Origin of the sequence: Streptomyces sp. NPDC050433, from assembly GCF_044458565.1 — a bacterium.
GTDB lineage: Bacteria > Actinomycetota > Actinomycetes > Streptomycetales > Streptomycetaceae > Streptomyces.
This window is the reverse complement of sequence record NZ_JBITIB010000009.1, coordinates 115,344-173,014: the sequence shown is the minus strand read 5'-3', so window position 1 is coordinate 173,014 and position 57,671 is coordinate 115,344. Positions and strand designations below refer to the sequence as shown.

The following is a 57,671-nucleotide window of genomic DNA, read 5'->3' as shown; positions in this document are numbered from 1 at the left end:
CGCGCCTCTCGCCGAAGGGTGGCCAGCCCGTGTACGGAGTCAGCGCCGACACCCACGACGGCCTCCGCAGGATCCCCGTGCAGCGGCGCAGCGCGGCGCGCCTCGCCCGGATCCTCGACGCCTGCGCCGAACTGCTGGACGAGACCGGCTACGAGGAGTTGTCCACCCGTGCCGTCGCCACCAGGGCGGGTGTGCCGATCGGCTCCGTGTACCGCTTCTTCGGCAACAAGCGCGCCATGGCCGACGCGCTCGCCCGGCGCAATCTGGACAGCTATGCGGGACGTATCGAGCGGCGGCTCGCCGCGATCCCCGCCGCCGACTGGCGGGCGGCGATCGACGCCGTGCTGGACGAGTACCTCGCCATGAAGCGCACCGTGCCCGGCTTCGGCCTGGTCGACTTCGGTACCAGGGTGCCGGCGGGAGTGTCGGATCCGCCGGACCCGGCCGACGCGGATGCCGGGCCGACCGCCGGCGGCGAAGCGGAGTCCGACGCCAACCATCGCGTCGCGGACCGCCTCACCACGCTGCTCGCCGCGCATCTGCGCCGCGCCCCGGACGCCGCGCTGCGCCGGATGGTGCTGGTCGCCGTCGAGGCGGCGGACGCGCTGTTCCAACTCGCCTTCCGTACGGACGCGTCGGGTGATCCCGGCATCATCGCCGAGACGCGGGAGCTGGTCCGCGCGTATCTGGCCCGGACGCTGGGCTGACGGCCTCCGGGGGCCGGACCCCGGAGGCCCGTACGGCACCGGGGCACGCACCACCGGCCGCCCCCTTCCCTCATCCGTACCGGTCGGTATGCTCGGGGGGCTCCCGCGCCGTCGCCGCCGCTCCTGGAGGACCCATGCCGCCCACCACCGGCCCCGCCCGCACCGCGCTGCGCGTCTGCCCGCTCTGCGAGGCCACCTGCGGACTGACCCTCACCATCGAGGGGACCACGGTCACTGGTGCGCGCGGCGACCGCGACGACGTGTTCAGCAAGGGTTTCATCTGCCCCAAGGGCGCCTCCTTCGGCGAGCTGGACGCCGACCCCGACCGGCTGAGGACCCCGCTGATCCGGGTGAACGGCGAGCTGAGGGAGGGGAGTTGGGACGAGGCGTTCGACCTGATCGCCGACCGGCTGCGCCCGCTGATCGAGGAGCACGGACCGAACTCCGTCGGCGTCGTCCTCGGCAACCCCAACGTCCACACAATGGCCGGCGCCCTCTATCCGCCGGTCCTGCTGGGCATCCTCCGCACCCGTAACCTCTTCACCGCGTCCACCCTCGACCAGATGCCGAAGCACGTCTCGTCCGGCCTGCTCTTCGGCGACGCCTTCGCGATCCCCGTACCCGACCTGGACCGCACCGACCATCTGCTGCTCCTGGGCGCCAACCCGCTCGACTCCAACGGCAGTCTCTGCACCGCGCCCGACTTCCCCGGCAAGCTCAAGGCCCTGCGCCGGCGCGGCGGCACCCTCACGGTGGTCGACCCGCGCCGTACCCGCACCGCGCGCCTCGCCGACCGGCATCTCGCCATCCGGCCGGGCACCGACGCGCTGCTGCTCGCCGCCCTCGTCCAAGTCCTGTTCGAGGAACGGCTCACCGACCCCGGCGCCCTCACCGACCACCTCGAAGGACTCGACGAACTCCAGGCGCCGGTACGGGACTTCACGCCCGAAGCCGTCGCGGCGGCCTGCGACCTGGACGCCTCGATGATCCGCACCCTGGCACGCGAACTCGCGGCGGCGCCCACCGCCGCCGTCTACGGACGCATCGGCAGCTGCACCGTCGAGTACGGCACGCTCGCCAGCTGGCTCATCGACGTCCTCAACGTCCTCACCGGCAATCTCGACCGGCCCGGCGGCGCCCTCTTCCCGCTCTCCGCCACCGACCGCGCGCCCCGCCCGGCGGGCCCCGGCAAGGGGTTCGCGCTCGGCCGCTGGGCCAGCAGGGTAGGCGGCCACCCGGAGGCCAAGGGCGAGCTGCCCATCGCCGTCCTCGCGGAGGAGATCGAGACACCCGGCGAGGAGCGGATCCGCGCGGTGATCGCCCTCGCGGCCAACCCCGTGCTCTCCGCGCCCGACGGCAGCCGCCTCGACCGGGCGCTGGCGGGGCTGGACTTCATGGTCAGCGTCGACCCCTACCTCAACGAGACGTCGCGGCACGCGGACGTCGTCCTGCCCCCGCCGCCGCCCTCCCGGAGCCCCCACTTCGACTTCGCCTTCAACGGCTTCGCCGTACGCAACCAGGCCCGCTACAGCCCGCCCGCCGTCCCCCTGGCCGCCGGGTCGATGGACGAGAGCGAGATCCTGGCCCGGCTGGTGCTCGCGGTGGGCGGGATGCACGGAGCGGATCCGTCGGCCGTGGACGACCAGGTCATCGAGCGTACGCTCGGCAAGGCCGTCACCGACCCGCTGTCGCCCGTGCACGGACGCGACACGAAGGAACTCGCCGCCGCACTCACCGGAGCCGGCGGCCCCGAGCGGCGGCTCGACCTGATGCTGCGCCTGGGCCCGTACGGCGACGGCTTCGGCGCCGACCCCGCGGGGCTCACCCTCGCCCGGCTCACCGACCGGCCGCACGGCATCGACCTGGGGCCGCTGAAGCCCCGGATCCCCGGACTCCTCAAGACCCGCAGCGGGCGCGTCGAACTGCTCCCCGCACCGATCGCCGCCGATCTGCCCCGGCTGCGCGCCGCGCTCACCGGCGTCCCCGCGTCCCTGGTGCTCGTCGGGCGCCGCCATCTGCGCTCCAACAACAGCTGGATGCACAACGTGCCGACGCTCAACGGCGGTTCGAACCGCTGCACGGTCCAGGTCCACCCCGCCGACGCCGGGCGGCTCGGTCTCACGGACGGCGGAGCCGCGCGTATCAGCACGGAGGCGGGCGCGATCACGATCCCGGTGGAGATCACCGACACGGTCCGGACGGGGGTCGTGAGCGTGCCGCACGGCTGGGGGCACGACCGGCCGGGGACCAGGATGGCGGTGGCCCACGCGCGGCCGGGCGTCAACGTCAACGAACTGCTCGACGGGAGCCGGCGCGACCCGCTGTCCGGGACGTCCGTGCTCAACGGCTTTCCGGTCGCACTGGCCCCCGCCTGACCAGCGCCCCTTCCTGACCTGGGGTTTTGCGCGTATTGCTCGCGCGTCAACATCTTGTTAACGCCAGGAAACCGCACCTAACGTCATCCGCACCGCCGACTCGGGTGGGAGTTCAAGGGTGAACGTGAGGTATCCCAAATGCTGACAATCCTCGGATTCGTCATGATCGCCACCTTCCTGGTGCTGATCATGACGAAGAAGATGTCGCCGATCGCGGCGCTCGTCCTGATCCCCGCCCTCTTCTGTGTCCTGGTGGGCCAGGGAGCGAAGCTGGGCGACTACGTCATCGAGGGGGTCGGCGACCTCGCGCCGACCGCGGCGATGCTGATGTTCGCGATCGTCTACTTCGGCGTCATGATCGACGTCGGCCTCTTCGACCCGATCGTGCGGGGCATCCTGCGCTTCTGCCGGGCCGACCCGATGCGCATCGTGGTCGGTACCGCGCTGCTCGCGTCGATCGTCTCGCTGGACGGCGACGGTTCGACCACCTTCATGATCACCGTCTCGGCGATGTATCCCCTCTACAAGCGGCTGAAGATGAGCCTGGTCGTGCTGACCGGTGTCGCCGCCACGGCCAACGGTGTCATGAACACCCTTCCCTGGGGCGGGCCCACGGCACGGGCCGCCACCGCGCTGAAGGTCGACGCCACCGACATCTTCGTCCCGATGATCCCCGCGCTCGCCGTGGGACTGCTCGCGGTCTTCGTGCTCGCGTACGTCCTCGGGCTGCGCGAGCGCAAGCGTCTCGGCACGCTCACGCTGGACGAGGTGCTGGAGCCGGGGACGGTGACGGAGAGCGTGACGGAGACCGTCCTGGTCGAGGCCGGCGGCGGCAGCGGCAGCCGCGGCAAGGGAGTTGAGCCGGCCCGTACGGGCGGCGGCGGTGGTGGCGTCTCGTTCGAGAAATCCGACGGCAACGACAACGGCAACGACAACGACGGCCACGAGCCCGCGGACGACGGAGAGTTCCAGGGGCTCGACCCCAACCGCCCGACCCTGCGCCCGCGTCTCTACTGGTTCAACGCCGGACTCACCCTCGCCCTGCTCACCGCGATGATCATGGAGCTCATGCCCATCCCGGTCCTCTTCCTGCTCGGTGCCGCACTCGCCCTCACCGTCAACTTCCCCACCATGGCCGACCAGCGGGCCCGTATCGCCGCCCACGCCGACAACGTGCTGAACGTCTCCGGCATGGTCTTCGCGGCAGCCGTCTTCACCGGCGTCCTGACCGGCACCGGTATGGTCGAACACATGGCTGACTGGCTGGTGGGCGCGGTACCCGAGGGCATGGGCCCGCAGATGGGTCTCGTCACCGGGCTGCTGAGCCTGCCCCTGACGTACTTCATGTCGAACGACGGCTTCTACTTCGGTGTCCTGCCCGTCCTCGCCGAGGCCGGCGCGGCGCACGGGGTCTCCCCGGTGGAGGTCGCCCGCGCCTCGATCGTCGGCCAGCCGCTGCACATGTCGAGCCCGCTCGTCCCCGCCGTCTACGTCCTCGTCGGTATGGCCAAGGTCGAGTTCGGCGACCACACCAGGTTCACCGTGAAGTGGGCCGTACTCACCTCGCTCGTCGTGCTCGCCGCGGCGATACTCTTCGGCACCATCTGATGGCGGGGGAGGCGCGGGACCGACGCTGGCTGCTGCGCCTCGTCATCGCCTTCGCCTTCTCCCAGGCCGCCGTGTCGATGGCACGGCCGGCCGTCTCCTACCGGGCCCTGGCGCTCGGCGCCGACGAGCGCGCGGTCGGTGTCATCGCCGGTGTGTACGCGCTGCTGCCGCTGTTCGCCGCCGTACCGCTCGGGCGCAGGACCGACCGGGGACGCTGCGTACCGCTCCTCGCCTTCGGCGCCGTGTTCATCGGCGTCGGCTGCGGACTGAGCGGTACGGCGGGGTCCCTCGCCGCGCTCGCCGCCTGGAGCGGAGTGATGGGCCTCGGCCATCTCTGCTTCGTCATCGGCGCGCAGTCCGTCGTCGCGCGCCGCAGCGCGCCGGCCGAACAGGACCGCAACTTCGGGCACTTCACCATCGGCGCGTCGCTCGGCCAGCTCGTCGGGCCGGTCGCCGCCGGACTGCTGGTCTCCGGCCAGGACGCCGCGATGGCGCGTACGAGCGCGCTCGCCCTCGTCGTCTCGGCCGGGGTCGCGGCCGTCTCCCTCACCTGCCTGCGGCGGATCGAGCCGCCGCCCGCGCCGGGCGGGCCCGCGAAGGCCGGCCCGCCGGGCGGGAAGAGCGTGCGGAGCGGAAAGAGCCCACGGAGCGGGCAGAGTGCTCCGGGCCGGAAGGCCAGGCGCGGTGGGAAGGCGAAGCGGGTCCGGTCGGCGAAGCCCGGCAAGGTCTCCGTATGGCGCATCCTGCGCACCCGCGGCGTCCCCAGCGGCATCCTCGTCAGCCTGTCCGTGCTCTCGGCGACGGACATCCTCACCGCTTTTCTCCCGGTCATCGGCGAGGAACGCGGCATCTCCCCGACCACGATCGGAGTGCTGCTGAGTCTGCGGGCCGCCGCCACGATCGCCTGCCGTCTGGTGATGACGCCGATGATCCAGCGGATGGGGCGTACGGTCCTGCTCACCGTCTCTTGTCTGCTCGGCGGGCTGCTGTGCGCGGGGATCGCGCTGCCCGTGCCCGTGTGGGGGCTGGCACTGATACTCGCGGCGCTCGGTTTCTGTCTCGGCGTCGGTCAGCCGCTGTCGATGACGACCGTCGTGCGGGCGGCGCCCGCCGAGGCGCGTTCCACCGCCCTCGCGCTCAGGCTCACCGGTAACCGCCTCGGGCAGGTCGCCGCTCCCGCGTCCGCCGGGCTCGTCGCCGGAGTCGCGGGCACGGGAGCGCCGTTCATGATGCTCGGCGCCCTGCTGCTGGGCGCGGCGGGCCTCGGCGCACGCAGCACCCCGCGCGACCCCGCCCCGGCCCCTCCTGCCCCGCCCGCTCCGGCCCCGGCCTCTCCGCCCACCCCTGCGAGCCCAACTCCCGCTCAGGCAAAGGCTTCTGAGAAACCGCCCCTGTAACGCCTCAAGTCATTCCCTGACTCCGCCCAGTCGGCTAACTTCAGGCGTTCCAGGCGCTCATCCTCACCTTCCGGGCGGAATCCTCATGACTCGCGCCATCTCTCTGCACAGTGTCAGCAAGGTGTACGGGCGGACCACACGTGCCGTCGACCGCTTGTCTCTGGACATCGCCCCCGGTGAGTTCGTCGTGCTGCTCGGCCCCTCGGGCTGCGGCAAGTCCACGGTGCTGCGCATGATCGCCGGTCTGGAGGACATCACCGAGGGGGAGTTGCTGCTCGACGGCGAGCGCTCCAATCTCGTGCCGCCCCGCGACCGCGCCATGGCGATGGTGTTCCAGAACTTCGCGCTCTACCCGAACATGACCAACCGCGACAACATCGGTTTCCCCCTCAGCCTGCAGAACCCCCGGCAGGACACCACCGAACGCATCGAGGCCACCGCCCGGATGCTCGGCATCGAGAACCTGCTGGACCGCTACCCCAGCCAGCTCTCCGGCGGCGAGCGGCAGCGCGTCGCGATGGGCCGTGCCATCTCGCGGCGCCCGTCGGCGTTCCTCATGGACGAGCCGCTGTCCAACCTCGACTCCAAGCTGCGTAATCATGTACGGGCCGAAATCGCACAGCTGACCGCCGAGTTGGGGGTCACGACCGTCTATGTGACACATGATCAGGCCGAGGCGATGTCACTCGGCGACCGCGTCGCGGTGATGCGCGGGGGTGTGCTCCAGCAGGTCAGTTCGCCGCGCGACGTGTACGCGCTGCCGCGCAACGTCTTCGTCGCCGCCTTCATCGGCACCCCGCGCATCAACCTCCTCCAGGCCGTCGTCTACGCACCCCTCGAAGGCCGGATGTCGATCGACCTCGGCCGACAGCGCCTGCCGCTGCCCGAACCGCTCAGCCCCGACCACCAGTTGCTCCGGATCCAGCAGGGCCGGAAGATCATCGTCGGGCTGCGCTCCGAGGCGGCGCGCATCGCCCCGCCGAGCCAGGCACGCCCCGGCGAGGTCGCGCTCAGCGGCATCGTCGAGCACATGGAGTACCAGGGGCATGAGGCACTGGTGTATCTCAACACCGGTTCACAGCCCGCCGTGGTGCCCGACCTCGAATCGCCCCGGCTCAGGACGGCCTCGCGCCGCCGCCGTGGCCGTGCCGGGCCCGGTGTGCTGGAGCGGCTGAGGGAGCGGGCAGCCGGCCATGTCCCCGGCCGGGTTCCCGGCAATGTCTCGGGACCGGTCGTGGTGCTGGACGACCCGGAGCCGGAGCCCGCCGCCACGTACACCCCCGACCGTCCCGCGATGACGTCGAGCGACCTCGTGGTGCGGACCGGCCCCGACATGTGGCTGCGTACGGGGGCGCAGGTGCCGCTCCTGGTCGACCTGGAGCATCTGTACGTCTTCGACCACTACGGGCAGCGGATCTGCCCCGCGCCCGCGGACATGCCCGGTCTCGACGTATGAGGCGGTCGCCGGGGGTGTGACGTTCGGGACTCCCGAGGTCCCTGGCGCCCGAAAACTAACATCGCTAGTTTGGGGGCGTGGCGACGCCGCACCGCGCCCGCACGCGGCAGCCCTCCGGGAGGAACAGCGATGAAGGCACACGACAGGATGTACATCGGCGGTGAGTGGCGGCCCGCCGCCGGCCCCGACACCATCGCCGTCGTCAACCCGGCGACCGAGCAGGTCATCGCCGAGGTGCCGGCCGGTACCGCCGAGGACGTCGACGCCGCCGTGCGCGCCGCGCGGGCCGCCTTCCCCGGCTGGGCGGCCACCCCGCCCGCCGAACGCGCGGCGCGCCTCACCGCCCTGCGCGACGCGCTGGCCGCCCGCGGGGACGAGATCGCCGAGACCGTCACCGCCGAACTGGGCGCGCCGCTGCGGCTGTCGAAGAAGGTGCACGCTGCCTCTCCGGTGGTCGTCTCCGGCTCGTACGCCGGACTCGCCGCCTCCTACGCCTTCGAGGAGCGCATCGGCAACTCGACGGTGCTGCTGGAGCCGGTGGGCCTCGTCGGTGCGATCACCCCCTGGAACTACCCGCTGCACCAGATCGTCGCCAAGGTCGCCCCCGCACTCGCCGCCGGGTGCGTGATCGTCGTCAAGCCCGCCGAGGACACCCCGCTGACCGCTCAACTCCTCGCCGAGGCCGTCCACGAGGCGGGCCTTCCCGCGGGCGTCGTCAACGTGGTCACCGGCGTCGGCGCCGTCGCCGGGCAGGCGCTCGCCGCGCACGAGGACGTCGACCTGGTCTCCTTCACCGGTTCCACGGCCGTCGGCCGGCGGATCGGTGCCACGGCCGGAGCGGCAGTCAAGCGCGTGGCGCTGGAGCTGGGCGGGAAGTCCGCGAACGTGATCCTGCCCAGCGCCGATCTCGCCAAGGCCGTCAAGGCCGGTGTCGCCAACGTGATGACCAACTCCGGCCAGACGTGCAGCGCGTGGACCCGGATGCTGGTCCACACCGACCGGTACGACGAGGCCGTGGAGGCCGCCGGGGCGGCTGTCGCCCCGTACCGCCCGGGGGACCCGCGGGACGAAGCATGCCGCCTGGGCCCCCTCGTCAACGCGGCGCAGCAGGCGCGGGTGCGCGGCTACATCGAGAAGGGCATCGCCGAAGGCGCCCGGCTGATCGCGGGCGGCGCCCAACCACCGCACGACACCGGCTACTTCGTCGCCCCGACGGTCTTCGCCGACGTCACCCCGGAGATGACCGTCGCGCAGGAGGAGATCTTCGGCCCCGTCCTGTCCATCCTCCGTTACGAGGACGAGGAGGACGCCCTGCGGATCGCCAACGGCACGGTCTACGGCCTCGCGGGCGCCGTCTGGGCGGGCGACGAGAGCGAGGCCGTGGCCTTCGCGCGGCGGATGGACACCGGCCAGGTCGACATCAACGGCGGCCGGTTCAACCCGCTCGCCCCCTTCGGGGGTTACAAGCAGTCGGGCGTCGGCCGGGAACTCGGCCCGCACGGCCTCGCCGAGTACCTTCAGACCAAGTCCCTCCAGTTCTGAGCCGGGAGAGAAACCGATCGTGGTCCGCGCCGCCGTCCTGCCCGCCGTCGGAGCTCCGTTGGAGATCACCGACATCGAACTGCCCGAGCCCGGCCCCGGACAGGTGAGGATCCGGCTGGCCGCCGCCGGGGTCTGCCACTCCGACCTGTCCCTCAGCGACGGCACCATGCGGCTGCCCGTCCCGGCCGTCCTCGGCCACGAGGGCGCGGGCACGGTCCTGTCCGTCGGCGAGGGCGTCACCCATGTCGCGCCGGGCGACGGCGCCGTACTCAACTGGGCACCGTCCTGCGGCCGGTGCCACCACTGCGGGCTCGGCGAAGTCTGGCTCTGCGCCTCGGCGTTGACCGGCGCGGGCGCCATCCACGCCCGTACGGCCGACGGCACCGAACTCCATCCCGGCCTGAACGTCGCCGCGTTCGCCGAGGAGACGGTCGTCGCCGCCAACTGCGTCCTGCCGGCCCCCGACGGCGTCCCGCTCACCGACGCGGCACTGCTCGGCTGCGCCGTCCTCACCGGATACGGCGCCGTGCACCACTCCGCACGGGTGCGCGCCGGCGAGACCGTCGTGGTCTTCGGCGTCGGCGGGGTCGGTCTGGCGGTGCTCCAGTCGGCCCGGATCGCCGGGGCCTCGACCGTCGTCGCCGTCGATGTCTCCCCGGAGAAGGAGCAGTTGGCGCGGGCCGCCGGAGCCACGGACTATCTCCTCTCGTCCGCCACCACCGCCAAGGACGTCCGCAGGCTCACCGGCGGGCAGGGCGCGGACGTCGCCGTCGAGTGCGTCGGCCGCGCCGTCACCATCCGCACGGCCTGGGAGTCCACCCGCCGGGGCGGCAGGACCACGGTCGTCGGTATCGGCGGCAAGGACCAGCAGGTCACGTTCAACGCCCTGGAGCTGTTCCACTTCGGCCGCACGCTGTCGGGGTGTGTGTACGGCGACAGCGACCCGGTCCGGGATCTGCCGGTCATCGCCGGACACGTCCGGGCCGGCCGCCTCGACCTCGGCTCGCTGGTGACGGACCGGATCACGCTGGAGGGGATACCGGCCGCGTTCGACAGCATGGTCGCGGGACGCGGCGGCCGGGCACTGATCGTCTTCTGACGGCGCCACGTCTCATGTCGTCAGCGGCAGTTGGTCCTCCGCCCGGCGCGGGCGGGAGCGTGCCACCGCCACGCCCGCGAGACAGAGCACACCACCGGCGAGCGTGAGCGGGCCGGGTATCTCGTCCAGCAGCAGCCAGGCCATCAGCACGACGATCGCCGGTACCGCGTACGTCGTGGCGCCCATCCGCGACGCGGTCGTACGGGCCAGGGCGTACGCCCAGGTCGTGAACGCCAGCGCGGTCGGGAAGACGCCCAGATAGACCATGTTGAGCGTCGCGGACAGCGGCGCGTGCACGGCGTCCTGCACGAGCTGCCAGCCGAAGGGCAGACAGCCGGCCGCCCCGATCAGGGCGCCGTACGTGGTCACCTGCAACGGGCTCGCGTACGCCAGCGTGGGCTTCTGTGCGACGACACCGCCCGCGTACGCCACCGCCGCCACCAGGCAGAGCACCACGCCGAGTACGGACGTGCTGCCGCCGCCGGCCATCGACAGACCGACCACCACGGCGCCGGCGAAGGACACCGCCATGCCGGTGAGCAGCCGTGGCGCCAGGCTCTCGCCCAGCAGGCGGAACGCGAGCAGGGCCATGAGCAGCGGCGCGATGTTCACGACGACGGACGCCGTGCCCGCGTCGACCAGCTGTTCGCCCCAGTTGAGGACCACCGAGTAGCCGCCGAACCAGAGCAGTCCGGACACCGCGATGCCGGGCCAGGCGGCCTTTGGCGGCAGGCCTTCGCGGCGTATCAGCAGGATCGCGACCAGCACGAGCGATCCGGTCAGCAGCCGCCCGAGCGCCAGCGCGCCCGGTGCGTACGCCTCGCCCGCGCTGCGGATCGAGACGAAGGCCGACGCCCAGAGGACGACGGTGACCCCGGCGGCGGCCAGCGCCAGCGGCTGGGCCCGGCCACCTGCCGGAGTGGGCACACCGGGAGCGGCCGTCGGTGCGGGCGGGCGCGCCTGCGCACGCGGAGCTGAGAATTTCGCCATGTGAGCGATGTTAAGCCCTTAATAGTTCGGCTGTCACCGAAGTATCAGCGAAGAGCCGCCGCCTTGATCCCGAGCAGTTCGCCGAACATGTGCTCACCGGTCGGCGTCACCCGCACCGCCCGCTCCGTACCGATGCGCACGCACCACTTCGACTCCAGGGCGAGCCGGCACAGCCCCGCCCCCGCCACCCCCGCCAGATGCCGCCGGCGCTCCGTCCAGTCCAGACAGGAACTGACCACCGGGCGCCGGCCGGCGCTCTCCAGCACGATGTCCCGCTCGCGGAACCACTCCGTGCCCTGCTCGGTGAGGGCGAAGCCCGCGTCCATGAGCAGCAGTCCGCGCCGCGCCATGGCCTCAGTGATCGCCACCCCGAGCCGGCCGGCGAAATGGTCGTAGCAGGTACGCCCCCGTGCCATGGCACCGCTCGCCCTCGACGCCCGCACGATGTGCGGGCTGTCGCGCCCTGGCATGACGTGCGCGGCCAGCGACTCGACCAGTTCGGCGGTGGTGGCGTCGGCCAGCCGTACGTACCGGTGGCGGCCCTGCCGCTCCTCGGTGACCAGCCGGGCGGCGATCAGCTTCCCGATGTGCTCGCTGGCGGTGGACGCGGCGACGCCGGCCTCACGCGCCAGCTCTCCGGCCGTCCAGGCGCGCCCGTCGAGCAGGGAGAGACAGAAGACGGCGCGGGTCTCGTCGGCGAGCAGGGCGGCGAAGCTCGCGAGGAGCGAGCCGGGGGACGCCGAAGGGGCGGGGAGTCCGAGGTCGGCGCTCGGGGCGGCCTGCGCTGTGAGTGTCTGCGGCGTGGAGGTCTGCGGCATACCTCCAGGGTGCCTCAAGAACTCTTCGGTGTGGCCCGAACTGTCTCGTACTGCGCGGCCAGCCCGTCGATCAGTGCCCTGAGCCCCGTCTCGAAGGCGCCCTCGTCCACGCGCTGCTGCCGCTCGGCCAGCAGATGGGCCTGGCCGAGGTGCGGATAGTCGGCGGGGTCGTACGCCGACTCGTCGTCCACGAAGCCCCGCGCGAACGAGCCGAGCGCCGAGCCGGTGATGAAGTACCGCATCAGCGCCCCGATATGGGTGGCCTGGGTCGGTGGCCAGCCCGCCCGGACCATCGCGCCGAAGACCGTGTCGGCCACCCGCAGGCCCGCCGGGCGGCGGCCCGGACCCTGGGCCAGTACCGGCACGATGTGCGGGTGCGCGGTGAGCGCGGCGCGGTAGGAGACGGCGTAGTCGTGCAGCGCGGTGCGCCAGTCCCGTACGTCGTCCTCGTCGAACATCGACAGATCGACCTGCGCGCTGACGGAGTCCGCGACGGCGTCCAGGATCTCGTCCTTGTTGCGGAAGTGGTTGTAGAGGGACGGCCCGCTGACCCCCAGCTCCGCCGCCAGCCGGCGGGTGGAGACGGCTCCCAGCCCTTCGGCGTCCACGAGCGCGCCCGCGGTCGCGACGATGCGGTCTCTGCTGAGCAGCGGCTTGCGGGGTCGGGCCATGGCGCACATCGTATGGCTGTGGCTCGGCTAAGCGCTTGCTCACCTTCAGGGGTAGGGTGTGCGTTCTGCCGACCGGAAGGGGCGAGGGCGATGCGTACGGCGGAACGGACGGCCGACGGCGAGGGCATGCCATGGGGTGAGGTCACCCCCGAGGCGGCCAGAAGGCTGCTCGTCGCCGCCGTGGAGGCGTTCGCCGAACGCGGGTACCACGCCACCACCACCCGCGACATCGCGAGCCGCGCCGGGATGAGCCCGGCGGCGCTCTACATCCACTACAAGACCAAGGAAGAACTGCTCCACCGGATCAGCCGGATCGGCCACGACAAGGCCCTGGAGATCCTGACAGCCGCCGCCGACGGCGACGGCACGGCGGCCGAGCGGCTCACCGAAGCGGTCCGCTCGTTCGTCGGCTGGCACGCGGCACGCCACACCACGGCGCGCGTGGTCCAGTACGAGTTGGACGCCCTCGCCGACGAACACCGCGCCGAGATCGTCGAGTTGCGCAGGCACAGCGACGCGACGGTGCGCCGGATCCTCCAGGACGGCGTCCGGGACGGGGAGTTCGACGTCCCGGACGTGCCGGGCACCACCCTGGCCGTGCTGTCGCTCTGCATCGACGTGGCGCGCTGGTTCAACACGCAGGGCCGCCGGACACCCGACGAGGTCGGCGCGCTCTACGCCGACCTGGTGCTGCGCATGGTGGTGGCGCGGGACAGTCCGCTGCCCGGACCGTAGATCGGCCACCGAGTCCGCTACGCCACACGCCCTATCCGGTGAGCCCCGGACGGGGCGGGTTGGACACGCGGACGTAACCCGACCTGGAGATCGACGTATGGGCACCGACCCGCTGCCTGCGTCCGGGGCGGCCGAGGCGCTCACCCGGCGATTCCCGGTCCGAGACGCACCCGCAGTGTGCACGCACTGCCGTCCAGCTATGCCCGTGACACCGGCTGCCTCCCAGGCGCGCCTTTCGTGAAACGCATTGAGAGGCCCTGGCCGATGCCTCGTTCAGATCGCGCTTTCAGGAATGCTCGTCAGCTTGGTCTTCGAGGGACTGGTCCTTGAGAACTCCGACAAGGGCCGAGGCGACGAGGGCGACAGCGCTGTCGTCGTCGTGGGCCAGTTGGCGCAGGACCTCCTGCGCGGTGGTTCCCGCGAGCTCGACCAGCGCCTGGGTAAGGCGGATCCGCGTCGCGGAGTCTGCGGTGGGCGCGGCCAGTTCGTCGACCAGGGCGGTCGTGATCCGGTCCGTGCACGCGAGGTCCAGGGACAGCGTTCCCAGAACCCCCGCCGCGTCCACGTCGTTGGAGCCCTCCACCACCATGCTGACGAGTGTGGGCACGGCCGCGGCCTCGCCCTGCCTGCCCAGAGCCAGAGCAGCGTGCCCGCGCACCGTCGAGTCCGGGTCCCCAAGGGCGTTCGTGAGCACCTCGACAGCACCTGGAGCCTCGGGCATCTCGGCGATTGCCAGCACCGCGCGTCGCCGGATGTCGGCATCCTCCGAGTGCGTGCCGGCGTGCAGCGTCGCCACGCCGTCGCCGCCCGATCGGGCGAGCGCCCAGCGCAGGGCGCCTGCGACGTGCGGGTCGGATTCGGTCAGGACCGCCCCGGCCAGCAGTTCGGCGGGTACCGACACGTCCTCCGGCCGGGCCAGGACGGCCTGCTGTCTGCGCGCGGCGCTGGTCGAGTTGAGTTCCCGCATGAGTTCGACGATGCGCAGCACTCGCTGCCAGTCGGTGGGCGCCGACGCGTCGATCGCACGGAGCCGCTCGAGCAGCTCCTGTTCCCGCGCCAGGCGGTCCTCCGTCCGTCGGATGAGGTCGCTGACCAGGGCGGACGGCGTGAAGGCCGGGTCCTCCAGCGCGCGCCCGATCTGCTTGAGCGAGAGCCCGAGGGACCGCAGGCTCTCCACGTGGAAGATCCTGCGGACATCCTCGGCGGAGTACTCGCGGTAGCCACCGACAGTGCGGCCCGTGGGCCGCACCAACCCCAGGGCGTCATAGTGCCGGAGCATCCGGGTGCTCACCCCGGAGCGGCGGGCCACATCGCCGATCAGCAATCCGCGCCCTCCGAGGCTTCTGCTGCCTTCTCGGCCTCCATCGGCTCGGTCGTCGCCGCGGGCTCGGCGGTCTCCGAGGTCTCGGTACCTGCTGACGCGGCCGCGGCAGCAGCAGCTCGTTCCGGGCCGAGTGCGACCACGCGCTTCGCCTCGTCGAGGGCCACGTCGAAACCGGTCTCCGGGTTCTGCCGGAGCAGCTCGGTGGCACGGGCGTGCGCGGCCACCGCCGGGTTGGGACTCTGCGCGGCCCTCTCCAGTGCGGGCCTGATCACGTCACCGAGGTCGACCAAGGCCCGGCTCAGACTCAGCTGCACATCGCGGTCGCCACGGCCGAGCTGCGGAACCAGTTCGTCGGCCAGGTCCTTCGTCCTCGTCCTCAGGCACGAGGACGACCGCGACGCGCCACGCAGTCCGCGCGACCTCGTCGTCGGCGTCCCGCAGCATGTCGCGGGTGATCCAGGCCCACGTGGTCTTGTCGCCGATCTTGGAGAGTGTGTGCAGCGCCTGGCTGCGGGCCTGGGTACGCCCGGAGTCGAGCTCCTGGCGGATCCGGGGCAGGCTGATCTCCGGCGGGAGGCGGGTCAGCGCCCAGGACAGCATGTCTCGTACGAAGAAGTCCGGCTCGACCGCGCACCGCTCGACCAGCATCTCCAGGAATACAGGGTCGGGGTTCGAGCCGACCGCCAGGGCCGTCTGAAGCCGAACCGATGAGTCCTCGGCGCCCAGGGCGTTGGTCACACGGGTGTTCTGCAGGGTTACGTCGGTCGTGTTGATCGGGACCACCTCCTGCGCCCAAGCGAAAACCTTGTCACCGTGTCAAGGTCAAGTTCGGGACCGGCGAATTGGGAAATCCGCTGGTCACGGGAGCCTGTCGCGCCCGCCGGCTTGAGGCAGAGACCAGCAGACGGAAGTGACGCTCACGCTGTGCGGTGAGCGGTTGACAAGATTTCTCGGCGGGGCGTCTGCCTGCTGACCACCGGCCCGCCGTCAGAAGTAGTAGCGGGAGACCGACTCGGCGACACACGCCGGCTTCTCGCCGCCCTCGCGCTCCACCGTGACGACGGCCGTGACCTGCACGCCGCCGCCCGTCTCGGCGACCTCCTTGAGCACGGCTGTCGCGCGTACCCGTGAACCCGCGGGTACGGGGGAGGGGAAACGCACCTTGTTGGTGCCGTAGTTGACGCCCATTGTCACGTTCTCGACGAGCAGGATCTGCGGGACGAGGACCGGCAGGAGCGACAGCGTCAGATAGCCGTGCGCGATGGTCGTGCCGAACGGGCCCTGCGCCGCCTGTTCCGGGTCGACATGGATCCACTGGTGGTCGCCGGTGGCCTCGGCGAAGAGGTCGATCCGCTTCTGGTCGATCTCCAGCCAGTCGCTGTGTCCCAACTGCTCGCCCACGGCGGCGCGCAGTTCCTCCGCGGATGTGAAGACCCTCGGCTCAGCCATGTCTGTCGATACCTGCCTCTCAAGCGCCGTCTCGCGCGGTGTCCAAGCGCTTGCTCAGCATGGTTGGGGCCCGCCTGTCCTGTCAACGCGTGACACGACGGCCGCGTAGGCTCGGCGAGGTGCCGCAGATTCCGGAGAAGATCCAAGAACTCACCGTCGGGCAACTGGCGGCGCGCAGCGGTGCCGCCGCGTCGGCCCTGCACTTCTACGAGGCGAAGGGCCTGATCAGCAGCCGCCGGACCAGCGGGAACCAGCGCCGCTACAGCAGGGACACCCTCCGCCGGGTCGCCTTCGTGCGCGCGGCCCAGCGCGTCGGAATTCCGCTCGCCACCATCAGGGACGCGCTCGCGGAACTGCCCGAGGGGCGCACGCCGAACCATGACGACTGGGCACGGCTCTCCGAGGCGTGGCGCTCGGAACTGGACGAGCGCATCAGACAGCTCGGCCGGTTGCGGGACCATCTGACCGACTGCATCGGCTGCGGATGTCTCTCGCTGGAGACATGTGTGCTGTCCAACCCCGACGACGTGTTCGGTGACCGGATGTCCGGCTCCCGGCTCCTGGCGGAGCGCAGACGCGCGCCCAAGTAGCCGACCCGCCCCGCGTGGCCGGCCTGTCCCGCCGGGCGGCGGGTCAGGCCACCGAGGCCAGCTCCCGCTGCCGTACGAGCTTCGCCCGCTCCACGGCCTCGGACGTAAGAACGGGCCGTGGCACGACAATGCCACAGCCCTTGCACACCGGACCCGACCACGGAGCCTGTGAAAGATCCGGCCGCCAGACGATCCCCTTCTCCGCGCACACCGGGCACGCGCCGCCCGGCCCCGACTCCAGTCCGGCGATCAGCCGGCGCAGCACCTCGGCCAGGGGCTCCGTCGGGTGGACGGCCGGGTCGTCGCACCGCGCCACGCCGTTGCCGCCCCAGGTCCTGCGGTGCCAGTCGTCGAACGTTCCCGGTCTTCTCAGTCCGTCGTGCTTCTCGCGCTTACGGCGCTTGGCGAACTGCGTCTCGTAGGCCAGCCAGACGGCCCGCGCCTCTTCCAGCTCGTCGAGCGCGGCCATCAGCCGCGCCGGATCGGGAGCCCTGTCCTCCGGCTCGATGCCATGCCGTTCACACAGGTGATCCCAGGTGGCTCGATGCCCATAAGGGGCAAATCGCTCAAGGCACTTGCGTAGTGAATATCGGCGTAGTGCCAGGTCACATCCTGGATCGCGCACCTGTCTCGCGAGACTCCGGAATCCGGCCATCGGCTGCCACCTCCGTCGTTGCTGCATCGGCGTCATCCAATAGACGTACGCGTGCCCGATCCGGCTCCATCGAAAATCCGATGGCAGCCATCAGAGGAGTTTTCACTCCCGAGGGCTGCCATCGGCCCCGCTCAGCGGTACTTCAGGTACCGCTCACGTGTCGCCCGGAACGCGGCGAGGTCGTCCCGCCAGGCGTAGACCACCTCGTCCGTGTCCGCTCCCGCGTCAACCAAAGTGCGTACGGACGTCGATCCCGTCAGCTTGTCGATCCAGTTGTCCGGGCGCCAGGCGAAACCGCTCCACACCCGCTTCGCCGTCACCAGCAGCGCGATGCCCGTACGCACCGGGTCGAACGACTCCCGGTCGTGGACGTGCAGTTGGACCCCGCCGACCGTTCTGCCCTGGAACTTGGAGAAGGTCGGTGCGAAGTACGCCTCACGGAAGCGCACCCCGCGCAGCTCCTCGGCGTTGGCGGCCTCGGCCCACGCGCGGTCGATGCCCTCGGCGCCCAGGAGTTCGAAGGGGCGGGTCGTGCCGCGTCCCTCGGAGAGGTTGGTGCCCTCGAAGAGGCAGGTGCCCGCGTAGACCAACGCGGTCCCGGGCGTGGGCATGTTGGGGCTCGGCGGGACCCAGGGCAGGCCGGTCCCGTCGAAGAAGTCGGAGCGACGCCAGCCGGACATCGTGACAATGTCCAGCTCCACCGGCCGGGCGAGGAATTCGCCGTTGAACAGCAGCGCCAGTTCGGCGACCGTCATACCGTGCGCCTGTGAGATCGGCTCGCGGCCGACGAACGTCGCGAACTGCGGGTGCAGGACCGGGCCGAGCGCCGCCCGGCCGGTGACCGGGTTCGGGCGGTCGAGCACGACGAAGCGTTTGCCCGCGAGGGCCGCCGCCTCCATGCAGTCGTACAGCGTCCAGATGTAGGTGTAGAAGCGTGCGCCCGCGTCCTGGATGTCGAAGACGACCGTGTCGACGCCGGACTGGGTGAAGATGTCGGCGAGCGGCTGCCCGCTGGTCTGGTACGTGTCGTACACCGGCAGGCCGGTCGCCGGGTCGTCGTACCTCCCCTCGGAGCCGCCGGCCTGGGCGGTGCCCCGGAAGCCGTGCTCGGGGCCGAAGACGGCGGTCAGGTCGACGCGTTGGTCCGGGTGCATGACATCGACGATGTGCCGTACGTCCTGGGTCACGCCGGTCGGGTTGGTGACGATGCCGACCCGCTGCCCGGCGAGCAGCCGGTAGCCGTCGGCCGCCAGCCGGTCGAAGCCCGTACGGACCCGCCCGCCGTCCCCGCCCCGGCCGGCCACCGCCTCGCCCGCTGCGGCTGCCGGGGAGCCGGCCGCACCCACCGCGCTCGCCGCACCCACCGCGCCGCTCGCGGCGAGCAAACCCCGTCTGGACAGGCTCATCCGGCCACCTCCGTGATCGCGCTGATTGTCATGGCCACGGACTCTAGGGGGTGCCTTGCCGGTCAGGCCGGATCAGGGAGCGCCCGCCGCGGCGCGTTCAATGGTGGGGGGCCGATCACCCGCAGCAGGTGTTCCACCGTCTCGGCCATCCGGGTGCGGGCGCTCGCGAGACAGCGGCGGGGGTCGACCGAGCCGGTGTCCTCGGTGACGAACTCCCGTACCGCTCCGGTGAAGGCGATGTTCAACGCCGTACCAATGTTGATCTTCACCATGCCCGCCTCGACTGCGCGGCGGAGTTCGTCGTCCGGCACTCCGGTGGAGCCGTGAAGCACCAGCGGGACCGGAACGGCGCCCGCGAGCCGGGCGATCAGATCGTGGTCGAGCCTCGCGGTTCTGGTCGTCATGGCGTGGGAGCTGCCGACAGCGACGGCGAGGGCGTCGATGCCGGTGGCGGCCACGAAGGCGTCGGCGTCGTCCGGGTCGGTGCGGGCTCCCGGAGCGTGTACGCCGTCCTTGCCGCCGATCTCGCCGAGCTCGGCCTCCAGCCAGAGGCCCTGGGCGTGGGCGCGGTCGGCGGCGGCGCGGGTGGCGGCGATGTTCTCCTCGTGCGGCAGGGCGGAAGCGTCGTACATCACTGAGCCGAAGCCGCAGTCCGCCGCAAGGAGGAGCAGCGCCTCGTCGGTGACATGGTCGAGGTGCAGGGATACCGGAACGGCGGCCGCTTCCGCGACGGCGACCGTAGCGCGGGCGATGGGGGCGAGGGCGCCGCCGTGGAAGCGGACCGCATTCTCGCTGATCTGGCAGATGACTGGGGTCCCGGCGGCTTCGGCGCCCGCGACGATCGCCTCGGCGTGCTCAAGGGTGATGACATTGAACGCGCCGATGCCCGGTTCGCTGGGGTGGAGGGAGCCGACGAGGTCGGCGGTGGGGATCAAGGGCATGGGGGTGCGGGTTACCCTTCTGGAAAGAGTCCTTGCAGTGCATGAAATTGATTATTTTAGTCGAATAAAGAACTTAAATAGGCGTTCCCTTTCAGAGACCCGGCCGTGTGGCCTGTGCTTTCATGGGACCGCACATCACAGACAGGGGACGAGGCATGGCGGCACCGCAGACCAGATGGAGCGCGTTGCTGGAGTTGCTGGCGCGCGACGGGCGGATCGAGGTCGAGGCCGCCGCGGCCGAATTGGAGGTCTCCACCGCCACGATCCGGCGCGATTTGGACGAGCTGGCCCGCCAGCAGATGGTCACCCGCACCCATGGCGGCGCCGTGATCAACGCGATCGCGTACGACCTGCCGCTCCGCTACAAGGCCGCGCGCAACGCCCCGGAGAAGGAGCGGATCGCGGGGGCCGCGGCGGGCCTGGTGAAGGCGGGCGCGGTGGTCGGTCTGAACGGTGGCACCACGACCACCTCGGTGGCCAGGGCGCTGGCCACCCGGCCCGAGCTGACCACGGAGGGCGCGGGGCCCTCGCTCACGGTCGTCACCAACGCGTTGAACATCGCCAATGAGCTGGTCGTCCGTCGCCATGTGAAGCTCGTCGTCACCGGGGGCGTGGCCCGCCCGGCCTCGTACGAACTCACCGGGCCGCTCGCCACCGAGGTGCTCGACCAGATCACGCTCGACCATGTCTTCATCGGCGTCGACGCGATCGACGCCCGGCACGGGGCGACGGCCCACGACGAGGGCGAGGCCGACATCAACCGGGCACTGGCCATGCGTGCGGAGCAGGTGGTGGTGGTCGCCGACTCCTCCAAACTGAACCGCCGGGCCTTCGCCCGGATCTGCCCGCTGGAGGACGTTCATGTGCTGATCACCGACAAGGCGGCGGGGCCCGAGCTGACCGAGCCCTTCGCCGCCGCGGGCGTGGAGATCGTCCGGGCGTGAGTCCCGGGCGAGGCAGCGGTCGAGGTGACGTCGTCTCACTTGACGCCGCCGGCCGTCAGACCGCTGATCAGCTGCCGCTCCACGAAGACGAACAGGACGACGACCGGCACGATCGCTATCAGCGAGGTGGCGAAGAGGTACTGCCACTGCTCCTGGTACGCCGTGACAAAACCGGGGATGGCCTTGGTCAGCGTCGTCCGGTCACCGGATGAGGTGATGGTGAGCGCGACCACGTACTCGTTCCAGGCGCCGATGAACGTATAGACGAGCGCGGTCACCACGCCGGGCAGCGCAAGCGGAAGAGTGACCCTCCGCAGCGCGCCCAGCCGCCCGGCACCGTCCATGTACGCCGCTTCCTCCAACTCCTTCGGGATGGTCGCGAAGTAGGCGTTGAGGATCCAGATGCAGAACGGCAGATTGAAGGCGGCGTTGACGAGGATCAGCCCTTCGCCGGTGTCGGTCAGGTCGAGGTTCACCATCTCCCGGTAGATGCCGACCAGCAGCGCCGTCGGCGCGAACATCTGGGTGACCAGCACAAGGAGCAGGAACGCGCCTCGCCCGCGGAAACGGTGGCGCGCGGTGTAGTAGGCGGCGGGTAGTCCCACGGCCAGCGCGAGCAGCGTCGACATTCCGGCGATGTACAGCGAGAACAGCAGCGCGTCCGCGACGGGTGGGTCCTTCAGTGACCAGACGTCGGAGAAGTTCGACCACTCCCACCGGGACGGCAGATAGGAGGGCGGCGACTCCATCAGTTCCGGCGTCGGCTTCACCGCGGTCAGCAGCATCTGGAGGTAAGGCGCGAGGAAGAGCAGGGCGATGGACCAGCCGAACGCCGTGAGGAGCACGGTCCGCAGCTTGAGGTTCGAAACGGGCCGTGTCATACGACCTCCTCCCGCCACCGCACAGCGCGGAGATAGAACGCGACCACGACGAGGATCAGCGCGAAGTTGACGACGGCCATGGCCGCGGACTCCCCGATGGCCTGGTTGTCGAAGGCGAGCTTGTAGAGGTAGGTGGTCGTGGTGTCGGTGGCGAATCCTGGGCCGCCGCGGGTCATCGACCAGATGATCGGGAACGAGTTGAAGACATTGATCACGTTGATGATCGCGGCGACCAGAAGTGCAGGGCGCAGCAAGGGCAGCGTGATGCTCAGATAGGTGCGGAGCGGCCCGGCACCGTCGACGCGGGCCGCCTCGTGGACCTCGGCCGGGATGGTGCCGAGACCGGAGAGGAGAACGAAGGCGGTGAAGGGAAGAGAGACGAAGACGGCCACGGCCATCATCCAGGCGAAGGCCTGGGCCGGGTGGGCCAGCCAGTTGACCGGGGCGTCCAGGATTCCGAGATCCATCAGCACCCGGTTGACCAGGCCGTAGAAGTTGTTGAGCATCCATCGCCAGATGAGCGCGGTCATCAGCACCGACGCCGCCCACGGCACGATCAGCGCCCAGCGGACGAGGCGGCGACCCGGGAACCGCGCGCTCAGCAGTTGCGCCAGTCCCAGGGCGAGCAGCAGCGTGACGGTGACCACGCCCAGTACCCAGATCAGGGTGCGCAGCAGCACGCCGGGCAGGTCCGGTTCGGCGAACAGGTCGGTGTAGTTGCCGGCGCCGGCGAATCCGCGGGTCAGACCGGTGGAGCTGATGTCCATCAGTGAGGTGCGGACCATCTCGACGACGGGCCACACCACCACGACGAGGATCAGTGCGAGGGCGGGACCGATCCACAGCAGCGGTTCCAGAGCGCGTACGCCCCGCTTGCTCAGTTTCCGCGGCCGGATGTGCCCGTCCGCCGCCGGGGACCGGCCCTTGCGGCCCCCGTCCCCGGCGGCGTGCAGGGCGGTGTCCTGTACGGCCACCGGTCAGCCGTCCTTCTCGGTGGTCTGCTGGATGTCGGCCAGGACCTTCTCGGGGTCGCCGCCCGCCACGGCGGTGCCGATGCGCTGCTTGACCGCGCCCTCGACCGCCGCCCACTCGGGCTTGTCGGTGGGGGCGAACCTGGCGCCGGGCAGTGCGTCGACGAAGGGCTTGTAGTAGTCGGCATCCGAACTCAGCGCCTCACCCGCGGACTTGGTCACCGAGAGGAAGCCCTCGGTGGACAGGAACTCGGAGGCGTTCTCCTTCTGGTAGACGAAGTCCAGGAAGGTGTTGACGGCCTCGCGGTTCTTGCCCTCGTCCTTCTTGAAGGCCACCAGGTAGTCCTGCACGCCGAGGGTGTGGTGCGTGCTGCCGTCCTTGCTGGGCAGCGGCGCGACGCCGTAGTTCAGGTTCTTGTCGACGGAGTCGATGAAGCCCTTGCGCATGAAGACGGCGCCGTTGAGCATGCCGATCTTGCCCTGGGCGAACTGGTTGAAGACATCCTTGCGGTTGGTGGCCTCGGGGTTGGGCTGGGTCAGCCCGGCCTTGGTGAGCTTGCGCAGGAAATTCAGTGTCTCCACGTTGGCGGACTGGTCGACGGCCCATTCCCCGGAGGCGCCGGTCCAGCCACCGCCGTTGTTCATGGCCCAGATGGAGAATTCGGCCTGGGCCTCCTCGGCGCCGAGCGGAAGGCCGAGCGGGATGGACCCGGCCTCCTTGATCTTCTCGGCTGCGGCCTCGACACCGGCCCAGTCGCTCGGCGGTGCGGAGACCCCGGCCTTGTCGAAGATGTCCTTGTTGTAGAAGAACAGCCGTGCGCTGGAGATGAAGGGCAGGCCGTACTGGACGCCCTCGTACCCCGCCTGGTCGGCGAAGACCGGCAGGAAGTCGCCGAGCACCTTGGGCGACAGGACCTCCTCGGCCTTGTAGATCAGGCCGTCGCGGGCGAAGTCGGAGAACTTGTTGTAGTTGAGGACGTCGGGCTGCTGCTTGGTCTGGACGTACGTCTTGACCTTGGAGTCCATCTGCTCCCAGTCGACGATCTCCAGGTCGACCCGGTAGCCGGAGTTCTTCGCCTCGAAGTCCTCGATGAGCTTCTCCCAGTACGGCTGGGTGTCGTCGTCGTACTTCGCCGCCACGAACCTGATCGTTTTTCCGTCGGATTCGTCGTCCGTGGCGGAGCCTCCTTTGCCGCATCCGGTGAGGCCTGCGGACAGGGACAGCCCGATGGCGATCCCGACAAAGTGCCGTCTCACGGGGTACCTTCTCTCCTCGCACTACTGCAACAGGGCGCTCATTCATGCTCGAAAATTGCCAACATCGAGCATTGGAATACATGATGCTCAAAGGATCGCGCATGATGTCAAGGGCGATCCGTTGCCTCTTCTCGTGCCGAGGGTGCGTCAGTGCCCGACATGGCCGGTATGAAGTGATATCGAGACAGGAGTCCTTTCATGAGTCCCACCAGTCGGACCGAGAGCGAGATCTCCACCCAGCCGGAGTGCTGGCGGCGCGCCGTCGAACTGGCCCAGCGGCCGGAAGGTCCGGCCCGCACGGCCATGCCGAGGCCCGGCGAGCGGATCGCCGTCGTCGGCTGTGGCACTTCCTGGTTCATGGCCCACGGCTACGCGGTGCTTCGCGAGTCCGGCGGTCACGGCGAGACCGACGCCTTCCCCGCCTCCGAGTTCCCGGCCGGCCGCGCTTATGACCGGGTCGTGGCGCTGACCAGGTCGGGCACCACCACGGAGGTGCTGGATCTGCTGGGCCGGCTGCGCGGCTCCACGCCCACCGTGGCGGTCACAGCGGATCCGGCGACCCGAGTGATGGAGTTGGCGGACGCGGCTGTCGTTCTCGACTTCGCCGACGAGACCTCGGTGGTGCAGACCCGCTTTGCCACCACTGAGCTTGTCCTGCTGCGGGCCCTGCTCGGCGAGGACCTGGGGTCACTTCCTGCGCAAGGCGCCGCGGCGGTGGCCGATCCGCTGCCCGCGGGACTGCTGGCGGCCGAGCAGTTCACGTTTCTCGGCCGGGGCTGGGCGTACGGGGTCGCGCAGGAGGCGGCGCTGAAGATGCGTGAGGCGGCGGGCGCGTGGACGGAGGCGTACCCGGCGATGGAGTACCGGCATGGGCCGATCAGTATCGCGGGTCCCGGCCGGGTGGTCTGGTGGTTCGGGGACCCGGACGCCATCCCGGACGGCCTGCCGGAAGAAATCGCCCGCACCGGCGGGGAACTGGTCGCACTCGGCCGCGATCCGCTGGCCGATCTGATCGTGGTGCAGCGGCTGGCTGTCGCCCTGGGTGCGGCGCGCGGACTCGACCCCGACCACCCTCGCCATCTCACCCGCTCGGTGATCTTGAGCTGAGGGGGGTGACGGCCCGGTTCACGCGAAATTTACCATCCCTTTTCGATGGGTTCGCGGCATTCGCCGGTGGTTCGCGGGCCCGGAGGGCGGGCGGTGACCTGGGACGACTGCGACTCGCGGAGGGCCCCAAGAAATCATGAGACCCAGTGTTGACAGATGGCGTTTACAGCCAGAACATGAACGCAAATGAACAAGATCGTGCAGTGCTGACCACCGAACGCCGTGCCCCTTTCCCTAAGGACATGAGTGGATGCGCACCTCACCACGCACCAGCAGACTCGGCAGCCTTCTGGCGGCCGCACTCGCCCTCACACTGTTGACGCCGCTCACCGATCTGGTCGCCGTTCCGGCCCGGGCGGCCGACGTCGCGGCGGCCGCCCCTGGCCCCACGGTCACCGAGACCCCGGGCGCCGTCTCGCTCACCGTCCCGGCCACCGGAAGCTCTCCCGGCTACGTCGTGGAGGTGAGGACGGAGGAGTTCGCCCTCGTCACCGAACGTGCCGGCAAGACCGTGCTCGGCACCGCGACCGGTGACACCGGGGGGCTGCGTTTCCGTTCCGGCGACGGCTCGTGGCAGCACGCCACAGCGCTCACAGACTGGGCGTGGAAGGACGGCGTCCTGACCGTCACCGCCGACAGCACGCTCGACGGCGCCACGGTGGAGGCCCGGATCACCCCTGGCGCCGACCGCTACCAGCTCGACTGGGACGTCAAGGGCGGCGGACCGAAGCAGCTGGGCCTCGCCTACGACCTGTCGTCGGCCGGCCACTGGTACGGCCACGGCGAGGCGGAGACCCCGCAAGGCGGTCCCGGCGTCAACCAGCCCTGGCCGCTCGACGCCGGCGAGGTCGATCACAAGACCTTCGGCCCGGCGTCGTACCACATGATCGACCCGTTCTGGTACACCTCCAAGTCGATTGGTCTGCGCGTCGACACGGGGAACGTCATGGACGTGGCGCTCAACAAGGGCAAGGACGGCCTCGGCAGCTTCATCGTCGAGTCGCCCGACACCTTCAAGGCCACCGTGTTCGTCGAGTCGACCCCGCTCGAGGTCTACCGCGACTACATAGGCATCGTCGGGAAGCCGGCCAAGAGCGACGCCCCGTACGAGCAGTACGCCAAGCCGCTGTGGAACTCGTGGGCGCAGTTCTACACCAAGGTCGACCAGGAGAAACTGCTCGACTACGCCACCGACCTCTACGACAACGGGCTGGACGGGCACACCATCCAGCTCGACGACAAGTGGGAGTCGAACTACGGCAATCTGACCTGGGACCCCAAGACCTTCCCCGATCCCAAGGGCCTCTCCAAGAAGATCCACGACATGGGGTTCGACTTCGGTATCTGGGTCACCCTGTGGATCAACCTGGACTCCGACAACTACCAGTACGCGGTCGACCACGACTATCTGCTCAAGGATGCCAAGGACACGAGCAAGCCGTGTGAAGTGACCTGGTGGAACGGCCAGGCCGGGATCATCGACCTGGCCAACCCCGACGCCAAGGCCTGGTACGAGGGCAACCTCAAGAGGCTGATGGACACGTACGACATCGACGGGCTGAAGTTCGACACCCGCTTCTTCGACGAGAAGTGCGCGCCGCGCGAGGGCCACCAGGCCACGGACTACCAGAAGCTCGGCACACAGCTCGCCGACGAGTTCGACCTCCAGGGCGCCGGCATCCGGGTGCACTGGAACCAGACGGCTCACGAGGCCGGCTTCGTCACCCGCCAGGTCGACAAGGGAACCGGCTGGGACTCCCTGCGCGCCTCCGCCTCCCAGAACCTGGCCATCTCCACCATCGGCTACCCGTTCGTCGAGTCCGACATGATCGGCGGCTCCGGCGGCCAGCCCGCGCCGACGAAGGACGTGCTGGTGCGGTGGGCGCAGTCCGCCTCACTGATGCCGCTGATGTACGCCTCGACCTCCCCGGTGGACACCAACGACACCACCACCGGGCAGAAGGTGGACTACGACCAGGAGACGGTCGACCTCTACCGGCAGGCGATCAAGACGCACGAGAAGCTCGCCCCGTACATCTGGGACCAGGTGCAGAGCACCCTGAAGACCGGTGATCCGATCATGCGTCCGCTGTTCTTCGACTTCCCGAAGGACGAGGCGAGTTACACGGTCGCCGACGAGTGGATGCTCGGCCCGGCCGTACTGGCCGCGCCCAAGCTGAGCACCGGCGCCACCCGCTCCGTCCATCTTCCGCCGGGCACCTGGTACGACGTCAACCAGGGCACGGTGATCCGTGGCCCCAAGACTCTGAAGGGCTACGCGGCGCCGCTCGGCGTCACCCCGGCCTTCGTCAATCTCAAGGCCACGGGCGCGGACAAGGCCATCAAGGCGCTCAAGCGCGACGACGCTCCGGCCGCCTCCGTCCTGATCACCCCGGACGCTCCGGCCACCGACGCCGGCAAGCCGTTCGAGGTGACCACCGAGGTGACCAACTGGAGTACCGGGACCCTCAAGAGCGTCAAGGCCGCCCTGGACCTGCCCGACGGCTGGAGTGCCAAGGCGACCGGCCCGACCACCGCGGACTCCCTGCAGAACGGCGCCGCACTCGCCACCATCTGGACGGTGACCCCGGCCGACGACGCCCGCTGGGGCAGCCACGACCTCACCGGCACCGCCACCTACAACCGCTCGACAAAGGTGTCCGACACCGTGCAGGCGCAGGTGAAGGCCGCCCCGAGCAGTGTGCAGGAGCCCTACCTGACGACCGACACCACCTCCGAGGACCCCCAGTACGCCCAGGGCGGCGACCAGTTCGCCATCTGGGCGGGCGGCCAGGACCTGTCCGGCTGGAAGGACGAGAAGGGCGTCATCTACCGCGACGACGCGGCCGGCGAGAAGTCCACCGTGCAGGCCCAGTTGGTCTCCCAGAACAGCGCCTCACCGGTCGGCAAGGCGGGCATCGCCCTCGCCAACGACCTGACCGCACCCGAGAAGGGCGGTTACGCGGTTCTGGCCATGACCCAGAGTTACGGCCTGGAGTTCATGACCGACAGCGACGGCGACGGGAAGCTCGACACCTGGGCGGGCGGCGGCTCCACCTATCACCCGGCGTATCTCAAGCTGACCAGGGACGGTGCCGCCTACACCGCGTACGCCAGCAAGGACGGTGAGACCTGGTCGCAGGTCGGCACCGCCCAGGTGCCGTCGGCCGCCGGCACCGGTGACGCCGGGATGGTCGCGAGCGCGGCCAACGTCAACTACCCCGGCGAGAACATCGAAGCCGTCTTCAGCGGATTCTCCGTCTCCTGACACCACAGGCGCGACTGATCCCCACCGGCGCCCCTGGCAACCTCCCCGTTCCCCGGCAGGCCTCCCACTCCCCTGGGACCTGCCGGGGCCACTCCCCGCCAAGCTGTGAGAGAGGGAACCCATCCCCATGGCACGTACGTCCTCAACTGTCGCCGGCTTCGTCGCCGGCGTCGTCGTCGCCGCGAGCACCACCGCGATCGCCGTCACCGGCACCAGCACCACCGGCACCGACGTCAATTCCAAGGCCACCACCACCTGGCTGACCGTCAAGGTCGCCGATGCCATGGGCACCAGGGACACCATCACCTGGGTTCCCACCGGCTCCTTCGCCGGCTCCGCGGAGGAACGGGTGCCGCGCTACCCGATGACCGCCGTCCAGGGCAGGGAAACCAAGGAGCTGGCCCTCTCCGCCGTGCGCAACGAGCAGGTCTCGGCGCAACTGGCGATCGCCTCCGGCCAGAACCTCGACGACGTCAAGGCCGTGGTCGGCGATCTCACCGGGCCCGGCGGAGCGAAGCTGTCCGGCGACGACGCTCAGGTGCGGTTCGTGAAGTACATACCGGTGCAGCGGTCCAAGAGCGAGGTCGACTGGTCCGCCACCATCGACCAGGTCAGCTCCGGCAAGGAGGTGTCCGGCGACCGTAACCCCGACGTGGTCGGCGACGCACTCGAGGAGCGGACCTCCGTGGACGTGCCCGCGTACGCGGCGCAGCCGCTGTGGTTCACCTTCCACATCCCCAAGACGGCCGAGCCCGGCACCTACACCGGCACGGTGAAGGTCGACGCCGACGGCCGCACCCAGACCAGCTACCCGCTGACCATCGAGGTCGCCGACGCGAGCGTGCCCGACCCGAGGGACTACGGCTTCTTCCTCGACGTGTGGGCGCAGCCGGAGACGATCGCCAAGAACCACGGCGTCAAGCTCTGGTCCGACGAGCACTGGAAGCTGATCGACAAGTACAACCGAGACCTGGCCTCGCGCGGCCAGAAGGTCATCAACACCACCATCGTCGACAACCCCTGGCACCACCAATGGTCGCTGGGCACGCGGGAATCGCAGACCGCGACCCCGTACTCCAGCATGGTCGGCTGGAAGTGGAACGGGTCCTCGTTCGCCTTCGACTTCGCCCGCTGGGACAAGTACGTCGAGACAGCCAAGAGGTCCGGGCTCGGCCCCGACATCGGCGCCTTCTCGATGCTGGCCTTCCAGGACCAGGAGCACCTCACCTACACCGACACCAGCACCGGCAAGACCGTCTACGAGAACGTCGATCTGGGCGGCGACCGCTGGCGGGAGGCATGGGGAGCGTTCCTGCCCGCCTTCGAGCAGCACCTGAAGGCGAAGGGCTGGCTGGACAACACATGGCTGTCCTTCGACGAGCGGCCCATCGACACCATGACGGTGGTCAAGGACTTCGTCCACGAGGTCGCGCCGGCCTTCGACGACCGCATCTCGGTGGCAGGTTCGATCAACACCGAAGGCGTCGCGTCCAACCTGTCCGTCGACTGGGGCGGCATCGACGCGATGACCAAGGAGAAGGTTGAGGAGCGGCGCAAGGCCGGCAAGATCACGACCTTCTACGTGTACGGCTCGCCGGCCCACCCCAACACGCTGTCGTTCTCGCCCGCCGTCGAGTCGCGGATGCTGCCCTGGATCTCCGCCCAGCGGAATCTGGACGGGTTTCTGCGCTGGTCGTACAACAGCTGGACCAGCGACCCGTTCAAGCAGCCCGTGCACATCTTCACGCAGGGCGACGAGTACCTGGTCTACCCGGCCAAGGACGGCCCGATGTCCAGCATCCGCTGGGAACAGCTGAAGGAGGGCATCGAGGACTACGAACTCATCGCCCAGCTAAGGAAGAAGGACGGCGGCACCGACAGCGACGCGCTGACCGAGGCGCTCACCACCGCGACCCGGAACCTCGACGGCCGGACGAAGGACGTGGGTGACATCGAGGCCGCGCGGGCGGCAGTCGTGAAGGGGCTGACCTCATGAAAGGCAAGTGGAGATCTCTGCTGCTCGCCGGAGCGCTGACTGTCATGCCCCTGACCGGTGCGGGTGTCGCGATACCGGCCCAGGCGGAGCAGCAGGCCCAGGCGCGGCACACCGTCACGTACGACCAGTACTCCGTGCGGGTCGACGGCACACCCCTGTACGTCTGGGGCGCCGAGTTCCACTACTTCCGGCTGCCCAGCCCCGACGCGTGGCGCGATGTGCTGCAGAAGATCAAGGCGGGCGGATTCAACGCGGTCTCGCTCTACTTCGACTGGGGCTACCACTCCTCCAAGCCGGGCAGTTACGACTTCACCGGCACCCGTGACGTGGAGCGTCTGCTCGACGAGGCCGAGCGCGCGGGCCTGTATGTGATCGCCCGACCGGGTCCGTACATCAACGCGGAGGTCTCCGGCGGCGGTATGCCCGCCTGGCGGAAGACGCAGGCCGGCGTGAATCGCACCTCCGAGCCGGAGTACATGAAAGCGGCCCGGGAGTGGATGAGCCGGATCAACCCGATCATCGCGCGCCACCAGCTCACCCGTGGCACCGGGTCGGTGATTCTGTATCAGGTCGAGAACGAGTATCAGGGCGGTCGTCAGGACGCCGACTACATGCAGACCCTCATCGACTGGGCGAAGGAGGACGGCATCGATGTGCCCACGTTCGTCAACGACGGTGGCGCCAACAGGAACTGGGTGAGCGGAAAGGGCGCCCCTGACATCTACGGCTTCGACGCCTACCCGCAGGGTTTCGACTGCAAGGACCCCGACACCTGGAAGAACCTGCCCGACTACTCGTACGTCAACGAGTGGAAGCCCGAGTCCCCGCTGATCATCCCGGAGGCACAGGGCGGCGCCTTCGACCCCTGGGGCGGCACCGGATACCAGGACTGCGCGAAGCTCACCGGCCCCGACTTCACCCGGGTGTTCAGCAAGATGAACATCGCCGCCGGCGTGAGCGGCCAGTCCTTCTACATGACGTACGGCGGCACCAACTGGGGCTGGCTCGCCGACCCGAACGCGGTCTACACGTCCTACGACTATGGGGCCCCGATCAACGAGTCCCGCCAACTGACCGATAAATACCAGGAGTTCAAGCGGCTCGGGTACATGGTCAACTCGGTGACCTCACTGGCGCGCACCGACAAGGCCGAGGCGCCCACTCCTTCCGATGACGCCCTGCGCATCGACCGGCGCGTCAACCCCGACGACGGCACCCAGTTCTTCACCGTGCGGCACGCGGACACCCGCGTGAAGGACAAGGACGAGACCACCCTGTCCCTCTCGGGCAAGGACGGCGACTACCCGCGCGTACCGCAGCAGGGCGGGATCACCGTCGACGGCCGGGACGCCAAACTCCTCGTGGCGGGCTACGACCTGCGCGCGACGCGGCTCGTCTACTCCACCTCGGAGATCATGACGCACGCCCGGATCGGCGACCGGGACGTGGCGCTGCTGTACGGGCGTGAGGGCGAGGCCGGCGAGACCGTGCTGCGGTACGCCGAGCGGCCCAGGGTGACCGTCCTCGACGGCGACGTCACCACCACCTGGGACGCCGAACGCGGTGACCTGCGCCTGAACTACACCCACAAGGGCCTGGCCCGCGTGCTGGTGAACGGCATGGAACTGCTGATCGCCGACACCGCCGAGACCGCCCACTGGTGGCGGCAGGACACCGACGAGGGCCCGGTCCTCGTACGCGGCCCTTCCCTCCTCCGTACGGCCGAACAGGCGGACGGCACCCTGAAACTGACCGGTGACTCCACCAGGGCCGCGAGGATCGAGGTCATCGCGGACGCCAGGAATGTGACCTGGAACGGCCGCGATGTCGCCGTCACCGAGGCACCGCTCCCGGTCGAGCTGCCCGCGCTGACGACGTGGAAGTACAAGGAGGAGGCGCCGGAGGCCGCTCCCGGCTTCGACGACTCCACCTGGATCACCGCCGACCACCTCACCGCCAACAACCCGGAGCTGGACGGGTCGCTGCCGGTCCTCGCGATGGACGAGTACGGCTTCCACCACGGCAACGTCTGGTACCGCGGCCGGTTCAGAACCACCGGTGCCGCGACCGCGCTCGCACTCGACGCCAAGACCGGCAACACCGGCCAGTACGCGGTCTGGCTCAACGGCCGCTACCTCGGCAGCTCCGGCGGCGGCGCGCACACCTTCGACATCCCGGCGGGCACTCTGAAGGCCGGCGGAGACGTCGGGGACAACGTCCTCTCCGTCCTCGTGGAGAACGCGGGCCACAACGAGGAATGGGGCCACGACTACTCAAAGGAGCCGCGCGGTCTGCTCGGCGCCGAGGTGATCGGCGGGGCCTCCACCCTCACCTGGAAGATCCAGGGCAGCCGCGGCGGCGAGGACCCGGTCGACACCGCCCGGGGGCCGTACAACAACGGCGGGCTGTACGGGGAGCGGGCCGGCTGGTCGCTGCCGGGATTCTCCGACGGCGGCTGGAAGAGCACCACCCTCTCCGGGCAGGCCGGGAAGACCGGGCCCGGGGTGCGCTGGTACCGCACCTCCGCCCCGCTCGACCTGCCGCAGGGCCAGGACAACGCGCTCGCACTCGATCTCGCCGAAGCCGACGGGGGCAAGACCGGCTACCGCGCCCAGATCTTCGTCAACGGCTGGCTGATCGGCCGCTATCTGCCGGACACCGGACCACAGACACGGTTCGTCATCCCCAAGGGCCTCCTGCGTGAGGAGGGCAACAACACCATCGCCCTGGCCGTGTGGTCCACCGAGGCCGACGCGGGCCCTGGTTCGGTGAAGCTCGTCGACCTCGGCGCCTCGGCGGGCGGGATCAACGTCGGTACGGTGGCGGCGCCCTCGTACGACGCCAAGGCCTACGCCATGCCGGCCGCGGGCGCTCACGTCACGGTCGACGCCGAGCCGTTCCTGGGCACCGGCACCGCCGCCAAGGTCCCCGTCACCCTCAGCGTGCCGAAGGACGCGCCGACCGCCTGGAACGCCCAGCTGGCGCTGAAGGTCCCGGACGGCTGGACCGCGACCACCGACGACACCACCCGTTTCGGCCAGGTCCGGCCCGGCGACACGGTGACCGCGGAGTACACCGTCACCCCGCCGGGTGATCCGGTCCACTACGCCGTCCTGTCCGCGACGGCCAAGCTCACCCAGCCCGGCCGTCCGGGCACGGTCACCGGTGTACGCGCCGTACAGGTGCCACCGCCGGGACTGTCCGCCGACGCCTATGTGAGCGACCTGACCCTGGTCAAGGCGGTCAACGGCTGGGGACCGGTGGAGAAGGACGCCTCCAACGGGGAGAACCCGGCGGGTGACGGTCGTCCCCTGAGCATCGGCCGCACCACGTACACCAAGGGCCTCGGTGTTCACGCGAACAGCCAGATCCGGGTCTATCTCGGCGGTGGCTGCACCCGGTTCACCGCGACCGCCGGGCTGGACGACGAGGTCGGCGACAACGGCAGCGTCACCTTCCAGGTGATCGCCGACGGCCGCTCCCTCACCACGACCCCGGTGGTGCGCGGCTCCGACGGCGGCACCGCCATCGACGTGGATGTGGCCGACGCCCGCTGGCTGGACCTGCTGGTCGACGGGGACGGCGATGTCTCCACGGACCACGCCGACTGGGCCGACGCCAAGCTGACCTGCGGCGGCGGTGCCTGATGACGCCTACCGTGAGACGAACCGTCCGCTGCGGCTCGGCGGCGCTGATCCTGGCCGCCCCGCTGCTCGGCACGGCCCCGGCGGCGGCCGACTCCGGGCCGATCACCTTCACGACACCCGCCTACGAACTGCGCGTCGCCATGGACCGGTTGACCGTCACCACCGTGAAAGAGGGCCGGACCGTGCTGGCCACCGCGCCCTCGGCCTTCCGGTTCCGGATCGGCGGCGACTGGCACATCGTCCGGGAGGTGACCGGCAGCACCCGTGACGGCAACTCCTTGCGCGTCACCGCCGCCACCGACCTGCCCGACGTCACCGTCGATCTGCGGATCACCCTGCGCTCCGACCGGTACGACATGAACTGGTCCCTGTCGGGCGCACAGGCCGACGCGCTCAGCACGGCGTACGACCTCAGCAGCGCCGGGCACTGGTACGGCCACGGCGAGAACAGCGACCAGACCGTCCAGCCCTGGCCGCTGGACTCCGGGCAGGTGGTGGACACCGCGTTCAGCCCGGCCTCGTACCAGGTGGTCTCCCCCTTCTGGTACACGTCCAGTGCCACGGGACTGCGGGCGGACACGAACGACCCGATGGACGTGCGGATCAACTCCGGCGGCAACGGGCTCGGCGAGTTCACCGTCACCGGTGAACGCCCCTCCGCCTCCACGGTGTTCGTCGAGGACACCCCCGCCGAGGTGTACCGCGACCACATCGCGCTGGTCGGCAAGCCCGAGCGCTCCGACACCCCCTACGAGCAGTACGCCACCCCGCTGTGGAACTCCTGGGCGCAGCTCTACGGTGAGCAGACCCAGGAGAACGTCCTCGACTGGGCGCGTGCGCTGGCCGGCGCAGGGCTCGGCGGGCACGCGGTGCAGATCGAGGAGAGCGTGATCGCCTCCGACTTCGGCGAGCGTTTCCCCGATCTGCCCGCCCTGTCCAGGCAACTCGGCGCCCTCGGCTTCGACCTCGGCATGTGGACGGGTCTCTACATGCCCGAGACGGCCGCCAACTTCTCCGAAGCCGTCGACAACGGGTATCTGCTGAAGGACCCGTCCGACCCGGCCAAACCCTGCCTGTTCACCTGGTGGAACGGCCGCCGGACCGGGCTGATCGACCTGGCGAATCCCGCCGCGCGGCAGTGGTACACCGACGATCTCAAGGCGCAGACAAGCGAGTTGGGCGTCGCCGGCTTCAAGTTCGACACCGCCTTCTTCGACGACCGGTGCGCCCCCTATCCGGAGGCCACCCGCGCCGATTACGTGAAGTACGGCACCGAGCTGGCGGACGAGTTCGACCAGCAGGGAGCCGGGCTCCGGGTCGCGTGGAACGCCGCGCAGGCGAAGGGCTTCGCCACGCGTACGGCCGACAAGCCGACGACCTTCGGGGGGCTGCGCGCCGCGGTCTCGGCCAACCTGGCGGTCTCCACGATCGGTTACCCCTTCGTCGAGTCCGACATGATCGGCGGCTCGCTCAGCTACCCGCCGCCCACCAAGCAGGTCCTGGCCCGCTGGGCACAGGCGGCCTCCCTGATGCCGCTGATGTACGCCTCCACCTCGCCCACCGGGGTCCGGGACGCGACGACCGGCGAGTGGATCGGCTACGACGGCGAGACGGTCGACCTCTTCCGGTCGGCCATCGCGACGCACGAGCGGCTGGCCCCGTACATCTGGGATCAGGTGCGGAACACCCTGAAGACCGGTGATCCGATCATGCGTCCGCTGTTCTTCGACTTCCCGAAGGACGAGGCGAGTTACACGGTCACGGACGAGTGGATGCTCGGCCCGGCCGTGCTGGCCGCGCCCAAGCTCGACGAAGGCACCACCCGGGACGTCTTCCTGCCCACCGGAACGTGGCGTGACGTCACCAACGGCGAGGTCGTCCGCGGCCCCGTGACGCTCAAGGGATACGCGGCTCCGCTCGGAGTGACCCCGGCGTTCGTGAACCTCAGGGCCAAGGACGCCACCAAGGCGTACGAGGCGCTCAAGCGCACCGGCGCGGAACGGTAAGGGGCGTCAGATGCACGGGATACGCGGCAGGCTCGCCGCTTTGCTCCTGGCGGTCTCGGCCCTCGTGGCCGGGACGGTGGCGCCCGCCGAAGCCGGTCAGCAGGACGATCGGCGCGGGTGGACGGGGACCTGGGCGACGGCGGCCAGTGAGCACTACGAGGTCCCGGGGATGTCCGAGGTGACGGTACGGATGCCGGTGCACACCAGCGTCGGCGGCTCATACGTACGCATCCGCCTGACCAACGCCTACGCCACCGAACCGGTGACGATCGGGCACGCGACCGTGGGCCTGCGCGACGGGGGCTCCGCCGTGGCGCGCCCGTACGACGTGCGGTTCGGCGGGAAGCGCGAGGTCACCATCCCGGCGGGCGGCCAGGCTGTGAGCGACCCGGTCGGACTCGCCGTGCCGGCCCTGGCCGACCTGGTCGTCAGTCTCCATCTGCCCGGCCAGGTCACGCACATCACCGATCACTGGTGGGCGCAGCAGACCGTGTACTGGACGGACTACGGGGCGGGTGACCACGCCGCCGACACCTCCGGCGACGCCTACACCTGGACCACCACGAGCTGGCCGTTCCTCAGCGGTGTCGACGTGACCGCGCCGAGGACCGGGTCGGTCGTGGCGCTCGGCGACTCGATCACCGACGGGTCCTTCTCGACCGCCGACACCAACCAGCGCTGGCCCGACCTGCTGTCCGCCCGGCTGAACGCCTGCCTGCCCGGCGCCGGAGTGCTCAACGCGGGCATCACCAGCAACCGGATCACCGCCGGGACCGCGACGAATCCCTCGGCCCTGGACCGGCTCGACCGGGACGTGCTCTCCCAGCCGGGGGCGCGGACCCTGATCCTCTTCGAGGGGATCAACGATCTCGGCGGGGCGAGTGCCGAGCAGATCATCGCCGGGATGACGGAGATCGCCGAGCGGGCGCACCAGCGCGGGATGCGGGTCGTCGGCGCCACGATCACCCCGTACAAGGACTTCACCTGGGGCGGTTGGACCGAGGAGACGGAGGCGCGGCGGCAGCAGGTCAACGCGTTCGTCCGGGACTCCCGCGGGGTCTTCGACGACCACGCCGACTTCGACCGGGCGGTCCGGGATCCGGCGGACCCGCGGCGGCTGGGCGCGGCGTACGACTCCGGTGACCATCTGCATCCCAACGACGCCGGGATGAAGGCGTTCGCCGACTCCATCGACCTGACCGCGCTCGGCCTCGGCCGCGCGTGTTCCTGAGGAGGACCCGTGGCCAGAACGCTTGAACACCTGCGTGGACACCGAAGATGGGCGGCCCTGGCCACAGCCTTGGCGGCCGGCGTGGCAGCCCTGCTTCCGGTGGCACCGGCCGCGGCCGAGACCACACAGCAGGGGTGGACGGGGACGTGGGCCACCGCGCAGCACGCCGCGTACGACCCGGGCACCTCCGAGGTGACGGTTCGGATACCGGTGCGGGTGAGCGCCGGCGGGTCGAGCGTACGCATCCGCCTGACCAACGACTTCACCACGGAGCCGGTGACGATCGGACACGCGACCGTCGGCCTTCGTGAGGGCGGTTCCGCCGTCACGAAGCCGCAGAAGCTGCGGTTCGGCGGGAAGAACGAGGTGACGATCGCGGCCGGCGAGCAGGCGGCCAGCGATCAGGTCCGGCTCACCGTGCCCGCCCGCGGCGATCTGGTCGTCAGCCTGTACTTCCCCGGCCGGCTCACCCACATCAGCCAGCACTGGATGGGTCTCCAGACCGTCTACTGGACGCCCGACGGCGGCGGCGACCACGCCTCGGACGCCGCCGGGGACGCCTTCACCAAGACCGATTCCACCTTCCCGTTCCTGACCGGTGTCGACGTACAGGGCGGTGACACGGCGGGCGCCGTGGTGGCGCTCGGCGACTCCATCACCGATGGCGCGGCCTCCACCTCGAACGCCAACCGGCGCTGGCCCGACTATCTGGCGGGCCGGCTGGCGGCCTGCTCGTCCACCGCGGGGGTGCTGAACGAGGGCATCAGCGGCAACCGGATCACGGCAGGCGCCGACGGCAACCCGTCGGCGCTCGACCGGCTGGAGCGCGACGTGCTGTCGCAGCCGGGCGCCCGGACGGTGGTCCTGTTCGAGGGTGTCAACGACCTCAGCTGGGGCGGCGCCACCGGTGATCAGGTGATCGACGGCATGAAGGAGATCGTGCGCCGCGCCCACGCCCGCGGGCTGCGCGTGATCGGCGCGACGGTCGTGCCGTATCGCGGCTGGGGCGACTGGTGGACCGAGGCCAAGGAGGCCGACCGGCAGAAGGTCAACACGTTCGTCCGCGACGGCGGCGTCTTCGACGACTACGCCGACTTCGACAAGGCCGTACGGGACCCGGACGACCCCACCCGCTACGCCGCCGCGTTCGACTCCGGTGACCATCTGCACCCCAACGACACCGGGATGAAGGCCTTCGCCGACGCCGTCGACCTCACCACTCTCGGAGCGGGCCGCGACTGCCCGTCGGCCCGCGTGCGGCTCACCCCGTACCGGCCGACCCTGCAAGCCGGCGGCGACGGCACGGAGGTCACGTCGACCGTCACCAACACCGGCACCGCAGCGGTCACCGAGGTCAGCACTCGCCTCGATCTCCCCGACGGCTGGTCCGCCGAACCGGCCGGCAGCGCGCGGGTACGCTCCCTCGCCCCGGGCGACAGCACCAAGGTCACCTGGACGGTGACGCCGGCGGCCGATGCGGTCTGGGGCACCCACCGGATCGGCGTACGCACCTCCTTCGTCCAGGACGGCCGGACACGCCGCGACTCCGACAGCGTGGACGCCACAGTGACCCCCGCTCCGTCCGGGGTGCGGGCGCCGTATCTGACGACCGCCACCACCACCGAAGAGGCCCAGTACGCGCAGAACGGCGACCAGTTCGCCCTCTGGGCGGGCGGGCAGGACCTGTCCGGCTGGAAGGACGAGAAGGCGGCGGTCCACCTCGCCGACGCCGCGCCGCCGTCCGGCACCGTGACCGCCCGGGTCGTCGGTCAGACCGGCAGCGGCCCGTCCGCCAAGGCGGGTATCGCTGTCGCCAACGACCTCACCGCGCCCGAGGCCGGCGGCTACGCGGTGCTCACCATGTCCGCGCAGTACGGGCTGGAGTTCCTGACCGACAGCGACGGTGACGGAAAGCTCGACACCTGGGCCGGCGGCGGCAGTTCGTACCACCCCGCCTGGCTGAAGATCGTCCGCGACGGCACCGCCTACACCGCGTACGCCAGTTCCGACGGCACCGCCTGGCAGCAGGTCGCCACCGCCACCGTTCCCTCCGCGAGCGGCACCGGCGACGCCGGTCTGGTCGCGAGCGCGGTCAACCTCAACTACCCCGGCCAGATCACGACCGCACTGTTCGACGCCTTTTCCACCGACGAGAAAGAGGCCTATTGATGGCAGTCAGCCGCAGAAACTTCATGACCACCGCTGCCGCCCTCGGCGGCGCGGTGCTGCTCGCCCCACCGGGCACCGCCCAGGCCCTCGCCCGAGGTGCGACGCCGGGCGCCTCGGGAATCCCCGACTACCAGCCCACCAGGGCATCCCTCGACACCCATCCCGTGCCGCGCTGGTACAAGGACGCCAAGTTCGGCATCTTCGTCCACTGGGGCGTCTACTCGGTGATCGGCGGCGCGACGCCGAAAAGCGCCTCCGAGTGGTACCTGTGGTACCAGAGCAGCAAGGACTCCGCCGAGTGGAAGTACCACCGTGACACCTACGGCGAGAGCGTCACCTACGACGACCTCATCCCCCAGTTCAAGGCCGAGAAGTACGATCCCGACTCCTGGGTGAGACTGTTCGAGCAGGCGGGCGCCGAGTACTTCGCGCTGACCAGCAAGCACCACGACGGATTCGCTCTCTACCCCAGCAAGGTGACGGACCGTCACTCCATGGCGTACGGCCCGAAGCGCGACCTGGTCGGTGAGCTGATGACCGCGGCCCGCAAGCGGGGCACCGTGCGGCCCGGCCTGTACTACTCGCTCGGCGAGTACTTCAACCCGGCGATCGGCCGGCCGATGCGCAACTTCTACACCGACGAGGAAATCCCGATGGTCGGCTACAAGCCGGTCGAGGACTACGTCGGCGACTACGAGCTCAAGCAGTTGTACGAGATCATCGACCGCTACGACCCGGAGCTGCTGTGGGCGGACGGACAGTGGTTCCGGCCCGCCGGCGACCCGCCGTGGCGCAGCGAAGAACCCTTGGCCCACTACTACAACCAGGCCAAGAACCGCACGTATCCCAAGGGTGTGGTGATCAACGACCGGTTCGACACCCACTTCGACTTCGCGACGTACGAGCAGCGCACCAACCCCACGATGGACCCGCAGAAGTGGGAGTGCTGTATGACCATGGGTTACTCCTGGGGCTACAACAAGCACGAGCCGGACGAGGACTACAAGACCTCGGCGTTCCTGATCCAACTGCTCGCCGACGTGGTCAGCAAGAACGGCAATCTACTGCTCAACATCGGTCCCAGGCCGGACGGCACGATCCCCGAGATCATGCAAGGGCGGCTGCGTGACATCGGCGCCTGGCTGGACGTCAACGGCCCCGCCGTCTACGGGTCGACGCCCTGGGTCCGGGCGGAGGAGGAGGGCAGTCCGCTCGGCATCCGCTACACCGTCTCCCCGGGCAAGTTCAACATCATCGTGCTGGGTGCGCCCAGCGGCACCGTCTCGGTGCCCGGCGACATCCCGATCAGCGCCACGTCGCGGATCCAACTGCTCGGAAAGAGCGGCGCGCTGCGGTGGACCCGCCGTGACGGGAAGATCCACATCACCGTCCCGCACTCCCTGCCCAGCGACATCGCCAACGTCTTCACCGTCGACTGGGACCGGTGAGCCGCGTGGGAATCCGTACCGGAACCGAGTTCGACACCCTGGGGCCCACGCTCACCGTCACCACGCAGCCGGCCGAACCGGCCGGTGGTGACGCGGTGACGGCCACCGCGGTCCTCACCAACGACTGCCCTTTCCCACTGCGCAACACCGTGCTCCATCTGATCGACCCCGGCGCCGGCGCGGCGGCGGAGACCATCCCGCTCGGCGACCTGCGCCGGGGCGCGCAGATCACCCGGAGCTGGGACACGGAGATGCCGTCCGACGTGGCCGGGAACGTGTCGTTCACCGCGCACGTGATCTTCGACGTCGACGGGAGCAGCAGCGACTGCGCCCGGTCGTCGAAGACGGTCACCGTGCCCTACGAGCCCAACGGGGTGCGCGACCCGTACCGGACGTTCGCCACGACCGACGACGCCGCGTTCGGGCAGTACGGCACCCAGCTGGTGATCTGGGCGGGCGGCCGGGACCTGTCCGGCGGTACCGACGAGAAGGGGATCATCCATCTCCCCGGCTCCGCCGCCGAGTCCAGTGTGGTGCAGGTCAAGACGGTCAGCCTCACCGGCACCGACAACCCCTCCGCCAAGTACGGAATCGCCGTCGCCAACGATCTGACCGCGCCCGAGAAGGGCGGCTACGCGGTGCTGACCATGTCGCTGCGGTTCGGCCTGGAGTTCATGACGGACAGCGACGGCGACGGCAGACTCGACACCTGGGCGGGCGGCGGCGGTTCGACGCACCCGGCCTGGCTGCGGCTGGTGCGCTCCGGTACCACGTACACGGCGTACAGCACCACCAACGAGCTGTCCTGGACCGAGCTCGCGAGGGTGACGGTGCCGTCGGCGAGCGGCGCCATGGACGCCGGGGTGGTGGCCGGCGCCGTCAACGCCAACTACCCCGGTACGACCGTACGCGCGGTCTTCGACCGCTTCTCCGTGGAGGACGTATGAGCCCCTACCGCCCCGAGGAGGACTTCCTCGCCCCGCCCGTCTCGCTCACCTTCGAACCGGCCGCCCCTGAGCCGGGCCAGTCGGTGACACTCACGGCCAGGCTCACCAACACCACGGAGATCGTGCTGGGCGGCACGGTGCTGTATCTCGCCGTGGGGGGCGCGGGCCAGGCGTCGTCCCACCTGGGCAAGATGGCGCCCGGCACGTCGGTGACCCGTACCTGGAAGGCCCGGCTGCCCGACGACGCCGAGGGCGTGGTCCCGTTCCTCGCGCACGCACTCTTCGACGTGCACGAGGACGGGTCCGACTGCACCCGAGCGACCTCGTCGCTGAAACTGCCGTACCGGTCGCTGGCAAGCGCCTTCGACAACGCGGCCATTTCCTCCGACGACGCCACCACCACCGCCGACATGGATGCCTCACGATCCAGCCTGTCCGCCGAGGCGCTGGCGGCGGCCGGGCTGACCCCGGGCGCCTCGGTCACGTACGGCGGGACCGCCTTCATCTGGCCGGACACCGAACCCGGCGCCAGGGACAACGTGGTGTCTTCCGGGCAGACCGTGCGGTTGTCCGGCACCGGCACGCGGCTGGCCTTCCTGGGCACCTGCACCTGGGGCACGGGCAAGGGCCCCGGGAAAGTCGTGTACGCGGACGGCACGGAGCAGGACTTCTCCGTCGACGTCCCCGACTGGTACGCGGCGGACGCGTCGGCCGCGGTGGTGTTGCCGTACCGCAACGTCCCCGCGGGTCAGGACAACAACCCGGTCAGCCTCTACACCTTCGGCGTCGGTCTGGAGGACAAGGAACTGCGTTCCGTCGTCCTGCCGAAGGTCAGCGACGGCCTGACGAGCGGCGTCCCCGCCCTGCACATCTTCGCGATGACCGTCGCCTGATCCGAGCGTGCGACCGGACCGGCCGTGGCCCGGCAGAACCGTAAAGTCTTGAGAGGACGTTTTATGACAGGCAATCAACCCCTCAGCCGCAGAGGCCTGCTGACGGGAGCGGCCGCGTTCGGGGGCGTCGTGCTGCTGGCCCTGCCGCCGGGCGCCCACGCGGCTCCCAAGCCCGCGGACAAGGTCGCGACGTTCGACACCGGCCCGGCCAGAGACTCGCTGCGACGGCTGCTGCCTGCCCACCACCGGCAGGTGACGCTGCGAGCGCTGGCCGCCGGCGGGACCGACCGGTTCCGGGTCACCGGCCGGGCCGGGGCCATCACGGTGGAGGGCACGAGCCCGGCGGTGCTGCTCACCGGCCTCAACACCTATCTCATGCGGGTGGCGAAGGCCGACATCTCCTGGAACGGCGAGCAGCTGAATCTTCCCCAGCTGCTGCCCGCGCCTGGCGGGGAGATCAGCGCGGTGGCGAACGTGCCGCACCGGCTCGTCTTCAACGACACCAACGAGGGCTACACCGCCCCATACCGGGACTGGGACGCGTGGCAGCGCGAGCTCGATGTGGTCGCGCTGCACGGCAGCAACGAGGTCCTCGTCTACATCGGCGGCGACGCGGTGTACTACGACACCTTCCGCGAGTTCGGATACTCCGATGCCGAAATGCGGGCGTGGATACCCGCCCCCGCCCATCAGCCGTGGTGGCTGCTGCAGAACATGTCGGGGTTCGGCGGGCCGGTGTCCGAGCAACTCGTCGAGAAGCGCGCCGCTCTCGCCCGCAAGATCACCGACCGGGTGCGGGAACTGGGCATGACACCGGTACTGCCCGGCTACTTCGGCACCGTGCCCGACGAATTCGTCGCCAAGAACGGCGGCGACGCGTCAGTCGTCGCGCAGGGCGACTGGGGTGCCTTCAAGCGGCCCGACTGGCTCGATCCGCGCACGACGGCGTTCAAGGAAGTCGCCGCCGCCTTCTACCGGAACCAGTCGGAACGCCTCGGCGACAGCACGATGTACAAGATGGACCTGCTCCACGAGGGCGGCAACCCCGGTGACGTACCGGTGGGCGAGGCAGCGAAGGCCGTCGAGACGGCCCTGCGTACGGCCCACCCCGGGGCCGTGTGGGCGATCCTGGGCTGGCAGTCCAACCCCAGCCGGGAGATCCTCGACGCCGTGGACAAGAGCGGGATGTTCGTCGTCGACGGCCTGTCGGACCGCTACACCACGGTCACCGACCGGGAGAGCGACTGGGGCGGCACCCCGTACGCGTTCGGTTCCATCTGGAACTTCGGCGGCCACACCCCCATGGGCGCCAACACACCCGACTGGGTGGAGCAGTACCCGAAGTGGCGGGACAAGGAGAACAGCGCGCTGGCCGGTATCGCCGCGATGCCGGAGGCCGCCGACAACAACCACGCGGCGCTGGCGCTCATCACCGACCTGGCGTGGACGCCGGGCACGATCGATCTGGACGACTGGTTCGCCGCGTACGCCACGTCCCGGTACGGCGGGGAGGACCGGCATGCCCTCGCCGCCTGGCAGGTCATCCGTGAGACGGCGTACGGCATGACCCGCGCGGACTCGTGGAGCGAAGCGCCCGACGGGCTGTTCGGGGCCAGGCCGAGTCTGAGCGCGGACAAGGCGGCGGCCTGGGGCCCGGCGGCGGACCGCTACGACACCACGGCCTTCGACGCCGCGCTGACAGAACTGCTCCTGGTCGCACCGCGGTTGCGGGACAGCTCGGCGTACCGCTACGACCTGGCCGATGTGGCCCGGCAGGTGCTGTCGAACCGCAGCCGGGTGCTGCTGCCGGGCATCAAGGCGGCGTACGAGGCCGGGGACCGGGCTCTGTTCGAGGAGCTCACCTCGGTGTGGCTGCTCTGGATGAAGCTCATGGACGAGGTCCTGGCCACCTCCGCGCAGCATCTGCTCGGGCCGTGGCTGGCCGACGCGCGCTCCTGGGGCGCGACGAGGGCCGAGCAGGACCAGCTGGAGTACGACGCCCGGTCGATCATCACCACCTGGGGCGGCCGGGCGAGCAGCGAAGAGGGCCTGCACGACTACGCCAACCGCGAGTGGTCCGGGCTCCTCACCGGCCTCTATCTCCCCCGCTGGAAGACCTACTTCGACGAGCTTTCGGCGGCGCTCGCGGAGGACCGTCGGCCGGCCGACATCGACTGGTTCGCCATGGAGGACGGCTGGGCCCACCGGCACGACACCCACCCCACGAAGACGCGGGGCGACGTTCACAAGCTGGCCCGGAAGATACAGGACACCCTGGCCGCGACCCCGCACCAAGTGTCGCTGGGCGTCACCACGGACAAGGCGGCGGTTACGGAGGGCAGCCCCGTCACGGTCACCGTGACCTTCACCAACCGCAACGGCTTCGCGCCCGCCGGGGACGTGGTGCTGAACGCCGACTCACCGGAGGGCATGACCACCAGGCCCGTCGGGAAGGTGACCGCCGCCTCGGTCGCGCCCGGGGAGACCTTCACGGCAGCATTCGAGGTGACTCTCGTCGCGGCGGGTGACGCACTGCTGCCGAGGGTTCGGGTGACGGCGACGTACCGCACCGGCGGCTCGGTGGGGCGAGACGTGACCTCGGTACGGCTGATGGCGGGTACCGGAGTGCGGGCTCCGTACCGGACAGTCTCCTTCAACGACGCGGCCTTCGGCCAGTCGGGCACCGGGGACGAACTCGCCATCGAGGGCGCCGGCGCCGATCTGTGGGGCGGCAACCAGGAGTTCGGTGCGATCTACCGCGCCGGCGCCTTCGGTGCCGCCTCAAGTGCCATGGTCCAGGTCACGACCCAGGACCGTACCGGCGGCTGGGCCCGCGCCGGGCTGATCGTCCGCGACGAGCTGTCCGTGAACGGCTCCCCGGGCCTGGTGAACCTCGCGGTGACACCGTCCAACGGATGTGCGCTGTCCTGGGACTCCGACGGGAACGGCACGATCGACTCCATCCAGCAGGCCGGCTCCCTCGCCGCCCCGGTGTGGCTGCGGCTGACCCGCTCCGGAGACTCCTACACCGGTGAGTGCAGCGCGGACGGCGACACCTGGACGACCGTGGGGACGGCCACGCCGGGCGGCGCGAGCGGGGCGCAGGACGTCGGCGTGTTCATGACGGCCGCCAACGGATGGACGGACACCCGGGGGATCGTGGGCTTCCGGGACTTCACCGTGGACTGATCGAGTCCGGCGTCGATGTGGTGCTGAATGCGGTCTCGTAGCTGATGGGGCTGCGTAACGGGGGTGGCTGGAGGGGGCTCACCGGATCGAACCGGCCGGTGAGCCCTCCGGCGTCCTCTACAGCACCCGGCACAACCATCCGTGCCGCTCGCGAGTCACGTCAAGTGGGAGTAAACCGCTCTCGGAGACACAAGGGGGAAATATGAGAATCACGCGCAATGTCGCAGCCATCGGGGCGTTGACCGCGCTGGCGTTGGGTGCCACGACCGCGTTCACGACGACCGCCTCCGCCGCACCCAACGTCACACCGCAGGGCGTCTGCGGCAGCGCCTACAAGACCGTGAACTCGGCGCCCATCGGCTCGCTGGGCACCGTCTACCTGACGTACAACTCCTCGAACGGCAGGAACTGCGTCGCGACCATCCGCGCCAACCCGGGCACGGCCAAGTACATGTCCGCGTACATCTACGTCCCCGACACCGACGAGTGGGCCGGCGACTCCGGGAATTACACGTCGTACGCGGGGCCGGCCTACGTCTACGGCAAGGGCTACTGCGTGAGCTGGGGCGGCAGCATCGACAATGTCTACGTGTCGGTGGAGAACTCCAACTGCGGCTCCCTGAAGGAGCACCGGGTCACCGAAATCCGCTGATCCGGCTCATCACACACCCGGCCATGAGTTCCCGCGCCGCCACCTCCCGCAGTGCGACCTTGCAGGCCTTGCCTCTGACGGTCATCGGGAAGGCTTTCATGAGCCACAGGTGGCGCGGGATCTTGTAACGGGCCGGCCTGTCACCACAGAACTCGGCCAGCTGCTCGCCGTCGGCATCCCACTCGATCCGCACGATCGACCTGCCCACCCGTCACAGCAGACACCGTTGCAGTACGACTGGGTGCGAACCCGTGTGGGAGCCCCCATCGCGTCCCTGCCCTTCCGTCCCGACATACCGACTGGTTAGTCTGCCGGGGTCGAGCGGTGGTGTGTGCCGCGGTGAACCGGAGAGGCAGGGCCGATGAGTACGGTGCGGGGCGCGCGAGTGGTGGTCACGGGAGCCGGTGGCGGTATCGGTGCCGCGCTCGCCCAGAGATTCGTCGCCGAGGGCGCCCGCGTCGTCGTCAACGATCTCGACGCCCTGAAGGCCCACGCCGTCGCCGAGTCCATCGGCGCGGTCGCCGCCGTGCCGGGTGACGCGTCCGCCGTGGTCGAGCAGGCGCGGGACGCGCTCGGCGGCGGCGTCGACATCTACTGCGCCAACGCCGGTGTCGGCTCGGCCGGTGACGTCTTCGCCGACGAGGACGTCTGGGCGGCGGCGTGGGACGTCAACGTGATGGCGCATGTCCGCGCCTCGCGGATCCTGCTGCCCGACTGGCTGGAACGCGGCGCGGGCAGGTTCGTCTCCACCGTCTCCGCCGCCGGACTGCTCACGATGATCGGCGCCGCGCCGTACAGCGTCACCAAGCACGGCGCGCTCGCCTACGCGGAATGGCTCTCGCTGACCTACCGGCACCGTGGCCTCAAGGTCCACGCGATCTGTCCGCAGGGCGTCCGTACGGACATGCTGGCCGCCACCGGATCGGCGGGCGACCTCGTACTCGCCCCGACGGCCATCGAGCCCGACGAGGTCGCCGACGCGCTGTTCGAGGCGATGGAGGAGGACCGGTTCCTGGTGCTGCCGCACGCCGAGGTGGCCGGCTTCTACCGGGCCCGATCCACCGATCCCGACCGGTGGCTGACCGGCATGAACCAGATTCAGCAGAAATGGGAGGGAGTCGGGCGATGACGGAGTCGACGGCGGACGGAGCCCGGCCGGAGGTCCTGCCGGAACCGTCCATGACCATGAGTGGGAAGATCCTCGTGCGGGTGCCGCGTTCACACCAGGGGACGGCGCGGGACACCATGGCGGCGGACCCCGCGACGAGCTGAGAAAGGCAGGCGGCGACAGTGGCCAGAACGACGGACGGGAACGGCACGCCCGTGCCCCAGCGGCTGCTGGCCGCCGCCACCAGGCTCTTCGCCGAACAGGGCTACGGCAGCACCTCGGTCCAGGAGATCGTGGAGGCGGCCGGCGTCACCAAGGGCGCGCTGTACCACTACTTCGGCTCCAAGGAAGACCTCCTCCAGGAGGTGTACGCACGGGTGCTCCGCCTCCAGCAGGAACGGCTGGACGCCTTCGCCGACGCGGACGAGCCCGTCGAGCGGCGGCTGCGCGCGGCGGCGGCCGACGTGGTCGTGACCACCATCGACAACCTGGACGACGCGGCGATCTTCTTCCGCTCCATGCACCATCTGAGCCCGGAGAAGAACAAGCAGGTACGGGCCGAGCGGCGGCGCTACCACGAGCGGTTCCGCGCGCTGGTCGAAGAGGGCCAGCGCAGCGGGGTCTTCACCTCGGCCACGCCGGCCGACCTGGTGGTGGACTACCACTTCGGGTCGGTCCACCACCTCTCCACCTGGTACCGGCCGGACGGCCCGCTCACCCCGCAGCAGGTCGCCGACCATCTCGCGGATCTGCTGCTGCGGGCGCTGCGCCCGTAGGGCCCCTCAAAGACCTACGCGTACTTCCGCAACTCCCGCCGCGCCAGCGAACGTTGGTGCACCTCGTCGGGGCCGTCGGCCAGTCGCAGGGTCCGCGCCGCGGCCCACAGCTCCGCCAGGGGGTAGTCCTGGCTCACCCCGCCCGCGCCGTGCAGCTGCACCGCGCTGTCGATGATGCCGACCACCGCGCGCGGGGTCGCGATCTTGATGGCCTGGATCTCCGTGTGCGCGCCCCGGTTGCCGACCGTGTCCATCAGCCAGGCCGTCTTGAGCACCAGCAGCCGCAACTGCTCGACGCTCACCCGCGCGTCGGCGATCCAGTTCCGCACCACGCCCTGCTCGGCGATGGGCTTTCCGAAGGCCGTACGGGACACGGCCCGCCGGCACATCAGCTCGATCGCGCGCTCGGCCATGCCGATCAGCCGCATGCAGTGGTGGATCCGGCCGGGGCCGAGCCGTGCCTGGGCGATGGCGAAGCCGCCGCCCTCCTCGCCGATGAGATTCGCCGCCGGGACACGGACGTCGGTGAAGGTCACCTCGGCGTGGCCGCCGTGCCAGTGGTCCTCGTAGCCGTACACGCTCATCGCGCGCTCGACGGTGAGGCCGGGGGTGTCGCGCGGGACGAGGATCATCGACTGCTGGCGGCGGATGTCGGTGCCGTCCGGGTCGGTCTTGCCCATCACGATGAAGATCTCGCAGGCCGGGTTCATCGCCCCGGAGATGTACCACTTGCGACCGTTGATCACGTATTCGTCGCCGTCGCGCTCGATCCGGGTGCGGATGTTCGTCGCGTCGGACGAGGCGACCTCCGGTTCGGTCATCGCGAACGCCGAGCGGATCTCACCGGCGAGCAGCGGCTCCAGCCAGCGCTTCTTCTGTTCGTCGCCGCCGAACTGGGCCAGTACCTCCATGTTTCCGGTGTCGGGCGCCGCGCAGTTGAGCGCCGTCGGGGCCAACTGCGGGCTCAGGCCGGTGATTTCGGCGAGCGGCGCGTACTGGAGGTTGGTGAGCCCGGCGCCGTGCTCCGCGTCCGGGAGGAACAGGTTCCACAGTCCGCGCCGACGCGCCTCGGCCTTCAGCTCCCCGACGATCGCCGGGGTGTCCCAGGGGTCGGCGAGCCGCGCGCGCTGTTCGTGCGCGATCGCCTCGGCGGGGCGTACGTGCTCATCCATGAAGTCCAGCAGCCTGCTGCGGAGTTCCTCGGTGCGGGCGTCGAATGCGAAGTCCATGGGTGCGGTCAGCCTTCCTGCAGGGTGGTGAGGCCGTGCTCGATGAAGACGGGGACGAGATCCCCGATGCGCTCGAATCCGCCGCCGACCGTCTGGCCCAGCGTGTAGCGGTAGTGGATGCCTTCGAGGATCACCGCGAGCTTGAACCAGGCGAAGGCCGTGTACCAGGCGACCGCCGAGGTGTCGCGGCCCGAACCGGCGGCATAACGCTCGACCAGCTCGGCCGGGTCGGGATGGCCGGCCGCGCCGGCGGTCGTGCTGATGGGGGAGCCGGTGATCTCCAGCGGCGCGCTGTACATCACCAGCAGGCCGAGGTCGGTCAGCGGATCGCCGAGCGTGGACATCTCCCAGTCCAGCACGGCCTTGATGCGGTCGTCGTCACCGATCAGGACGTTGTCGAGACGATAGTCGCCGTGGATGACGGTCGGCGCGGGGGAGTGGGGCAGGGAGCGGCCGAGAGCCGCGTGCAACTCGTCGACGCCGGGCAGGTCCCGGTTGCGCGAGGCGTCCAACTGCTTGCCCCAGCGGCGCAGTTGGCGGTCGAGGAAGCCCTCGGGGCGGCCGAAGTCGCCGAGCCCCACCGCCGAGGGGTCGACCGCGTGCAGCTCGACCAGGGTGTCGACAAGACCGAGGAGCACGGCGCGGGTCCGCTCGGGGCCGAGAGGAGCGAGCTGTTCGGCCGTGCGGTACGGCGTCCCCCTCACGTACTCCATGACGTAGAAGGGCGCCCCGAGCACATCCGTGTCCTCGCACAGCAGCAGCGGCTCCGGGACCGGCACGGCGGTCGGGTGCAGCGCGCTGATCACCCGGAACTCGCGCTTCATGTCATGGGCCGTGGCGAGGACATGGCCGAGCGGGGGCCTGCGGACCACCCACTCGTGGGCGCCGTCGGTGACCAGATACGTCAGATTCGACCGGCCGCCCTCGATCAGCCGGGCGCCCAGTGGTCCGCCCACCAGTCCGGGGCGCTCGCGGTCGAGATGGCCGCGCAGCCGCGCCGGGTCGAGTCCTGGCGGGGGACTGGCGCTCATCGGTCGTACCTCCATGGGCGGGCGGGGGCGGTGGAAGGCCTTCGCCGTTCATGATGCCGACCAGTCGGTATGCCGTCCAGTGCGTGACGGGAAACCGCCAAGGGGGGCCGGGTCCGGGGTGGGCGGACCCGGCCGGGTGCGACCGGGGATCAGTGGTCGTCCCAGTGCCCCTCGTGGGCGGCGTGCCGGTGGCCGTCGTGGACGTAGTCCTTGTGGTCGCCGTGCGCGACGGCGGGTGGCCGCAGCCCTCCAGGTGCTGGTGCGGGTGATTCTCGTGGACGACATGGGCGGCGGGCTCGCACTCGTCCCAGTGCTCGGCGTGGCTGCGGTGCAGATGGCCGTCGTGCGCGTAGTCGACATGGTCACCGTGCCGCAACTCGGTGTGGCCGCAGGTCGGTCCGTGGGTGTGCTCGTGCGTGGGGTGTTCCTGGTGACTGGCCGTCATTATGTGTGCCTTTGCTGGGTTCGGTGATGATGTGCGAAGCCGCACGGGACGCTACCAGTCCTGTCCGTGATGGCTGGTAGGTCCGGTTCGCGTCACAGCACCGTCACGCCGAACGCCGCCAGGCAGATCACACAGGCCACCGCCGCCACGCCCGCGCGCACCGGCAGGGCGCGCGGCTCCGCCGTGTCCAGCGCCACCATCCGACGGTGTGCCACCCAGAGGAACGCCAGCCAGACGAGCGCGCCCAGCACCGCCGCGACCACCCCCGCCACCGTCACGTCGTCCCTGACGACCTGTCGGCCCGCGAGCACCGCCACGACCGTGTACGTCAGGGTCGTACGCCGCCAGGCCAACCGTGTGCGCTCCGGCTGGAGGCCGGGGTCCCGCTCGGCGGCCTCGTGTTGACGGTCCGGGCCGCCCATCAGCCGGTCCGGCCCGTCGACACCACGACCAGCATGATCACGGCGACGGCCGCGACGGACAGACCCAGCAGCGTCGGAAAAGCTGTCACCGGCAGATCCTCGCCCCGGCGCATCGCCCGTTCGCTGCGCACCCACTGACTGATCGCCCGCAGCGCGCTGAGCGCGCCGATGGCGAACAGCACCACCGCCAGCCCCACCCGCACCCCCCAGCGCAGGTCCGGCAGGAACTGGTCGACCGCGAATCCGCCGCCCACCAGGGCGAGCGCGGTACGGATCCAGGCGAGGAACGTGCGTTCGTTGGCGAGCGAGAAACGGTAGTCGGGGGTCGTGCCATCCTCGCTGATCCGCCGGGGAGCGAACCACAGGCGCAGGCCGCGTACGAAGTCGATCACCCGTCGCACCCTACGCACCTCAGGCGCGAGCCGCCTTCAGCCGCTCGTACGCCGCCACGCCGTCCGGCGTCCACCGCCATCCGCCGTCGTCCGCGCTCCGCGCCAGCCGGCGCTCCAGCTCCTCCTCGGTGAGGAAGGTGTGCCAGTCGATCTCGTCAGCCTGCGGGGCGACCGGCAGCACGCAGCGGACCTCGTAGACATGCGACCACCAGCTCAGCGAGCCGTCCTCGGACTCGTACAGGAACGACAACAGCGGTACGGGGCGCGGCAGGTCCGGGACCCCGAGCTCCTCCGCGGCCTCGCGCCGCGCCGCTTCGTCGTACGTCTCGCCCGTACCGACCACACCGCCCACGAACATGTCGTGGTGGGAGGGGAAGGCGAGCTTGGTCGCCGTTCTGCGGTGGACGAAGACCCGGTCGTCGGCGTCGCGCGCGAGGATGAAGACGCAGCGGTGCCGCAGCCCCTTCGCGTACGCCTCGCCGCGCGGGGCCTGCCCCACGACGTTGTCGTTCTCGTCGACGATGTCGAGGATCTCGTGAGCGGGGTCAGCGGAGTCAGCGGGGTTCATGGGGACAGCCTGGCATGCCGAACAGTTGACTCGTTACCGGCCCGTACGGAAGATCGGACCACCTCAGTCGCCCCGGAGAAGGTGGGAACCCATGGCGTACGACGCTGATGTGATCGTGATCGGCGCGGGACTGGCCGGACTGGTCGCGACCGCCGAACTCGTCGACGCCGGGCGCTCGGTGGTCCTGGTCGACCAGGAGCCCGAGCGGTCCATCGGCGGACAGGCGCACTGGTCCTTCGGCGGGCTGTTCCTCGTGGACTCGCCCGAGCAGCGGCGGCTGCGCGTCAGGGACAGCCGGGACCTCGCGCTCCAGGACTGGCTCGGCACGGCCGGGTTCGACCGCGAGGAGGACCACTGGCCGCGCAAGTGGGCCGAGGCGTACGTGGACTTCGCCGCCGGGGAGAAGCGGTCCTGGCTGCGCGAGCGGGGCGTGCGGTTCTTCCCGGTCGTCGGCTGGGCCGAGCGCGGTGGCTACGGGGCGGTCGGGCACGGCAACTCCGTCCCCCGCTTCCACATCACCTGGGGGACCGGGCCCGGCGTCGTGGAGCCGTTCGAGCGCAAGGTGCGCGAAGGCGTCGCCAAGGGGCTGGTGACGTTCCGCTTCCGGCACCGGGTCACCGGACTCGGCGCCACGGCGGGCGCCGTGGACACCGTGACCGGCGAGGTACTTGAGCCGAGCGACGCCGAACGCGGCACGGCCAGCAGCCGTGTCACGACGGGCACGTTCGAACTCAAGGGCCAGGCCGTGATCGTGACGTCCGGCGGCATCGGCGGCAACCACGACCTCGTACGCGCCCAGTGGCCCGAACGCCTCGGCACCCCGCCCGCGCGGATGCTCTCCGGCGTGCCCGCCCATGTCGACGGTCTGATGCTCGGCATCACCGAGGAGGCCGGCGCCCACCACATCAACCGGGACCGGATGTGGCACTACACGGAGGGCATCGGGAACTGGAACCCGATCTGGGCCGCCCACGGCATCCGGATCCTGCCCGGCCCCTCGTCGCTGTGGCTCGACGCGCGCGGCCGGCGGCTGCCGGTGCCGCTGTTCCCCGGCTTCGACACGCTCGGCACGCTGGACCACATCATGCACTCGGGCCACGACCACACCTGGTTCGTCCTCAACCAGCGCATCATCGGCAAGGAGTTCGCGCTCTCCGGCTCCGAGCAGAACCCCGACCTGACGGGCAAGTCCGTGCGTGACGTGATCAACCGGGCGCGCCAGGACGTGCCGGGACCGGTGAAGGCGTTCATGGACAACGGCGCGGACTTCGTCGTGGAGAAGGACCTGGCCTCACTCGTGAGCGGCATGAACGCGCTCACCGAGGAGCCGCTGATCGACGAGGCCGAGCTGCGCCGGGAGATCACCGCCCGCGACCGGGAGGTCGCGAACCCGTTCACCAAGGACCTCCAGGTGACGGCCGTGCGCGGGGCGCGCGCGTATCTGGGCGACAAGCTGATCCGTACGGTGGCGCCGCACCGCATCCTCGACCCCAAGGCCGGTCCGCTGATCGCCGTACGGCTGCACATCCTGACCCGCAAGTCGCTCGGCGGTCTTCAGACCGATCTGTCCTCGCGCGTGCTACGCGCGGACGGTGCTCCGCTGGCCGGGGTGTACGCGGCGGGCGAGGCGGCCGGCTTCGGCGGGGGCGGGATGCACGGGTACCGCTCGCTGGAGGGGACGTTCCTCGGCGGCTGCATTTTCTCGGGGCGCGCGGCCGGGAGGGCGGCGGCCGAGGCGGTGGGCTGAGGTGGTGGGCTGAGGCGGTGGGCCGGAACTACAGGCGCTCCACCACCCGGAAGCGCTCCGCCACCACCAGCGTCCCGTCGTGCACGGTGTACGCCGGGTCGCCCAGCGCCTCCCGCATCTCGTCGCTGTGCCAGAACGCCTCGTGGCCCGCGCGCCAGGACTCCACCGAGTCGTATCCCTCGCCCTCGTCCAGGGCGTGCTGGAGATCGACCTGGCCCAGCGGCAGCACCCGTACCTCCGTCAGTTCGACGACGGCGATCTCGCGGCCGTCCGAGTCGATCAGCGCCGAGCGCTCGCCGACCGGCGGCAACTCCTCCTTCTCCGCCTCGTACTCGGCCAGCAGGCCCGTCGTCGAGACCTTCTCCCCGGACAGGACGGCCGCGACCAGCTGATCGCGCAGCGGTCCGGGGAAGGCGAGCAGAAAGGGCGGGAGGGCTTCGCGGGGCTCGCGGGGTTGGTCGGGGTGGTCGTCGTGGTGTTCCTGGGGCGTCTCCATGGGCGTCAGTCTGCCGGACTCTGACGAAACCATGACGGAACGCCGACGGCCCTGGCTTCCGGGCCCCGGTGGTGTTCGAATCGAGAGGTGACCACTTCCGAAAGCCACCAGGAGGGCACGCCCGTCGGGCGGCGCCTGGTGCTCTCCATGCTCGGCCTCGGCGCGGCGGGCGTCGTCACCGCGCCCTATCTCCAGCGGGGGTTCGAGGCCTTCCTGGGCGCGGCGTCCGACCGCGATCCCACGGGACTGACCGGGCTGCTGCCCAACGGGGGCGGGTTCCGCTACTACTCGGTGGCCACCTCCGTACCCCGCAAGGGCCCCGAGGACTACCGGCTCACGGTGGACGGGCTGGTCGACCGGCCGACCACGTACACGCTCGACGCCCTGCGGAAGCTGCCGCAGACCCGCATGGTCCGTGACGTCCAGTGCGTCACCGGCTGGCGCGTGCCGGACACGCCGTTCGAGGGCGTACGGCTGTCGCGGATCCTGGACGCGGCGGGGGTACGGCCGGGGGCCGGGGCCGTGCGCTTCACCTGCTTCGACGGCACGTACAGCGAGAGCCTGACGATGGAGCAGGCGAGGCGGCCGGACGTGCTGGTGGCGCTGAGGATGCGGGACAAGCCGGTCGAGCACGCGCACGGCGGTCCGGTACGGCTCTATGTGGCGCCCATGTACTTCTACAAATCGGCGAAATGGCTCTCCGGGATCTCCGTCACCTCCGACGTCCGCCCCGGCTACTGGGAGGAGCGCGGCTATGACGTCGACGCCTGGGTCGGTCGGTCCAACGGCCGCACCGACACCCCGACCGTCTGATCCGCCGCGGGCGACGAGCCCCCGCCCCCGGCTGCGGAGGCGGTTCAGCCGGGCCGAGCGGCTGGTCCACCGGACGACGGCCGGGCTGATGCTGCTGTGCGTGGCGACGGCGGCCTGTCTGTACGTACCGCAGCTCGCCGAACTCGTCGGCCGCCGCTATCTGGTGGTCACGCTGCACGAGTGGTCGGGGCTGCTGCTGCCGGCGCCGTTCCTCGTGGGACTGGCGTCCCCGTCGTTCCGCGCGGATCTGCGGCGGCTGAACCGCTTCGCGCCGCACGACAAGGAGTGGCTGCGGGCGGTGCGGCGGCGCGACTTCCGGCCCGAGTCGCGCCCGGCGGGCAAGTTCAACGCCGGGCAGAAGCTGTACGGCGGCTGGATCGCCGGAGCCGTACTGGTCATGCTCGCGACCGGCCTGATGATGTGGTTCACCTGGCTGACGCCGCTGGTGTGGCGGACGAGCGCCACGTTCGTGCACGACTGGCTGTCGCTGGCCGTGGGGCTCGTGCTCGTCGGGCACATCGGGATGGCGCTCGCCGACCCGGAGGCGCGGCGCGGCATGCGGACGGGGTCGGTGGAACGGCCGTGGGCGGAGCGGGAGCACCCTCTGTGGAAGGAAGAGGAGTGACCCGCCCCGCCCGGCCGGGGACGTAACACGGCCTAGAGGATCAGGGACAGCAGCATCACGAAGCCGAGACCGACGACGGAGATGATCGTCTCCATCACCGACCAGGTCTTGATCGTCTGGCCGACGTCCATCCCGAAGTACTCCTTCACCAGCCAGAATCCGGCGTCGTTGACATGGCTGAAGAAGAGGGATCCGGCGCCGATCGCCAGCACCAGCAGCGCGGCGTGCGATGTCGACATGTCGGCGGCGAGCGGCGCCGCGAGACCGGCGGCGGAGATCGTGGCGACCGTCGCCGAGCCGGTCGCCAGCCGGATCGCCACCGCGATCAGCCAGCCCAGCAGCAGCGCGGGGATCGACCAGTCCTCGGAGAAGTCGAGGATCATCTGGCCGACGCCCGCGTCGATCAGGGTCTGCTTGAAACCGCCGCCCGCGGCGACGATCAGCAGCACGCCCGCGATGGGGCCGAAGGACTTCTCGACGGTCGAGGCGAGCCGGTCCTTGGTGAATCCGGCGGCGCGCCCCAGGGTGAACATGCCGACCAGTACGGCGGCGAGCAGCGCGATCAGCGGGGAGCCGACGACGTCCGCGACCTTCTGGACCTGGTTCTCCGGGTCGTCCACGACGATGTCGACGAGTGCCTTGACCAGCATCAGGACGACCGGCAGCAGGACGGTGGTGACCGTGGCGCCGAAGCTCGGACGCCTGTCGGTGCCGTCGGACTCGGACTCGCGCTTCTCCAGCGTCTGGAGCATCCGCTCGGGCGGCTGGATGTCCACCCAGCGCGCGGCGTAGCGGGAGAACAGCGGACCGGCGATGATCACCGTGGGTATGGAGATGACCAGGCCCAGCGCCAGTGTGACGCCGAGGTCGGCGCCGATGGCGTCGATCGCGACGAGCGGGCCGGGGTGCGGCGGTATCAGCCCGTGCATGACGGAGAGGCCGGCCAGCGCCGGGATACCGATCCTCATCAGGGAGAAGTTGCCTCGTTTGGCGACCAGCAGCACCACCGGGATCAGCAGCACGATGCCGACCTCGAAGAACAGCGGCAGCCCGATCACGGAGGCGATGAGGACCATGGCCCAGGGCATCGCCCGCCCGCTCGCCCGGCTGAGGATCGTGTCGACTATCTGGTCGGCGCCGCCCGAGTCCGCGAGCAGCTTGCCGAGTATCGCGCCCAGCGCGATCAGCACGCCGACACCCGCGACGGTGGAGCCGAGACCGGCGGAGAAGCTGGTGATGGTGTCGCCCAGGGACGCGCCGGCGAAGGCGCCGAGCGCCAGGGTGCCGATGGTCAGGGCGAGGAAGGCGTGCAGTTTGAACTTGGTGATGAGCAGGACGATGACGGCAATACCGGCGAGAACGGCGATGCCCAGCTGCGTGTTGCCGGCCGAGGTGATCGGTTCTACGGCGTCCGCTGCCAGCGTCTCGGCACTGAGACTGGTCACGGGGGTTCCTTAGTTCGGGAGTTCGGGTGTTGGGGAGTTGAGGAGTCGGGGAATTCGGGGGGACTGGCTTGTGTGTCAGGCGGGTTCGGGTTCGGGCTCGTGGGGATGGGGCCGGTCGAGACGTCCGAGCGCGGCGACACTCCGCCGGCTGATCTCCTCGGGAGTGCCCGTCACATCGACGGTGACGCCCGCCTCGTCGTCGCCC

At 70.2% G+C, this 57,671-nt stretch carries 48 protein-coding genes and 2 pseudogenes (1 of these 50 only partly in view); 28 read left to right on the top strand and 22 right to left on the bottom strand.

Translation table 11 applies throughout. From position 1 onward, the window contains the following. Positions 1-29: 29 nt before the first annotated feature. From ACIBLA_RS13605 to ACIBLA_RS13575, 7 genes are all read left to right on the top strand, one after another. Complete coding sequence (locus ACIBLA_RS13605) at positions 30-707, top strand: TetR/AcrR family transcriptional regulator (RefSeq protein WP_363240872.1); 678 nt, start codon at positions 30-32, stop codon at positions 705-707. Between the two features lie 134 nt (positions 708-841). After that, positions 842-3,082 (top strand): molybdopterin oxidoreductase family protein, encoded by a 2,241-nt coding sequence (locus ACIBLA_RS13600; RefSeq protein WP_399198625.1) that lies wholly within the window; start codon positions 842-844, stop codon positions 3,080-3,082. A 138-nt stretch (positions 3,083-3,220) separates the two neighbouring features. Next, complete coding sequence (locus tag ACIBLA_RS13595; protein ID WP_399198624.1) at positions 3,221-4,690, top strand: CitMHS family transporter; 1,470 nt, start codon at positions 3,221-3,223, stop codon at positions 4,688-4,690. Continuing rightward, the gene (locus tag ACIBLA_RS13590) at positions 4,690-6,087 is read left to right on the top strand and encodes an MFS transporter (protein ID WP_363240876.1); all 1,398 of its coding nucleotides are present in this window, start codon (positions 4,690-4,692) and stop codon (positions 6,085-6,087) included. Before ACIBLA_RS13595 ends, ACIBLA_RS13590 begins: the two co-directional genes overlap by 1 nt. Positions 6,088-6,172: 85 nt before the next feature. Further along, positions 6,173-7,543 (top strand): ABC transporter ATP-binding protein, encoded by a 1,371-nt coding sequence (locus tag ACIBLA_RS13585; RefSeq protein ID WP_363240877.1) that lies wholly within the window; start codon positions 6,173-6,175, stop codon positions 7,541-7,543. Between the two features lie 129 nt (positions 7,544-7,672). Further along, positions 7,673-9,085, top strand: a complete 1,413-nt coding sequence (locus ACIBLA_RS13580; RefSeq protein ID WP_399198623.1) for an aldehyde dehydrogenase family protein — start codon at positions 7,673-7,675, stop codon at positions 9,083-9,085. Between the two features lie 19 nt (positions 9,086-9,104). Beyond that, entirely contained in the window at positions 9,105-10,184 is a 1,080-nt protein-coding gene (locus ACIBLA_RS13575; protein WP_399198622.1) for a zinc-binding dehydrogenase, read from the top strand. 12 nt (positions 10,185-10,196) lie between these two features. Here ACIBLA_RS13575 and ACIBLA_RS13570 read toward each other — a convergent pair whose 3' ends face one another. From ACIBLA_RS13570 to ACIBLA_RS13560, 3 genes are read right to left on the bottom strand one after another with little or no spacing between them, the layout of a single operon-like run. Next, entirely contained in the window at positions 10,197-11,174 is a 978-nt protein-coding gene (locus ACIBLA_RS13570; RefSeq protein WP_399198621.1) for a DMT family transporter, read from the bottom strand. Between the two features lie 44 nt (positions 11,175-11,218). Then, positions 11,219-11,992 carry an ArsR/SmtB family transcription factor gene (locus ACIBLA_RS13565; RefSeq protein ID WP_399198620.1) on the bottom strand — a complete coding sequence of 258 codons (774 nt, stop codon included), beginning with the start codon at positions 11,990-11,992 and terminating at the stop codon, positions 11,219-11,221. A gap of 14 nt (positions 11,993-12,006) precedes the next feature. Further along, the gene (locus tag ACIBLA_RS13560; RefSeq protein WP_363240882.1) at positions 12,007-12,663 is read right to left on the bottom strand and encodes a TetR/AcrR family transcriptional regulator; all 657 of its coding nucleotides are present in this window, start codon (positions 12,661-12,663) and stop codon (positions 12,007-12,009) included. A gap of 90 nt (positions 12,664-12,753) precedes the next feature. On the opposite strand from ACIBLA_RS13560, the gene ACIBLA_RS13555 reads away from it, so the two are divergent. After that, entirely contained in the window at positions 12,754-13,398 is a 645-nt protein-coding gene (locus ACIBLA_RS13555; RefSeq protein ID WP_399198619.1) for a TetR/AcrR family transcriptional regulator, read from the top strand. 286 nt (positions 13,399-13,684) lie between these two features. Here the strand turns inward: ACIBLA_RS13555 and ACIBLA_RS13550 are convergent, their stop codons facing one another. From ACIBLA_RS13550 to ACIBLA_RS13540, 3 genes and pseudogenes are all read right to left on the bottom strand, one after another. Next, positions 13,685-14,722, bottom strand: a complete 1,038-nt coding sequence (locus tag ACIBLA_RS13550; RefSeq protein WP_399198618.1) for a HEAT repeat domain-containing protein — start codon at positions 14,720-14,722, stop codon at positions 13,685-13,687. Further along, positions 14,716-15,496 (bottom strand): annotated as a pseudogene (locus tag ACIBLA_RS13545) (HEAT repeat domain-containing protein). Before ACIBLA_RS13545 ends, ACIBLA_RS13550 begins: the two are co-directional and overlap by 7 nt. A 213-nt stretch (positions 15,497-15,709) precedes the next feature. Further along, positions 15,710-16,171, bottom strand: a complete 462-nt coding sequence (locus tag ACIBLA_RS13540) for a MaoC family dehydratase (protein ID WP_363240886.1) — start codon at positions 16,169-16,171, stop codon at positions 15,710-15,712. A gap of 119 nt (positions 16,172-16,290) precedes the next feature. Between ACIBLA_RS13540 and soxR the strand changes: the two genes are divergently transcribed. Continuing rightward, entirely contained in the window at positions 16,291-16,761 is a 471-nt protein-coding gene (gene soxR / locus ACIBLA_RS13535) for a redox-sensitive transcriptional activator SoxR (RefSeq protein WP_363240887.1), read from the top strand. Between the two features lie 43 nt (positions 16,762-16,804). Here the strand turns inward: soxR and ACIBLA_RS13530 are convergent, their stop codons facing one another. The 3 genes from ACIBLA_RS13530 to ACIBLA_RS13520 form a co-directional block, all read right to left on the bottom strand. Continuing rightward, positions 16,805-17,416, bottom strand: a complete 612-nt coding sequence (locus tag ACIBLA_RS13530; RefSeq protein WP_363240888.1) for a hypothetical protein — start codon at positions 17,414-17,416, stop codon at positions 16,805-16,807. 131 nt (positions 17,417-17,547) lie between these two features. Further along, complete coding sequence (locus ACIBLA_RS13525; RefSeq protein WP_363240889.1) at positions 17,548-18,822, bottom strand: DUF1343 domain-containing protein; 1,275 nt, start codon at positions 18,820-18,822, stop codon at positions 17,548-17,550. Positions 18,823-18,884: 62 nt separating this feature from the next. Next, the gene (locus ACIBLA_RS13520; protein ID WP_363240890.1) at positions 18,885-19,763 is read right to left on the bottom strand and encodes a class II fructose-bisphosphate aldolase; all 879 of its coding nucleotides are present in this window, start codon (positions 19,761-19,763) and stop codon (positions 18,885-18,887) included. A gap of 155 nt (positions 19,764-19,918) precedes the next feature. On the opposite strand from ACIBLA_RS13520, the gene ACIBLA_RS13515 reads away from it, so the two are divergent. Continuing rightward, on the top strand, positions 19,919-20,707 hold the full coding sequence (locus tag ACIBLA_RS13515) for a DeoR/GlpR family DNA-binding transcription regulator (protein ID WP_363240891.1): 789 nt from the start codon (positions 19,919-19,921) through the stop codon (positions 20,705-20,707). A gap of 35 nt (positions 20,708-20,742) precedes the next feature. On the opposite strand, the gene ACIBLA_RS13510 is transcribed toward ACIBLA_RS13515, so the two are convergent. Genes ACIBLA_RS13510 through ACIBLA_RS13500 form a run of 3 tightly spaced genes read right to left on the bottom strand, consistent with a single transcriptional unit; the run spans position 20,743 to position 23,816 of the window. Continuing rightward, positions 20,743-21,588 carry a carbohydrate ABC transporter permease gene (locus tag ACIBLA_RS13510; RefSeq protein WP_363240892.1) on the bottom strand — a complete coding sequence of 282 codons (846 nt, stop codon included), beginning with the start codon at positions 21,586-21,588 and terminating at the stop codon, positions 20,743-20,745. Then, complete coding sequence (locus ACIBLA_RS13505; RefSeq protein WP_363240893.1) at positions 21,585-22,562, bottom strand: sugar ABC transporter permease; 978 nt, start codon at positions 22,560-22,562, stop codon at positions 21,585-21,587. Before ACIBLA_RS13505 ends, ACIBLA_RS13510 begins: the two co-directional genes overlap by 4 nt. A 3-nt stretch (positions 22,563-22,565) precedes the next feature. Next, complete coding sequence (locus tag ACIBLA_RS13500) at positions 22,566-23,816, bottom strand: extracellular solute-binding protein (RefSeq protein ID WP_363240894.1); 1,251 nt, start codon at positions 23,814-23,816, stop codon at positions 22,566-22,568. Positions 23,817-24,014: 198 nt separating this feature from the next. Here ACIBLA_RS13500 and ACIBLA_RS13495 point away from each other — a divergent pair, with 198 nt between their 5' ends. The 12 genes from ACIBLA_RS13495 (at position 24,015) to ACIBLA_RS13440 (ending at position 46,369) form a co-directional block, all read left to right on the top strand. Then, positions 24,015-24,923 carry a sugar isomerase gene (locus tag ACIBLA_RS13495; RefSeq protein WP_363240896.1) on the top strand — a complete coding sequence of 303 codons (909 nt, stop codon included), beginning with the start codon at positions 24,015-24,017 and terminating at the stop codon, positions 24,921-24,923. A gap of 250 nt (positions 24,924-25,173) precedes the next feature. After that, complete coding sequence (locus tag ACIBLA_RS13490) at positions 25,174-28,191, top strand: TIM-barrel domain-containing protein (protein WP_399198617.1); 3,018 nt, start codon at positions 25,174-25,176, stop codon at positions 28,189-28,191. Between the two features lie 127 nt (positions 28,192-28,318). Then, positions 28,319-30,187 (top strand): glycoside hydrolase domain-containing protein, encoded by a 1,869-nt coding sequence (locus ACIBLA_RS13485; protein WP_399198616.1) that lies wholly within the window; start codon positions 28,319-28,321, stop codon positions 30,185-30,187. Then, positions 30,184-33,834, top strand: a complete 3,651-nt coding sequence (locus tag ACIBLA_RS13480; RefSeq protein ID WP_399198615.1) for a beta-galactosidase — start codon at positions 30,184-30,186, stop codon at positions 33,832-33,834. Before ACIBLA_RS13485 ends, ACIBLA_RS13480 begins: the two co-directional genes overlap by 4 nt. An 11-nt stretch (positions 33,835-33,845) precedes the next feature. Further along, the gene (locus tag ACIBLA_RS13475) at positions 33,846-35,840 is read left to right on the top strand and encodes a glycoside hydrolase family 31 protein (protein ID WP_399198614.1); all 1,995 of its coding nucleotides are present in this window, start codon (positions 33,846-33,848) and stop codon (positions 35,838-35,840) included. 10 nt (positions 35,841-35,850) lie between these two features. Next, positions 35,851-37,071, top strand: a complete 1,221-nt coding sequence (locus tag ACIBLA_RS13470) for an SGNH/GDSL hydrolase family protein (protein WP_399198613.1) — start codon at positions 35,851-35,853, stop codon at positions 37,069-37,071. A gap of 9 nt (positions 37,072-37,080) precedes the next feature. Then, positions 37,081-39,240 (top strand): GDSL-type esterase/lipase family protein, encoded by a 2,160-nt coding sequence (locus ACIBLA_RS13465; RefSeq protein ID WP_363240902.1) that lies wholly within the window; start codon positions 37,081-37,083, stop codon positions 39,238-39,240. Further along, positions 39,240-40,688, top strand: coding sequence for an alpha-L-fucosidase (locus tag ACIBLA_RS13460; RefSeq protein ID WP_363240903.1), 1,449 nt, complete (start codon positions 39,240-39,242; stop codon positions 40,686-40,688). Before ACIBLA_RS13465 ends, ACIBLA_RS13460 begins: the two co-directional genes overlap by 1 nt. Then, complete coding sequence (locus tag ACIBLA_RS13455; protein ID WP_363240905.1) at positions 40,685-41,635, top strand: hypothetical protein; 951 nt, start codon at positions 40,685-40,687, stop codon at positions 41,633-41,635. Before ACIBLA_RS13460 ends, ACIBLA_RS13455 begins: the two co-directional genes overlap by 4 nt. Further along, positions 41,632-42,528, top strand: a complete 897-nt coding sequence (locus ACIBLA_RS13450; RefSeq protein ID WP_399198611.1) for a beta-glucosidase — start codon at positions 41,632-41,634, stop codon at positions 42,526-42,528. Before ACIBLA_RS13455 ends, ACIBLA_RS13450 begins: the two co-directional genes overlap by 4 nt. 63 nt (positions 42,529-42,591) lie before the next feature. Then, positions 42,592-45,717, top strand: a complete 3,126-nt coding sequence (locus ACIBLA_RS13445) for an alpha-N-acetylglucosaminidase TIM-barrel domain-containing protein (protein ID WP_363240907.1) — start codon at positions 42,592-42,594, stop codon at positions 45,715-45,717. A 202-nt stretch (positions 45,718-45,919) separates the two neighbouring features. Next, on the top strand, positions 45,920-46,369 hold the full coding sequence (locus ACIBLA_RS13440) for a spore-associated protein (protein ID WP_363240908.1): 450 nt from the start codon (positions 45,920-45,922) through the stop codon (positions 46,367-46,369). Here ACIBLA_RS13440 and ACIBLA_RS13435 read toward each other — a convergent pair. Next, positions 46,353-46,562, bottom strand: coding sequence for a hypothetical protein (locus tag ACIBLA_RS13435; protein ID WP_399198609.1), 210 nt, complete (start codon positions 46,560-46,562; stop codon positions 46,353-46,355). The two genes, ACIBLA_RS13440 and ACIBLA_RS13435, sit on opposite strands and share 17 nt — an antisense overlap. Positions 46,563-46,730: 168 nt before the next feature. Here ACIBLA_RS13435 and ACIBLA_RS13430 point away from each other — a divergent pair, with 168 nt between their 5' ends. Genes ACIBLA_RS13430 through ACIBLA_RS13420 form a run of 3 tightly spaced genes read left to right on the top strand, consistent with a single transcriptional unit; the run spans position 46,731 to position 48,253 of the window. Next, entirely contained in the window at positions 46,731-47,498 is a 768-nt protein-coding gene (locus tag ACIBLA_RS13430; protein ID WP_363240910.1) for an SDR family oxidoreductase, read from the top strand. Then, a complete protein-coding gene (locus tag ACIBLA_RS13425; RefSeq protein WP_363240911.1) occupies positions 47,495-47,641 on the top strand; it encodes a hypothetical protein in 147 nt (48 codons plus the stop codon). Before ACIBLA_RS13430 ends, ACIBLA_RS13425 begins: the two co-directional genes overlap by 4 nt. 18 nt (positions 47,642-47,659) lie before the next feature. Then, positions 47,660-48,253, top strand: a complete 594-nt coding sequence (locus ACIBLA_RS13420; protein WP_363240912.1) for a TetR/AcrR family transcriptional regulator — start codon at positions 47,660-47,662, stop codon at positions 48,251-48,253. Positions 48,254-48,267: 14 nt separating this feature from the next. On the opposite strand, the gene ACIBLA_RS13415 is transcribed toward ACIBLA_RS13420, so the two are convergent. The 6 genes and pseudogenes from ACIBLA_RS13415 to ACIBLA_RS13390 form a co-directional block, all read right to left on the bottom strand. Beyond that, a complete protein-coding gene (locus ACIBLA_RS13415; RefSeq protein WP_363240913.1) occupies positions 48,268-49,482 on the bottom strand; it encodes an acyl-CoA dehydrogenase family protein in 1,215 nt (404 codons plus the stop codon). An 8-nt stretch (positions 49,483-49,490) separates the two neighbouring features. Then, the gene (locus tag ACIBLA_RS13410) at positions 49,491-50,513 is read right to left on the bottom strand and encodes a phosphotransferase family protein (RefSeq protein WP_399198607.1); all 1,023 of its coding nucleotides are present in this window, start codon (positions 50,511-50,513) and stop codon (positions 49,491-49,493) included. A 149-nt stretch (positions 50,514-50,662) separates the two neighbouring features. Further along, positions 50,663-50,958: pseudogene (locus ACIBLA_RS13405) on the bottom strand (hypothetical protein). Positions 50,959-51,050: 92 nt separating this feature from the next. Next, the gene (locus ACIBLA_RS13400; RefSeq protein WP_363240916.1) at positions 51,051-51,380 is read right to left on the bottom strand and encodes a DUF202 domain-containing protein; all 330 of its coding nucleotides are present in this window, start codon (positions 51,378-51,380) and stop codon (positions 51,051-51,053) included. Next, positions 51,380-51,772: a DUF202 domain-containing protein gene (locus ACIBLA_RS13395; protein WP_363240978.1), complete on the bottom strand. Its 393-nt coding sequence runs from the start codon at positions 51,770-51,772 to the stop codon at positions 51,380-51,382. Before ACIBLA_RS13395 ends, ACIBLA_RS13400 begins: the two co-directional genes overlap by 1 nt. A 19-nt stretch (positions 51,773-51,791) precedes the next feature. After that, a complete protein-coding gene (locus ACIBLA_RS13390) occupies positions 51,792-52,340 on the bottom strand; it encodes an NUDIX domain-containing protein (protein ID WP_363240917.1) in 549 nt (182 codons plus the stop codon). Positions 52,341-52,431: 91 nt separating this feature from the next. Here ACIBLA_RS13390 and ACIBLA_RS13385 point away from each other — a divergent pair, with 91 nt between their 5' ends. Continuing rightward, entirely contained in the window at positions 52,432-54,087 is a 1,656-nt protein-coding gene (locus ACIBLA_RS13385; protein WP_363240918.1) for an FAD-binding dehydrogenase, read from the top strand. Positions 54,088-54,115: 28 nt separating this feature from the next. On the opposite strand, the gene ACIBLA_RS13380 is transcribed toward ACIBLA_RS13385, so the two are convergent. Further along, positions 54,116-54,583 carry an ASCH domain-containing protein gene (locus ACIBLA_RS13380; protein ID WP_399198605.1) on the bottom strand — a complete coding sequence of 156 codons (468 nt, stop codon included), beginning with the start codon at positions 54,581-54,583 and terminating at the stop codon, positions 54,116-54,118. A gap of 147 nt (positions 54,584-54,730) precedes the next feature. Between ACIBLA_RS13380 and ACIBLA_RS13375 the strand changes: the two genes are divergently transcribed. Next, positions 54,731-55,396 carry a molybdopterin-dependent oxidoreductase gene (locus tag ACIBLA_RS13375; RefSeq protein ID WP_363240979.1) on the top strand — a complete coding sequence of 222 codons (666 nt, stop codon included), beginning with the start codon at positions 54,731-54,733 and terminating at the stop codon, positions 55,394-55,396. Then, entirely contained in the window at positions 55,338-56,021 is a 684-nt protein-coding gene (locus ACIBLA_RS13370; protein ID WP_399198604.1) for a cytochrome b/b6 domain-containing protein, read from the top strand. The genes ACIBLA_RS13375 and ACIBLA_RS13370 overlap by 59 nt, the downstream gene beginning before the upstream one ends. Positions 56,022-56,053: 32 nt before the next feature. On the opposite strand, the gene ACIBLA_RS13365 is transcribed toward ACIBLA_RS13370, so the two are convergent. Together ACIBLA_RS13365 and ACIBLA_RS13360 are read right to left on the bottom strand one after the other, a co-directional pair. Then, on the bottom strand, positions 56,054-57,466 hold the full coding sequence (locus ACIBLA_RS13365) for a gluconate:H+ symporter (protein WP_363240921.1): 1,413 nt from the start codon (positions 57,464-57,466) through the stop codon (positions 56,054-56,056). Positions 57,467-57,541: 75 nt separating this feature from the next. Continuing rightward, positions 57,542-57,671, bottom strand: partial view of a gluconokinase gene (locus ACIBLA_RS13360; RefSeq protein WP_363240922.1) — the end only. The gene runs 413 nt beyond the window's last position; the window shows 130 of its 543 coding nt (coding positions 414-543); its start codon lies off the right edge, out of view; the stop codon is at positions 57,542-57,544.

Bases quoted from the DNA above. Each gene is read 5' to 3' on its own strand.
- ACIBLA_RS13460 (WP_363240903.1), top strand. From the start codon at position 39,240: ATGGCAGTCAGCCGCAGAAACTTCATGACCACCGCTGCCGCCCTCGGC.
- ACIBLA_RS13515 (WP_363240891.1), top strand. From the start codon at position 19,919: ATGGCGGCACCGCAGACCAGATGGAGCGCGTTGCTGGAGTTGCTGGCG.
- ACIBLA_RS13495 (WP_363240896.1), top strand. From the start codon at position 24,015: ATGAGTCCCACCAGTCGGACCGAGAGCGAGATCTCCACCCAGCCGGAG.
- ACIBLA_RS13490 (WP_399198617.1), top strand. From the start codon at position 25,174: ATGCGCACCTCACCACGCACCAGCAGACTCGGCAGCCTTCTGGCGGCC.
- ACIBLA_RS13430 (WP_363240910.1), top strand. From the start codon at position 46,731: ATGAGTACGGTGCGGGGCGCGCGAGTGGTGGTCACGGGAGCCGGTGGC.
- ACIBLA_RS13375 (WP_363240979.1), top strand. From the start codon at position 54,731: ATGCTCGGCCTCGGCGCGGCGGGCGTCGTCACCGCGCCCTATCTCCAG.
- ACIBLA_RS13370 (WP_399198604.1), top strand. From the start codon at position 55,338: ATGACGTCGACGCCTGGGTCGGTCGGTCCAACGGCCGCACCGACACCC.
- ACIBLA_RS13385 (WP_363240918.1), top strand. From the start codon at position 52,432: ATGGCGTACGACGCTGATGTGATCGTGATCGGCGCGGGACTGGCCGGA.
- ACIBLA_RS13600 (WP_399198625.1), top strand. From the start codon at position 842: ATGCCGCCCACCACCGGCCCCGCCCGCACCGCGCTGCGCGTCTGCCCG.
- ACIBLA_RS13595 (WP_399198624.1), top strand. From the start codon at position 3,221: ATGCTGACAATCCTCGGATTCGTCATGATCGCCACCTTCCTGGTGCTG.
- ACIBLA_RS13530 (WP_363240888.1), bottom strand. From the start codon at position 17,416: ATGGCCGGATTCCGGAGTCTCGCGAGACAGGTGCGCGATCCAGGATGT.
- ACIBLA_RS13570 (WP_399198621.1), bottom strand. From the start codon at position 11,174: ATGGCGAAATTCTCAGCTCCGCGTGCGCAGGCGCGCCCGCCCGCACCG.
- ACIBLA_RS13585 (WP_363240877.1), top strand. From the start codon at position 6,173: ATGACTCGCGCCATCTCTCTGCACAGTGTCAGCAAGGTGTACGGGCGG.
- ACIBLA_RS13440 (WP_363240908.1), top strand. From the start codon at position 45,920: ATGAGAATCACGCGCAATGTCGCAGCCATCGGGGCGTTGACCGCGCTG.
- ACIBLA_RS13415 (WP_363240913.1), bottom strand. From the start codon at position 49,482: ATGGACTTCGCATTCGACGCCCGCACCGAGGAACTCCGCAGCAGGCTG.
- ACIBLA_RS13590 (WP_363240876.1), top strand. From the start codon at position 4,690: ATGGCGGGGGAGGCGCGGGACCGACGCTGGCTGCTGCGCCTCGTCATC.
- ACIBLA_RS13555 (WP_399198619.1), top strand. From the start codon at position 12,754: ATGCGTACGGCGGAACGGACGGCCGACGGCGAGGGCATGCCATGGGGT.
- ACIBLA_RS13390 (WP_363240917.1), bottom strand. From the start codon at position 52,340: ATGAACCCCGCTGACTCCGCTGACCCCGCTCACGAGATCCTCGACATC.
- ACIBLA_RS13510 (WP_363240892.1), bottom strand. From the start codon at position 21,588: ATGACACGGCCCGTTTCGAACCTCAAGCTGCGGACCGTGCTCCTCACG.
- ACIBLA_RS13480 (WP_399198615.1), top strand. From the start codon at position 30,184: ATGAAAGGCAAGTGGAGATCTCTGCTGCTCGCCGGAGCGCTGACTGTC.
- ACIBLA_RS13450 (WP_399198611.1), top strand. From the start codon at position 41,632: ATGAGCCCCTACCGCCCCGAGGAGGACTTCCTCGCCCCGCCCGTCTCG.
- ACIBLA_RS13520 (WP_363240890.1), bottom strand. From the start codon at position 19,763: ATGCCCTTGATCCCCACCGCCGACCTCGTCGGCTCCCTCCACCCCAGC.
- ACIBLA_RS13560 (WP_363240882.1), bottom strand. From the start codon at position 12,663: ATGGCCCGACCCCGCAAGCCGCTGCTCAGCAGAGACCGCATCGTCGCG.
- ACIBLA_RS13470 (WP_399198613.1), top strand. From the start codon at position 35,851: ATGCACGGGATACGCGGCAGGCTCGCCGCTTTGCTCCTGGCGGTCTCG.
- ACIBLA_RS13580 (WP_399198623.1), top strand. From the start codon at position 7,673: ATGAAGGCACACGACAGGATGTACATCGGCGGTGAGTGGCGGCCCGCC.
- ACIBLA_RS13425 (WP_363240911.1), top strand. From the start codon at position 47,495: ATGACGGAGTCGACGGCGGACGGAGCCCGGCCGGAGGTCCTGCCGGAA.
- ACIBLA_RS13485 (WP_399198616.1), top strand. From the start codon at position 28,319: ATGGCACGTACGTCCTCAACTGTCGCCGGCTTCGTCGCCGGCGTCGTC.
- ACIBLA_RS13565 (WP_399198620.1), bottom strand. From the start codon at position 11,992: ATGCCGCAGACCTCCACGCCGCAGACACTCACAGCGCAGGCCGCCCCG.
- ACIBLA_RS13540 (WP_363240886.1), bottom strand. From the start codon at position 16,171: ATGGCTGAGCCGAGGGTCTTCACATCCGCGGAGGAACTGCGCGCCGCC.
- ACIBLA_RS13445 (WP_363240907.1), top strand. From the start codon at position 42,592: ATGACAGGCAATCAACCCCTCAGCCGCAGAGGCCTGCTGACGGGAGCG.
- ACIBLA_RS13525 (WP_363240889.1), bottom strand. From the start codon at position 18,822: ATGAGCCTGTCCAGACGGGGTTTGCTCGCCGCGAGCGGCGCGGTGGGT.
- ACIBLA_RS13400 (WP_363240916.1), bottom strand. From the start codon at position 51,380: ATGGGCGGCCCGGACCGTCAACACGAGGCCGCCGAGCGGGACCCCGGC.
- ACIBLA_RS13380 (WP_399198605.1), bottom strand. From the start codon at position 54,583: ATGGAGACGCCCCAGGAACACCACGACGACCACCCCGACCAACCCCGC.
- ACIBLA_RS13410 (WP_399198607.1), bottom strand. From the start codon at position 50,513: ATGAGCGCCAGTCCCCCGCCAGGACTCGACCCGGCGCGGCTGCGCGGC.